54 protein-coding genes and 1 tRNA gene (1 of these 55 running past the window's edge) are annotated in these 56,579 nt (G+C 63.9%); 28 read left to right on the top strand and 27 right to left on the bottom strand.

The genetic code is table 11. The annotated features are described in order from the left end of the window. The 7 genes in view from cysN to IYW40_RS20030 are tightly spaced (at most 1 nt apart) and all read right to left on the bottom strand, a layout consistent with a single transcriptional unit that may run on beyond the window. Window positions 1–742, bottom strand: the 5' portion of a protein-coding gene (gene cysN / locus IYW40_RS20060) for a sulfate adenylyltransferase subunit CysN (protein ID WP_196401985.1). It extends 878 nt beyond the left edge of the window; the window shows 742 of its 1,620 coding nt (coding positions 1–742); its start codon is at window positions 740–742; the stop codon falls past the left edge of the window. 1 nt (window position 743) lies between these two features. Beyond that, window positions 744–1,661: a sulfate adenylyltransferase subunit CysD gene (cysD, locus tag IYW40_RS20055; protein WP_196401984.1), complete on the bottom strand. Its 918-nt coding sequence runs from the start codon at window positions 1,659–1,661 to the stop codon at window positions 744–746. After that, window positions 1,658–2,407, bottom strand: coding sequence for a phosphoadenylyl-sulfate reductase (locus IYW40_RS20050; protein ID WP_196401983.1), 750 nt, complete (start codon window positions 2,405–2,407; stop codon window positions 1,658–1,660). The genes cysD and IYW40_RS20050 overlap by 4 nt, the downstream gene beginning before the upstream one ends. After that, window positions 2,404–2,910 (bottom strand): DUF934 domain-containing protein, encoded by a 507-nt coding sequence (locus tag IYW40_RS20045; RefSeq protein ID WP_196401982.1) that lies wholly within the window; start codon window positions 2,908–2,910, stop codon window positions 2,404–2,406. The genes IYW40_RS20050 and IYW40_RS20045 overlap by 4 nt, the downstream gene beginning before the upstream one ends. Beyond that, the gene (locus IYW40_RS20040; RefSeq protein WP_196401981.1) at window positions 2,894–4,618 is read right to left on the bottom strand and encodes a nitrite/sulfite reductase; all 1,725 of its coding nucleotides are present in this window, start codon (window positions 4,616–4,618) and stop codon (window positions 2,894–2,896) included. The genes IYW40_RS20045 and IYW40_RS20040 overlap by 17 nt, the downstream gene beginning before the upstream one ends. Then, on the bottom strand, window positions 4,615–4,932 hold the full coding sequence (locus IYW40_RS20035) for a DUF2849 domain-containing protein (RefSeq protein ID WP_196401980.1): 318 nt from the start codon (window positions 4,930–4,932) through the stop codon (window positions 4,615–4,617). The genes IYW40_RS20040 and IYW40_RS20035 overlap by 4 nt, the downstream gene beginning before the upstream one ends. Further along, window positions 4,932–5,303, bottom strand: a complete 372-nt coding sequence (locus tag IYW40_RS20030) for a 2Fe-2S iron-sulfur cluster-binding protein (protein ID WP_124738714.1) — start codon at window positions 5,301–5,303, stop codon at window positions 4,932–4,934. Before IYW40_RS20030 ends, IYW40_RS20035 begins: the two co-directional genes overlap by 1 nt. 275 nt (window positions 5,304–5,578) lie before the next feature. Here IYW40_RS20030 and IYW40_RS20025 point away from each other — a divergent pair, with 275 nt between their 5' ends. From IYW40_RS20025 to IYW40_RS20010, 4 genes are read left to right on the top strand one after another with little or no spacing between them, the layout of a single operon-like run. Beyond that, window positions 5,579–6,415 (top strand): hypothetical protein, encoded by an 837-nt coding sequence (locus tag IYW40_RS20025; protein ID WP_196401979.1) that lies wholly within the window; start codon window positions 5,579–5,581, stop codon window positions 6,413–6,415. A gap of 40 nt (window positions 6,416–6,455) precedes the next feature. Then, complete coding sequence (locus tag IYW40_RS20020) at window positions 6,456–7,169, top strand: hypothetical protein (protein WP_196401978.1); 714 nt, start codon at window positions 6,456–6,458, stop codon at window positions 7,167–7,169. A gap of 12 nt (window positions 7,170–7,181) precedes the next feature. Continuing rightward, window positions 7,182–8,231: an aldo/keto reductase gene (locus IYW40_RS20015; RefSeq protein ID WP_196401977.1), complete on the top strand. Its 1,050-nt coding sequence runs from the start codon at window positions 7,182–7,184 to the stop codon at window positions 8,229–8,231. Then, on the top strand, window positions 8,228–8,722 hold the full coding sequence (locus IYW40_RS20010) for an N-acetyltransferase (protein ID WP_196401976.1): 495 nt from the start codon (window positions 8,228–8,230) through the stop codon (window positions 8,720–8,722). Before IYW40_RS20015 ends, IYW40_RS20010 begins: the two co-directional genes overlap by 4 nt. 8 nt (window positions 8,723–8,730) lie before the next feature. On the opposite strand, the gene IYW40_RS20005 is transcribed toward IYW40_RS20010, so the two are convergent. Continuing rightward, entirely contained in the window at window positions 8,731–9,381 is a 651-nt protein-coding gene (locus IYW40_RS20005; protein WP_196401975.1) for a YqgE/AlgH family protein, read from the bottom strand. A 95-nt stretch (window positions 9,382–9,476) separates the two neighbouring features. Here IYW40_RS20005 and IYW40_RS20000 point away from each other — a divergent pair, with 95 nt between their 5' ends. Beyond that, window positions 9,477–10,283, top strand: a complete 807-nt coding sequence (locus tag IYW40_RS20000) for a protein-disulfide reductase DsbD domain-containing protein (protein ID WP_175092680.1) — start codon at window positions 9,477–9,479, stop codon at window positions 10,281–10,283. Between the two features lie 18 nt (window positions 10,284–10,301). Here IYW40_RS20000 and IYW40_RS19995 read toward each other — a convergent pair whose 3' ends face one another. Genes IYW40_RS19995 through IYW40_RS19965 form a run of 7 tightly spaced genes read right to left on the bottom strand, consistent with a single transcriptional unit; the run spans window position 10,302 to window position 15,954 of the window. After that, window positions 10,302–11,597 (bottom strand): glycosyltransferase family 2 protein, encoded by a 1,296-nt coding sequence (locus IYW40_RS19995; RefSeq protein WP_196401974.1) that lies wholly within the window; start codon window positions 11,595–11,597, stop codon window positions 10,302–10,304. Between the two features lie 8 nt (window positions 11,598–11,605). Further along, window positions 11,606–12,766, bottom strand: coding sequence for a glycosyltransferase (locus tag IYW40_RS19990; RefSeq protein ID WP_196401973.1), 1,161 nt, complete (start codon window positions 12,764–12,766; stop codon window positions 11,606–11,608). Then, the gene (locus tag IYW40_RS19985) at window positions 12,763–13,623 is read right to left on the bottom strand and encodes an SDR family oxidoreductase (RefSeq protein ID WP_196401972.1); all 861 of its coding nucleotides are present in this window, start codon (window positions 13,621–13,623) and stop codon (window positions 12,763–12,765) included. The genes IYW40_RS19990 and IYW40_RS19985 overlap by 4 nt, the downstream gene beginning before the upstream one ends. 33 nt (window positions 13,624–13,656) lie before the next feature. Next, entirely contained in the window at window positions 13,657–14,061 is a 405-nt protein-coding gene (locus IYW40_RS19980; protein WP_196401971.1) for a MaoC family dehydratase, read from the bottom strand. Then, a complete protein-coding gene (locus tag IYW40_RS19975) occupies window positions 14,058–14,453 on the bottom strand; it encodes a hypothetical protein (RefSeq protein ID WP_196401970.1) in 396 nt (131 codons plus the stop codon). The genes IYW40_RS19980 and IYW40_RS19975 overlap by 4 nt, the downstream gene beginning before the upstream one ends. Further along, a complete protein-coding gene (locus IYW40_RS19970; RefSeq protein ID WP_196401969.1) occupies window positions 14,443–15,678 on the bottom strand; it encodes a beta-ketoacyl-[acyl-carrier-protein] synthase family protein in 1,236 nt (411 codons plus the stop codon). Before IYW40_RS19970 ends, IYW40_RS19975 begins: the two co-directional genes overlap by 11 nt. Beyond that, window positions 15,679–15,954, bottom strand: a complete 276-nt coding sequence (locus IYW40_RS19965) for a phosphopantetheine-binding protein (RefSeq protein ID WP_014890237.1) — start codon at window positions 15,952–15,954, stop codon at window positions 15,679–15,681. A gap of 291 nt (window positions 15,955–16,245) precedes the next feature. Between IYW40_RS19965 and IYW40_RS19960 the strand changes: the two genes are divergently transcribed. Continuing rightward, on the top strand, window positions 16,246–18,111 hold the full coding sequence (locus tag IYW40_RS19960; protein WP_196401967.1) for a methylmalonyl-CoA mutase subunit beta: 1,866 nt from the start codon (window positions 16,246–16,248) through the stop codon (window positions 18,109–18,111). Beyond that, a complete protein-coding gene (locus IYW40_RS19955) occupies window positions 18,108–18,530 on the top strand; it encodes a hypothetical protein (RefSeq protein WP_196401966.1) in 423 nt (140 codons plus the stop codon). Before IYW40_RS19960 ends, IYW40_RS19955 begins: the two co-directional genes overlap by 4 nt. 9 nt (window positions 18,531–18,539) lie before the next feature. On the opposite strand, the gene IYW40_RS19950 is transcribed toward IYW40_RS19955, so the two are convergent. From IYW40_RS19950 to IYW40_RS19940, 3 genes are all read right to left on the bottom strand, one after another. Further along, window positions 18,540–19,889, bottom strand: coding sequence for a L,D-transpeptidase family protein (locus IYW40_RS19950; RefSeq protein WP_196401965.1), 1,350 nt, complete (start codon window positions 19,887–19,889; stop codon window positions 18,540–18,542). 132 nt (window positions 19,890–20,021) lie between these two features. Continuing rightward, window positions 20,022–20,753 carry an arginyltransferase gene (locus tag IYW40_RS19945; RefSeq protein ID WP_196401964.1) on the bottom strand — a complete coding sequence of 244 codons (732 nt, stop codon included), beginning with the start codon at window positions 20,751–20,753 and terminating at the stop codon, window positions 20,022–20,024. An 85-nt stretch (window positions 20,754–20,838) separates the two neighbouring features. Continuing rightward, window positions 20,839–21,282 (bottom strand): RDD family protein, encoded by a 444-nt coding sequence (locus IYW40_RS19940; RefSeq protein WP_232365834.1) that lies wholly within the window; start codon window positions 21,280–21,282, stop codon window positions 20,839–20,841. Between the two features lie 228 nt (window positions 21,283–21,510). Here IYW40_RS19940 and IYW40_RS19935 point away from each other — a divergent pair, with 228 nt between their 5' ends. After that, window positions 21,511–21,753 carry a DUF2312 domain-containing protein gene (locus IYW40_RS19935; RefSeq protein ID WP_175092671.1) on the top strand — a complete coding sequence of 81 codons (243 nt, stop codon included), beginning with the start codon at window positions 21,511–21,513 and terminating at the stop codon, window positions 21,751–21,753. Window positions 21,754–21,838: 85 nt separating this feature from the next. Next, a complete protein-coding gene (locus IYW40_RS19930) occupies window positions 21,839–23,344 on the top strand; it encodes an AAA family ATPase (protein WP_196401963.1) in 1,506 nt (501 codons plus the stop codon). 152 nt (window positions 23,345–23,496) lie between these two features. Here IYW40_RS19930 and IYW40_RS19925 read toward each other — a convergent pair whose 3' ends face one another. Both IYW40_RS19925 and IYW40_RS19920 read right to left on the bottom strand, forming a co-directional pair. After that, window positions 23,497–24,480, bottom strand: a complete 984-nt coding sequence (locus tag IYW40_RS19925; protein WP_196402236.1) for a zinc-dependent alcohol dehydrogenase family protein — start codon at window positions 24,478–24,480, stop codon at window positions 23,497–23,499. 8 nt (window positions 24,481–24,488) lie between these two features. Continuing rightward, the gene (locus tag IYW40_RS19920) at window positions 24,489–24,932 is read right to left on the bottom strand and encodes a GNAT family N-acetyltransferase (protein WP_246720924.1); all 444 of its coding nucleotides are present in this window, start codon (window positions 24,930–24,932) and stop codon (window positions 24,489–24,491) included. Here IYW40_RS19920 and IYW40_RS19915 point away from each other — a divergent pair. After that, window positions 24,931–25,902, top strand: coding sequence for a polysaccharide deacetylase (locus IYW40_RS19915; RefSeq protein ID WP_246720922.1), 972 nt, complete (start codon window positions 24,931–24,933; stop codon window positions 25,900–25,902). The two genes, IYW40_RS19920 and IYW40_RS19915, sit on opposite strands and share 2 nt — an antisense overlap. 19 nt (window positions 25,903–25,921) lie before the next feature. Here IYW40_RS19915 and IYW40_RS19910 read toward each other — a convergent pair whose 3' ends face one another. Both IYW40_RS19910 and IYW40_RS19905 read right to left on the bottom strand, forming a co-directional pair. Beyond that, window positions 25,922–26,338, bottom strand: coding sequence for a DUF1036 domain-containing protein (locus tag IYW40_RS19910; RefSeq protein ID WP_196401961.1), 417 nt, complete (start codon window positions 26,336–26,338; stop codon window positions 25,922–25,924). A gap of 43 nt (window positions 26,339–26,381) precedes the next feature. Then, window positions 26,382–26,675: a hypothetical protein gene (locus tag IYW40_RS19905; RefSeq protein WP_196401960.1), complete on the bottom strand. Its 294-nt coding sequence runs from the start codon at window positions 26,673–26,675 to the stop codon at window positions 26,382–26,384. A gap of 347 nt (window positions 26,676–27,022) precedes the next feature. On the opposite strand from IYW40_RS19905, the gene secA reads away from it, so the two are divergent. The 13 genes from secA to modC all read left to right on the top strand — a co-directional run bounded on the left by secA (window position 27,023) and on the right by modC (window position 42,494). Beyond that, entirely contained in the window at window positions 27,023–29,845 is a 2,823-nt protein-coding gene (gene secA, locus IYW40_RS19900) for a preprotein translocase subunit SecA (RefSeq protein ID WP_196401959.1), read from the top strand. A 19-nt stretch (window positions 29,846–29,864) separates the two neighbouring features. Beyond that, window positions 29,865–30,311, top strand: coding sequence for a surface-adhesin E family protein (locus IYW40_RS19895; protein ID WP_196401958.1), 447 nt, complete (start codon window positions 29,865–29,867; stop codon window positions 30,309–30,311). 81 nt (window positions 30,312–30,392) lie between these two features. Continuing rightward, on the top strand, window positions 30,393–31,613 hold the full coding sequence (locus IYW40_RS19890; RefSeq protein WP_196401957.1) for a 6-phosphofructokinase: 1,221 nt from the start codon (window positions 30,393–30,395) through the stop codon (window positions 31,611–31,613). Window positions 31,614–31,844: 231 nt separating this feature from the next. Next, the gene (clpX, locus tag IYW40_RS19885; protein ID WP_014890255.1) at window positions 31,845–33,110 is read left to right on the top strand and encodes an ATP-dependent Clp protease ATP-binding subunit ClpX; all 1,266 of its coding nucleotides are present in this window, start codon (window positions 31,845–31,847) and stop codon (window positions 33,108–33,110) included. A 233-nt stretch (window positions 33,111–33,343) separates the two neighbouring features. Beyond that, the gene (gene lon / locus IYW40_RS19880) at window positions 33,344–35,767 is read left to right on the top strand and encodes an endopeptidase La (protein WP_196401956.1); all 2,424 of its coding nucleotides are present in this window, start codon (window positions 33,344–33,346) and stop codon (window positions 35,765–35,767) included. 277 nt (window positions 35,768–36,044) lie between these two features. After that, complete coding sequence (locus IYW40_RS19875; RefSeq protein ID WP_041927143.1) at window positions 36,045–36,326, top strand: HU family DNA-binding protein; 282 nt, start codon at window positions 36,045–36,047, stop codon at window positions 36,324–36,326. Window positions 36,327–36,468: 142 nt separating this feature from the next. Then, window positions 36,469–36,544: transfer RNA gene (locus IYW40_RS19870), tRNA-Val, on the top strand. 96 nt (window positions 36,545–36,640) lie between these two features. Continuing rightward, a complete protein-coding gene (locus tag IYW40_RS19865) occupies window positions 36,641–37,309 on the top strand; it encodes a hypothetical protein (RefSeq protein WP_196401955.1) in 669 nt (222 codons plus the stop codon). A gap of 38 nt (window positions 37,310–37,347) precedes the next feature. Next, a complete protein-coding gene (locus IYW40_RS19860; RefSeq protein ID WP_196401954.1) occupies window positions 37,348–38,883 on the top strand; it encodes an acyl-CoA carboxylase subunit beta in 1,536 nt (511 codons plus the stop codon). Window positions 38,884–39,443: 560 nt separating this feature from the next. Beyond that, window positions 39,444–39,764 carry a thioredoxin gene (gene trxA, locus IYW40_RS19855; RefSeq protein WP_175092661.1) on the top strand — a complete coding sequence of 107 codons (321 nt, stop codon included), beginning with the start codon at window positions 39,444–39,446 and terminating at the stop codon, window positions 39,762–39,764. Window positions 39,765–39,844: 80 nt separating this feature from the next. Then, a complete protein-coding gene (gene modA, locus IYW40_RS19850) occupies window positions 39,845–40,627 on the top strand; it encodes a molybdate ABC transporter substrate-binding protein (protein WP_196401953.1) in 783 nt (260 codons plus the stop codon). A gap of 105 nt (window positions 40,628–40,732) precedes the next feature. Continuing rightward, window positions 40,733–41,407 (top strand): molybdate ABC transporter permease subunit, encoded by a 675-nt coding sequence (gene modB / locus IYW40_RS19845; protein WP_196401952.1) that lies wholly within the window; start codon window positions 40,733–40,735, stop codon window positions 41,405–41,407. Beyond that, window positions 41,400–42,494: a molybdenum ABC transporter ATP-binding protein gene (gene modC, locus IYW40_RS19840; RefSeq protein ID WP_246720921.1), complete on the top strand. Its 1,095-nt coding sequence runs from the start codon at window positions 41,400–41,402 to the stop codon at window positions 42,492–42,494. The genes modB and modC overlap by 8 nt, the downstream gene beginning before the upstream one ends. Here modC and IYW40_RS19835 read toward each other — a convergent pair. Both IYW40_RS19835 and IYW40_RS19830 read right to left on the bottom strand, forming a co-directional pair. After that, the gene (locus tag IYW40_RS19835) at window positions 42,489–43,775 is read right to left on the bottom strand and encodes a DUF4010 domain-containing protein (RefSeq protein ID WP_196401950.1); all 1,287 of its coding nucleotides are present in this window, start codon (window positions 43,773–43,775) and stop codon (window positions 42,489–42,491) included. The genes modC and IYW40_RS19835 overlap by 6 nt on opposite strands. Beyond that, window positions 43,763–44,104, bottom strand: a complete 342-nt coding sequence (locus tag IYW40_RS19830; RefSeq protein ID WP_196401949.1) for an MmcQ/YjbR family DNA-binding protein — start codon at window positions 44,102–44,104, stop codon at window positions 43,763–43,765. The genes IYW40_RS19835 and IYW40_RS19830 overlap by 13 nt, the downstream gene beginning before the upstream one ends. Before the next feature lie 115 nt (window positions 44,105–44,219). On the opposite strand from IYW40_RS19830, the gene IYW40_RS19825 reads away from it, so the two are divergent. Continuing rightward, window positions 44,220–45,383: a pyridoxal phosphate-dependent aminotransferase gene (locus IYW40_RS19825; RefSeq protein WP_196401948.1), complete on the top strand. Its 1,164-nt coding sequence runs from the start codon at window positions 44,220–44,222 to the stop codon at window positions 45,381–45,383. A 111-nt stretch (window positions 45,384–45,494) separates the two neighbouring features. Here the strand turns inward: IYW40_RS19825 and IYW40_RS19820 are convergent, their stop codons facing one another. Then, the gene (locus tag IYW40_RS19820; protein ID WP_196401947.1) at window positions 45,495–48,482 is read right to left on the bottom strand and encodes an Rne/Rng family ribonuclease; all 2,988 of its coding nucleotides are present in this window, start codon (window positions 48,480–48,482) and stop codon (window positions 45,495–45,497) included. A 662-nt stretch (window positions 48,483–49,144) separates the two neighbouring features. Here IYW40_RS19820 and IYW40_RS19815 point away from each other — a divergent pair. From IYW40_RS19815 to IYW40_RS19800, 4 genes are all read left to right on the top strand, one after another. Next, window positions 49,145–50,401 (top strand): N-acetylmuramoyl-L-alanine amidase, encoded by a 1,257-nt coding sequence (locus IYW40_RS19815; RefSeq protein WP_246720920.1) that lies wholly within the window; start codon window positions 49,145–49,147, stop codon window positions 50,399–50,401. A 378-nt stretch (window positions 50,402–50,779) separates the two neighbouring features. Beyond that, window positions 50,780–53,185, top strand: coding sequence for a penicillin-binding protein 1A (locus IYW40_RS19810; protein WP_196401946.1), 2,406 nt, complete (start codon window positions 50,780–50,782; stop codon window positions 53,183–53,185). A gap of 302 nt (window positions 53,186–53,487) precedes the next feature. Further along, on the top strand, window positions 53,488–54,294 hold the full coding sequence (locus IYW40_RS19805) for an enoyl-CoA hydratase (protein WP_196402233.1): 807 nt from the start codon (window positions 53,488–53,490) through the stop codon (window positions 54,292–54,294). 457 nt (window positions 54,295–54,751) lie between these two features. Next, window positions 54,752–55,192 carry a DUF1036 domain-containing protein gene (locus IYW40_RS19800; protein WP_196401945.1) on the top strand — a complete coding sequence of 147 codons (441 nt, stop codon included), beginning with the start codon at window positions 54,752–54,754 and terminating at the stop codon, window positions 55,190–55,192. An 8-nt stretch (window positions 55,193–55,200) separates the two neighbouring features. Here IYW40_RS19800 and ccmB read toward each other — a convergent pair whose 3' ends face one another. Next, window positions 55,201–55,872 carry a heme exporter protein CcmB gene (ccmB, locus tag IYW40_RS19795; RefSeq protein ID WP_196401944.1) on the bottom strand — a complete coding sequence of 224 codons (672 nt, stop codon included), beginning with the start codon at window positions 55,870–55,872 and terminating at the stop codon, window positions 55,201–55,203. Then, a complete protein-coding gene (ccmA, locus tag IYW40_RS19790; protein ID WP_196401943.1) occupies window positions 55,869–56,534 on the bottom strand; it encodes a heme ABC exporter ATP-binding protein CcmA in 666 nt (221 codons plus the stop codon). The genes ccmB and ccmA overlap by 4 nt, the downstream gene beginning before the upstream one ends. Between the last annotated feature and the right edge of the window lie 45 nt (window positions 56,535–56,579).

The following is a 56,579-nucleotide window of genomic DNA, read 5'->3' as shown; positions in this document are numbered from 1 at the left end:
CCCATTGCACGGGCATGCGGAAGGGCGCGATCCGCGTGGCGTCCTCCACCGCGACGCCCTCGAGATAGGAGAGCAGCGGCGGTCCATCGTGCCAAGGCATATTGGCGCTGTGGTGAACAAGATTATCGCCATCCTTGGCGACGAGCGGCGCGACGTAAATGGACGCGAAGCGAAGATGGTCGGCGAAGGCATGAAAATCCGCTTCGATCTTGCGGAACACCTCTTCGCTGTAGCCAACGAGATCCATCTTGTTGACGGCGACGACGACATGGCGGACGCCGAACATCGAGGTGATGACGCTGTGACGCCGCGTTTGCGGCAGGATTCCCTTGCGCGCATCGACAAGCAGAATGGCGAGTTCCGCGGTTGAGGCGCCGACGGCCATGTTGCGGGTGTATTGCTCGTGGCCGGGCGTGTCGGCGACGATGAACTTGCGCCTGTCGGTCGCGAAATAGCGATAGGCGACGTCGATGGTGATGCCCTGTTCGCGCTCGGCCGCAAGCCCGTCGACGAGCAAGGCGAAATCCAGCTCTTCGCCCTGAGTGCCGTGCTTTTTCGAATCGCTTTCCAGCGCCGCGATAATGTCGTCCGGCGCAAGATCGGCGTCGTAGAGCAGACGACCGATCAGCGTCGATTTGCCGTCGTCGACCGAGCCGCAGGTGATGAACCGCAAGAGCGGCTTTTCGCCGACCAACCGCGCTGGCGCGCGCGACGGCGATGCGGCAGCGACGGCGCCATGCATGTTAAAAATATCCTTCCTGCTTCTTTTGCTCCATGGAGCTGGAGCCGTCGTGGTCGATGAGCCGCCCCTGACGCTCCGAAGAGCGGCTTTCGCGCATCTCCGTAATGATCTCTTCGAGACTGGCCGCATCGCTTTCGATGCCGCCCGTCAATGGATAGCAGCCGAGCGTACGGAAGCGCACCATCTTATGTTCGATGGATTCACCGGGCGCGAGCTCCATGCGCGCGTCGTCGACCATGATGAGCGTGCCGCCACGGCGCACGACCGGCCGCTCCTTGGCGAAATAGAGCGGAACAACGGGGATGTTCTCGCGCGCGACGTAATCCCAGATGTCCGCCTCGGTCCAATTGGACATCGGGAAGACGCGCAGGCTCTCGCCAGGCGCCTTTCGCGTATTGTAGAGACGCCAGAATTCCGGGCGCTGATTCTTCGGGTCCCAGCGGTGCTGCGCCGTGCGAAAGGACAGCACGCGCTCCTTGGCGCGGGATTTTTCCTCGTCGCGGCGCGCGCCGCCAAAAGCGGCGTCGAATTTATACTTGTCCAGCGCCTGCTTCAGCGCCTCGGTCTTCATGATCTCGGTGTGAAGCTTCGAGCCATGAACGAAGGGGCTGATGTTCATCTCAACCCCTCTGGGATTGATATATTCGATGAGTTCGAGGCCAAGCTCTTTCATGCGACGATCGCGAAACTCGATCATCTCGCGAAATTTCCAGGTCGTATTGACATGGAGCAGCGGAAACGGCGGCTTGGAGGGATAAAAGGCCTTCATGGCGACGTGCAGCATCGCCGCCGAATCCTTGCCGATCGAATAGAGCATCACCGGCCGTTCGCACTCGGCGACGGTCTCGCGCATGATGTGGATGCTCTCGGCCTCGAGTCGATCGAGATGGCCGAGCGGACGTGTCGCAAGCGCCGTCATAGGCTCGCCTCTTGCGGCGCGCCGCGTCGCAACACGCCGTCGTCGCCGACATGAAGGCCGCATTCCTTCTTGTTGTCTTCTTCCCACCACCAGCGTCCGGCGCGTTCGTCTTCGCCGGGCTGCACCGCGCGCGTGCACGGCGCGCAGCCGATCGATAGAAATCCCTTGGCGTGGAGATCGTTGACCGGCACTGAAAACTCCTCGACCGCGGCGACGACCGCGTCGCGCGTGTAATCTGCCAGCGGATTGAGCTTCAGCACCCTATGGGTCTCATCGAAGGCGATGAGCGGCGCCTCGGCGCGCGCCTGCGATTGGTCCGCGCGAAGCCCCGTCACCCAGCCGGAAACGCCCGCGAGCAGCCGCGACAGCGGCTCAACCTTGCGAACATGACAGCAGGCCTTGCGCGCGTCCACGGACTTATAAAAGCCGTTGATCCCCTGCTCCTCGATGAGCGCTTCGAGCGGCGCGGCCTGCGGGTAAACCGCGCGAATACGCCGCGCATAGCGCGCTTCGGTGCGCTCCCACAGCTCATAGGTTTCGGGAAAGAGCCGGCCGGTGTCGATCGTCGCGACGTCGATATCGAGACCTTGCGTGAAGATCGAATGCGCGATGAGCTGATCCTCGACGCCAAAACTCGTGGTGAAGACGATCCGGCCAGGAATGAACGCGCGCACGAGCAGCAAGCGATGATTGAGATCGAGCGGCGCCAGTCGCGGCGCCAGCGTTTCGGAGATGGAAGGCTTCATGAACGCACCGCCTTTCGGCGCGCTTCGAGGATCGAGCCGCGCCCGGCGTAGCCGCGCTGATAGCTCATTGAATAGGCGTTGAGCGCGGCGCGCCACTGTTCTTCATCCTGGCGATCGGCGAGATCGTCGGGAATTTCGATCGTATCAAAGCCGCAACCGATCGCGTGAGGATATTGGTCGGCGACGAGACGCCCGCTGGCGCGCAACTCGCCTTTAAACTCCGCGCGCCGCAGCAGGCGCGCCAAAGAGAAGCCGCGGCCGTCAGCGAAAGCCGGGAAAGTGATCGAGATGAGGTCGAGCCGCGGCAAGGCGGCGATGAGCGCCGACGGTTCCGTCGTGTTCGGAACGATCACGCCAAACGTAGCCGTCGGCCCGAGGACCTCCACGGCATGTTCGAGTCGCGGCAATGACACGATGAACTTGCCCGTCTTCGGCAGCGCTTCCTCGTCGGCAAGTCGGCGCCATGCGTCCTCGATGAAGCGGCCGTCAGATATCAGCGCCATCTTCGCCCTCCCGACGCAGAACGTCTTTGAATCGCGCATGGCCGATGCGGCGCCAGGTGTCGATGAAGGCTTCGCCCTCCTCGCGTTCGGCGAGATAGTAGTCGACGAGATGTTCGACGACGTCGGGCACCTGCTCGGCGGTGACGCCAGGTCCCAGAATTTCGCCGATCGACGCGGAGAAGGTCGGGTCGCCGCCGAGCGTGATCTGATAGGACTCCTGGCCCTTCTTCTCCAGGCCGAGAATGCCGATCGCGCCGACGTGGTGATGGCCGCAGGCGTTGATGCAGCCTGAGATCTTGACGCCGAGCTTGCCGATGCGCCGCTGCCTGGACATGTCGGAGAAGCGCTTCGAGATCGCCTGCGCGATGGGAATCGAGCGCGCCGTGGCGAGCGAGCAATAGTCGAGACCGGGGCACGAGATGATGTCGGAGACGAGGCCGGCGTTCGCCGTCGCAAGACCGGCTGCGTCGAGCATGCGCCACAGAGCGAAAAGATCGTCCTGCTTCACATGCGGCAGGATGATGTTCTGCTCATGGCTGACGCGCAGCTCGCCAAAACCGAAGCGCTCGCTCGCCTCGGCGAGCACGCGCATCTGTTCGGACGTGGCGTCGCCCGGAACGCCGCCGATGGGCTTCAATGAAACGGTGACGATGGCGTAGCCGGGCATCTTGTGCGCGCCGGCATTGACGTCGACGAAATTTGCGAAAGCCGGCGTCTCCAGTTTCGCGGCGCGCAGCGAGGCGGACGTCGCCGGCAGCGAGTCATAGGGCGGCGGCGCGAAAAAGGCGGCGATGCGCTCGAATTCCACGGAATCGTGAGCAAATGCCGAGCGGTCCATCGCCGCGAACTCGGCTTCGACCGCGGCGCGGATTTCGTCGATTCCCTTCTCGTGGACGAGAATTTTGACTCGCGCCTTGTATTTGTTGTCGCGCCTGCCGAAGCGGTTATAGACGCGCAGGATCGCCTCGAGAAAGGCGAGCAGATCCTCGCGCGGCACGAACTCGCCGACGACCTTGCCGATAAAGGGCGAACGGCCGAGTCCGCCGCCGACCACAACCTGATAGCCGATCTCGCCCTCATCGTTCTTCACGATGCGCAGGCCGATGTCATGCACCAGAATCGCGGCGCGATCATGCGCGGCGCCCGTCACCGCAATCTTGAACTTGCGCGGCAGAAACGAGAACTCCGAATGCAGGCTCGACCATTGGCGGAGAAACTCCGCGGTCGGCCGCGGATCTTCGATCTCATCCGGCGCGACGCCGGCGAAATGATCGGCCGTCACATTGCGAATGCAGTTGCCCGACGTCTGGATGGCGTGCATCTCGACTTCCGCCAGCGATTCCAGAATGTCCGGCGTATCGACGAGCTTGGGCCAATTGTATTGGAGGTTCTGGCGCGTCGTGAAATGGCCGTAGCCCTTGTCCCACCTATCCGCGATATCGGCCAGCCGGCGCATCTGCCGCGCCGTCAGCGTGCCATAGGGAATAGCGACGCGCAGCATATAGGCGTGAAGCTGGAGATAGAGCCCGTTCATCAGCCGGAAGGGGCGAAACTCCTCTTCCGTCAGCGCGCCGGAAAGCCGCCGGCGCACCTGCTCGCGAAATTCCGCGACGCGTTCGCTTACAAAAGCCGCGTCATATTCATCGTAACGATAGGTGGTCATCGGCGCATTGGGCCGCTGCGCCACACGCAGATCGACCGCCGTCATAACGCGCCCTCGCCCGCTTGTTTGCCAAGATCAAGGCGAATGCTCGGTCCCTTCACGCGCATCTTCTCTCGATAATGTAACGGCGTCGGCGCGCCGTCGCTCCCGATCTCGACATCGGCGAGATAGACGTCGACCACGCGATTGGCTGAAATGTCGCACTTGCCCAAGGCTTCGAGCGCGGTCGCCTCGTCGGCCTTCCGCGCGATGCGCGCGCGGCGGTGGTCGCGCTCCCAGCCCGAGGGGCCGAGAAACACCACTTCGCCGTCCGTCAAATTCGACGCGATCAGGATCTGGGGATGTTTGAAGACGGGCATTACGTTTCCTGCGCCAGCTTTAGCCGAAGGCCGCTCATCTCATCGGACCAGATGATCTGGCAAGAGAGACGCGAATTTTCGTAAAGCATCGGCAATTCATCGAGCTTTTCGACTTCCTCTTCGCGCGGCGGCGGCACGCGGCGGGCCGATTCCGCGTCGAGAACGACGTGGCACTCCGCACATGCAAGAGCGCCGCCACAGGTGTTGTCCATGCCGACGCCATGGTCGCGCAAGATCTCCATCAGCCGCCAGCCTTCGACGGCTTCGAGTTCATGGACAACGCCGTCGCGATCCTCGACGTGCAGAGTCGGCAGACTCTGCTGCGACGATTCGGCGGGCCGCCGCGCGACGATATTCTCGATATTGCTCATGCCTTGACGCGCCGACCTGGTCCGCGCCAGCGAGCAGCAACGGACGTTCTGTATTTCGAACGCATAAACCTCCAAACCGCACGAATGTCAATTCACGATCTTATTGTGGTGCTTGCGTTTAATAACATATTCATTGTGTTGTTTTAAGCGCGTCACAATTGGAGCGCCATCCGCAGTTAGCTGAAACAGAACATGACAAGCGCTAAAAACCATGTTTGTTGAGCGCTTGTCATTCACGCACAGCGGCGCCAGCGCGACCTGCGATAGGAGCACCCATGGTTAAGAAGCCGGTCAAAATCACCAGGGAAGCGCCAGCGAAACGGGAGCCGGAAAGCCGGCCGCGTAAGGCCGAGGCTCCGGCCGCCGCCGCGAACGCCGCCGCTCGCCCGGCGGTCATCGTCGTTGGCGCGGACAAGGGCGGCGTCGGCAAAACCACGATCGCCAGAGCCATCCTCGATTTTCTTTCGCTCAATGACATTCATACGCGCGCGTTCGACACCGAAACGCCGCGAGGAACGCTTCATCGCTTCCACCCCGACGAGACGATGATCGTCGATCTGACCGAACCCTCGGACCAGATGAAGATCATCGACACGCTGAATACGTCGCAGGCCAAGGTCAGCGTCATCGACGTGCGCGCCGGCGGGTTGAGCCCGGCGCTCGGGGCGCTCGACGAAATCGGCTTCTTCGATGCGGTGAAAGGCGGCGAATTCCGCTTCGTGCTGCTGCATGTGATCGGACCCTCCATCGCTTCGCTGGAGGAGATCGCCGAAATCGCGCCCTACGTCACGGACGCCAACTATTTCATGGTCAAGAATCACGTCAACGACACGACCTTCTTCGAGTGGGATCCACAAACGCACGCGAAATATTTCGAGCACGTCGTCACCTCGGGCGAGATCACGATCCCGAAGCTCAGCGAACTCGCCTACGAGCAGGTCGAGCTATCCGGCACGCCGTTCTCGACATTCATCGGCAATCAGGACGCGCAGGGCCGGCCGGCGGAGCATTCGTTCGTGTTGCGCGGCTACGTCCGAACGTGGCTGGCGCGCGTCGCCGACGAGTTCGAACGGGTCGGCCTTCTCGATCTTGTTGGCGAGAAGAGGCGATAGAGGGTCGCGGCGGCGGCGCGCATCTCTCCGCGAAGACCACATGGCGCGTCGCACTCTTGCGTTCTTCGTTTGCTCGCCGCACTCGCGAACAGGCGTGACGACAGCGGCGCGTTTGCTGACCGACTATTATCTGTCGCGCAATGTCGGCGTGGAAGGCTTCGACACGGATTTCCGGGAGCCGCTTTATGCAGTGTTCTTTCCGGAAGCGACGCACATCGTCGACCTCAGCGAGATCAAGGGGCAGATGTCGCTCTTCGACCGCCTGCTCGTCGCTGACGAGACGCCGAAGATCGTCGACGTCTGGCATCGCTCCTATGAGCGCCTGTTCGCGACCATCGCCGAAATCGGCTTTCTCGAAGAAGCGCGGCGGCGCGGCGTTGAGCCGATCGTGCTCTTTCAGACGGATGTCACCGAGAGCGCGGCGAACAGCGCGCTCGTCCTTAAGACCACATGGCCGGATCTCATGATGAGCGTCATTCACAATCGCGGCGCCTCGCCGCTCGGCCGCGACTCCTTGGCGATTCTTGCGCGCTATCCCGCGAGCGGCAAATTCGTGATCCCCCGCCTTGAGGCGCCGATCGCGCGCGCGCTCGACGACGTCGATCTGTCGCTATCCCGCTTCATGACGGAGCCGCCGCCAGGCATGTCGATCGTGGTTCGCGCGGCGTTCAAAGCATGGCTCTTGCCGATCTTCACTCAATTCCAAAGCTTCGAATTGCGGCTCGAGCTGCAGTCGAGCGAATGGCTTCGTTAAGGGACGCGCCCCGTGGAATACCGCAAACTCGGCGACAGCGATCTCTCCGTCTCCGCCATCTGTCTCGGCTCAATGACGTGGGGACAGCAGAACAGCGAGGCCGAAGGCCATGCGCAACTGGACTATGCGTTCGATTGCGGCGTCAATTTCATCGACACGGCGGAAATCTATTCCATTCCGCCGAAGCGAGAAACTCAAGGCTCCTCCGAGCGCATCATCGGAAGTTGGCTCGCCGCACGTAAGAACCGCGACAAGGCGATCATCGCAACAAAAGTCGCCGGCCGTGGCGACGCCAACTGGCTGCGTCCGGGGCGCGTGGGAACGGTTCTCGACGCCAAGAATATCGACTCTGCGATCGAGGGATCGCTGAAGCGGCTACAGACCGATTATATCGATCTTTATCAATTGCATTGGCCGGATCGTTCGCTACCGCTTTGGGGCGCGGGCGGAACGGTCTATCGACGGCCGACGAAGCGCGACGAAATCCCGATTGAAGAGACGCTGGAAGCGCTAACGCGGCTCGTCAAAGCCGGCAAGGTTCGGCACATCGGCCTTTCCAATGAAACGCCATGGGGCGTGGCGCGCTTCCTGCGCGCTGCGGAACTCGGCCATGGGCCGCGCGTCGTCTCGATTCAAAACGCCTACAACCTCGTCAATCGCACCTTCGAGATCGGTCTCGCTGAGTTCACTGAGCGCGAGCGCGTCGGATTGCTCGCCTATTCGCCGCTCGCGCAGGGATACCTTACCGGCAAATATCAGGGTGGCGCGCGGCCGCCCGGCGCGCGCACGACGCTGTTTGAGCGCGCGCAGCGTTATGAGAAGTCGGAAGTCGAACACGCGGTCGCCGCCTATCTGACGCTCGCGCAAGATATTGGAGTCGATCCGGCGCAACTCGCCATCGCCTTCGTGACGTCCCGGCCCTTCGTGACGTCGAATATCATTGGCGCGACGACGATGGCGCAGCTCACAACAGACCTCGCGTCGATGGAGCTCAGGATCACGCCTGAAATCGAGCGGCGTATTGACGCCATCCACCATCTCCACAGCAACCCCGCGCCATGACCGAAAGCGCAACTCTTCGCGCGGAGACGCCGGAGGATCATTCCGCCATACGCGGGCTGCTTGTTGCGGCTTTCGACCGATACGGCGAGGCCGAACTCGTCGAGGCGCTGCGCAAGGAAGGCGACCTGGTCTTTGGCGGCGTCGCGGCTGTCAACGGCGTCATCGTCGGCTACGCCGCCCTATCCAGGATGAACGCTCCCTTTCCGGCGCTCGGGCTCGGTCCTGTCGCCGTCGCCGCGGCATATCGCGGAAAAGGGATCGCCAACGCTCTTTTGCGCTGGAGCTTGGCGCGTGCGCAGGACGACCAGTGGCGCGCGATTTTTGTGTTGGGCGACGGCGCCTTTTACGGTCGTTTCGGATTTCGACCGGAGCTTGCAGCCGGCTTCGACACGCCATATGCGGGGCCGCATTTCATGGCGCTGGCGCTTAATGGCGCGCTTCCAGCCAAGGAGGGACCGGTAGACTATGCGCCAGCCTTCGAACGACTCTGAATCGACGCTCAGGCGTGTCCCGCATGTGTCGACAGCCGTTGTGGATCGACGCCGATCGAGCGCAGCGCGCGCGCATATTTCGTCTCGAGGTCATGATCGAACAGCAAAGCGGGATCGGTCGGACAATTCAGCCATCCGTTACGCTGAATCTCTTCTTCGAGCTGACCCGGGTCCCAACCCGCATAGCCGAGCGCCAGCAGCGCGCGGTCCGGGCCGCGCCCTGCGGCGATGGCGCGCAGGATGTCGATCGTCGCCGTGAGCGAGACGCCGTCGTCGATCGGCAAGGTGGAATTGTCGAGGAAGAAATCCGGCGTATGCAGCACGAAACCGCGGTCGGTCTGCACCGGCCCGCCGGACAGCACCTGGATGTCTTCGGCGCGGCTCGGTAGGCTGATGCGCTCCTGAGGCGCAATCACTTGCAGCTGAACGAGCAAATCGGGAAAATTGCGCACACGGGCCGGCTGGTTGACAATGATGCCCATGGCCCCTTCTTCGGAATGGGCGCACAGATAGATTACCGAGCGTGCGAAGCGCTGATCCAACATGCTCGGCATCGCGATCAGCAATTGGCCATCAAGAAAGCGGCGCTCGTCGGGACGCCCGCTGCGGCGCTCGCTCACCCTCTCCGCGAAATCTTGCTTCTTTCCGCTCGCCCTCATAGGGTCATGCTACGCCCGCCGCGTTCTCAGGACAAGCGGCGCAGATCACGTAACTGACTGCCTTGACTGGGGGACGGGGGCGCCGAAGGATCACGATGCGCTCAAAATTCTTTCTGTTCGCGCCGCTAGCCGTCACGCTGGCGCAGAGCTTTCCGGCGGCGTCGCTCGCGGAGAACACGGCCTTCGCGTCTCCGATCGTAAAGGGGACGGCGTCGAGCGCTCGGCTCTTGTCCGCCGGCCCGCCGCAGGGCGGGGCTTACCGCGCCGCCGTCGAGATCGCGCTCGCGCCGGAAACCATCACCTATTGGCGCCAGCCTGGCGAGTCGGGCTCGGCGCCCGCGTTCGATTTCTCGAGATCGGTCAATGTCGCCAAGGTCGAACCGTCCTTTCCGGCGCCGAAACATATCGACGAGGCCGGAACCATCGTCGCCGGCTATGATGCGCGCGTCGTCCTGCCGTTGAAGGTGACGCCGCGCGATCCCAACGCGCCGGTGACGCTCAATCTCGTGCTCGACTACGCCTCCTGCGGCAAGATCTGCCTGCCGGGCCGCGCCGATCTTTCTCTGGAGCTGCCGCGCGCCGGCGCATCGCCTCATGCGGCGGCGATCGCCGAAGCCGAACGCCTGGTGCCAAAGAAACTCAGCGCGGCCGACGCCAAAAAGCGCTTTACGGTTTCGCGGAATAGCGCGGACGGGTCGTGGCGGCTGCGCTACCTTGGACCCGGCAAGGTCGAGGACGTCTTCGCCGAAGCGCCTGAGCCGCTCTTCATTGAAAGCACGCGCGCGGGAGAGGGCTTCGAGCTTAAGCTCTTTTCCGGCAGCGCGCCCGCCAAGGCCGCCGACGCGACGTTAACGATCGTCACCGACGCCGGCGCTTTCGAGGCCCCGGCGCGGCTGGAGTGAGCGCGACCGGCCTTCGCCCTACTCCACCTCAGCGTCGACCGGCGTCGCCGCTTCATGGTCGAGCTTGGGCGTGCGCTTGAACGTCGATTTGCGCCCGCGCAGGGTCTGGAGGATCTTCGCGCCATTGGCGAAGGCGAGATAGATCATCAGCGGCGGAATCGACGCGACCGTTTTCACAAAATCGGCGAGGGTCCCGCGCTTGAGCGCCAGATAGGGCGGGAGCGTGATGCCGAGCGCCACCAGGACCGTCATGAGTCCGATGATCTCCAACATCCCGGCGAAGGGCGCGAGCGATCCGTGCAGGATCACGCCAAGGAAGAAGGCGATGAGTCCGATGGCGGCTGTGGGGAAGAAAATCTGATGAGCGATCAGCGAGATCGCCATCACACGGCGCGTCAGGCTCCATGGCGAACGCCAGATCGGCAGGACGGTCTTTTGCGCGACCTGCACGAATCCGTTCGACCATCGCCTTTGCTGGCGGCGGAAATCGCGGATTCCCTCCGGCACCTGACCGGGAATCGGCGGCTCCGAGACAAACAGCCCATGCCATCCCTGGAGCGCCGCGCGCACGGTGAGGTCGAGGTCTTCGCATAGCGAATAGTCGGACCAGCCGCCGGCGTCCTCGACCGTCGCGCGTCGCCAAATTCCGCCGGTGCCGTTGAATTGAAAGAGCCAGCCGGCATGCGCGCGTGAGCGCTGTTCGACGAGATAATGGCCGTCCTGCACGAGGCCCTGGGCGCGCGTCAGCCAGTTTTTCTCGAAATTCTGGAACTCGCAGCGCGACTGCACGAAGCCGATGCGATCGTCGGTCAGAAAAAGCGGGACCGTTCGCTTCAGCCAATTGGGCGGCGGACGGAAGTCGGCGTCGAGCATTGCGATGAAGGGCTCGTCCGTCAGCGTGAGGCCATGCGCGCAGGCGCCCGCCTTGAAGCCCGAGCGATCGGCGCGCCGCACATGGTCGATCACGGCGCCGCCGACGCGAAGCTCCGCCGCCACCGCGTCTGCTCGAGCGCTCGTCGCGTCCGTCGAATCGTCGAGAAGCTGGATGCGCAGTCTGTCCTTGGGCCAGTCGAGGAGCGCGACGCAGCGCAACGACTGCTCGGTCACGAGCGGCTCGTTGAAAACGGGGATCTGAAGCACGACCCGCGGCAGATCCGTGTCAGGGATGGCAGGCGCTTCGGGATCGCGCACGCCGCGCAGCTGATCGTAACAGAAGCGGCCGATGACGATCAGATAGCCGATTCCGATCGCCATCAGGATCGAAGCGCAGACCATCGCGACCGCGTCGACGAGGAATTGAAAAAGCCCCAGCACCAAACGGCCTATCCTTCTTCGTGCGGAACCGGCGAGGGCTTCGCCCCGGCGCGCGCGTTCACGCTGTCCCTCGCCCAAACCACCTGGTCAGTGACCCAGGCGTTCAACCAGACCGCCAGCATCGTCGCCTCGCGGACCACAAACACCGCAGGCGCAGCCCACGATAACTGCCATCCTTTGGCCACAGAAAGCAATGTCTCAAGCGCAAACCACAGCATAAGCGTCCCCGACGCGGCGGCAATTGGCGAAATCCCGACGAGCGGGGCCGCGAGCGCCGAAGCGATAACTGCTGGAACCGCTTGGCATATTGGCTCGGCGAGGAAGGAGATGAGTTCGTCGTTGCGGCGGATAACCATCCAACGCAATTGCCGCTGATAAACATCGTCGAACGCGCGCGCGCCGAGTTCCTGGCGCACAGGCCTGTGAGAAAAGACCGGCCGTTTGCCGATCCGTCGCATCGCCTTGGCCAAGGCGTTGTCTTCGCCGACCGTATGGGAAATCGCGTCAAAGCCTCCCGCGCGCAGGAAGTCCGAACGTCGAAACAGCATGATCTTGCCGATGCCATGCCCCTGTCCCAGCGCCGAGGCGAGAAACAGAATGCGGGCATGCGGACCGTTAATGATCGCGGCCTCGACATGCGCGGCGAAATTCTCGAGCCGCGCGCAATACGGAATGGCGCAGACGAGCCCGACTTCGTCCGTCAGCTGCCTGACGTGCTGCGCCAGCGCGTCCGGCTCAAGCAGCACATTGGCGTCCTTCATCAGTATGACGTCGTGCGTCGCCTGCATGAACGGCGCATAAAGATTATCGACCTTCGGACTGACGGCGAATTTCGCTGTCGAAAGAAGAATGCGCGAAGGCACGGCAGGGTGACGCGCGAGAATGGCGCGCATGTGCTGGACGGCCGGTCCATCGACGTCGGTTGCGGAGACGGTCACGTCGAAATCGCGGTACTGCTGCGTCAGCGCGGATTCTTGCGTGCGGTCGAACTGGTCATCGAGCATCCTAACGGGAAGCACGACCGAGACCGGCGGCTGGTCTCGGCGCGTGGCGCGGCGCGCGACGAACCAGGGCTGCGCGATGGTCGCCGCGACAGAGACGACAAGCAAAACGACGGCGATCATCCAATAGGCGCCTGCGGCCCAAGTAAGGACGGTGTAGGCCGTCACGAAATCTCCCGTTCCGGCGTCTCTGGCACTTCGGCGGGAAACTGGCGCATGACGCCATCGACGAGCGCCGCCGGCAAGAGGGAGAAGAGGCGCATCGCCCAATACATATAACGCGGAAAGGCGATGACGTTGCGACGGCGCTCCAGCCCGTTCTTGATGATGCGCGCGGCTTCTCCGTCGGACATGGCGCTGGGCTGCCAGGATTCGACGCCCGCCGACGCCGATGTCTTTAGGCGAGTGCGCGCCGAAAGGGGCGTCTTCACGATGGTGCGCGCCGACATGGGCGTCTTCACATAACCCGGCACGATCAGCGCGACATGCACGCCATGGGCTGCGAGCTGGGCGCGCAGGGAGTCCGCCCACATGTGCACGCACGCCTTCGCCGCACAATAGGCCGGCGAATGCGGGAGCGCGCGCACGCCGGCCATCGAGCCGACAATAGCGATTCTGCCACTCTTACGGGCGCACATCGGCAGAATTGCCGGCTCGACCGTGTTGAAGACGCCATCAACATTGATCTTGAGCATTGCTCGGACCGCCTCGGGCGTTTCGAGAAGCTGGCCGGGCGAAAGGCCCGTCGCGACGCCGGCGTTGGCGACGAGAATGTCGATGGGGAGCTTTTCATGCGCAGACTGAACGATGCACGCCATCGCTTCGCGATCCCGCACGTCGGCGACATGAGTCTCCGCCTCCTCTGCGCCGGCCGCGAGACAGTCGCGCGCGGCGGTTTCGAGCCGCTCGGCGTCGCGGCCAAGCAAGACAAGGCTCGCGCCTTCGCGTGCATAGGCGAGCGCCAAGGCGCGCCCAATGCCGCTTGAGGCGCCGGTGATAAGAACCCGAACAGCGCTCTTAGCCATACGCGCGCCCCGCCCCACGGCGCAGCCGATCATTCATGTGGCCGGCCCCGGCCGCAAGGTCGCTTCGCCGACGATGCCGGGCGCCCGCGCCGCGCCATAGGCCACCAGACGGACGAAAATCTCGTTTTCGGTGGCGCGCAGCACGCGCCCCGACAGCTTGACGGTCTCGCCGCGCAGGATCGGCTGCACGAACTTCCCGGCAAGGGAAGAGATGACAAGATCGCCGCGCCAGGCCCTCAGCATCGGTTCAAACGCGGCCAGAAGCTTCATGCCATGTACCGGCGGCGCGGCAAGCCCGATCGCCGCCGCCACCGCGTCGTCGAGATGCAATGGATTTGCGTCGCCCGAGACCTCGGCGTAGCGCGCTAGCGAAGGCGCGTCGAACGGGCCAATGACGGTCTCCGGCAGTATGTCGCCGACCTTGATGGGATCGCTCATGACGCGCTCCCAAATCCCGCGCGCGGCACGAGCCGCAATATGGTTTCGATTCGTGCGCAAGGCTCGCCTTGGGGCGTTGCGACTGTCCCGACCATCGTCAGACGCGGCGGCGTTTCCTCGCTGCTCATGGTGACGCTCAAGTCGTAACTCTCACCCGCGACGAGGGGCGCGTCATAGGAAAAGCTCTGCGACTCATGCACCGGCACGACGTCGCGCTGGGCGCAGAGGTCGCGCACAACCGAAAAAAGCGAAGGCTCGGCAAGCCAGATCGCCGGATAGGCGAGCGGAACGCTCGCGCCGTCGCCGCCGGTTTCTTGCGCATAGGCCGCGGCGCGCGCCGGATCAACGCGCAGCCGAAAAGGCCCCAGCGCAAGCGGCCGGTCAGACTGCATGACGCACGATCAGCACGGCGTTGATCCCTCCGAAAGCGAAGGAGTTCGACATGGCGGCGTCGATCTTGTGCTTGCGCGCCGCGTTCGGGACGACGTCAAGCGGGCACCTGGGGTCGTGCTCCAGAAAATTGATGGTCGGCGGCGCGATCTGTTCGCGAAGCGCCTGTATGGTGATGGAGAGCTCCAAGCCGCCGCTGGCGCCCAGCGCGTGGCCGTGAATAGGTTTCGTCGACGACACCGGCACGACCCGTCCATAATCGCCAAACACGCGCAGAATCGCTTCGGCTTCGGTGATGTCGTTGGCGTGGGTCGCGGTGCCGTGCGCGTTGACGTAATGAATCTCCTGCGGAGCCATTCCCGCGTCTTCGAGCGCCAGGGCGATCGCGTTCGACGCGCCTTCAAGATCCGGCCGCACGGGGTCCTTGGCGTCGCTCGTCGTGCCGTAGCCGACGAGTTCGCATAGGGGCGCGTGGCCGCGCGCTCGCGCCGCCTCCTCCGTTTCCAGGACGAAAACCGCAGCGCCTTCGCCAAGCGACATGCCGTTGCGGCCCTTGGAGAAGGGACGGCACAAATTCGGGCTCAGCACGCGAAGGCCTTCCCATGCGCGGATCGTCGCGTTGATGACGCAGGCCTCGGCGCCGCCGACGATCGCCTTGTCCACAAGACCTTGTCGAATCATCTGCATGCCAAGTCCGATCGACTGCGTCGCCGAGGAGCAGGCGCTGCCGATCGCGAATGTCGGGCCGTGGCAAGAATAGCGCATCCCCAGGGTCGCAGGCGCGGCGCTCGGGATGAGCTTGGGAACGCTCAACATCTCGGGCCGCGTTCCTTCGACATAATAGCGGTAGATGCCGTCCTCGATCGTCGTCATGCCGCCGATGCCGGAGCCGATGATGACGGCCGTTCTCGGCCCGGCGACGTCCTTGCGTCCGAAACCCGCCTGCGCCACCGCTTCGTCGGCGGCGACGATGCAGAACTGCGTAAAGGGATCGCAGAACGGAAGAACGTTGGGTTCGATATAGTCGGCGGGATTGAAGTCAGGGACCTGCGCCGCGATCTTGATGCGCCCGTCATAAGGGCGCTCTGTCTTGAGCGGACGAATCTGGGCGACGCCGTCGCGCGCCGCTTCCCATAGCTTTTGCGCGCCGACTCCAGAGGCGCAGACCGCGCCCATGCCAGAAATGACGACGCGGCGCCCTTCGGCCCGCGCTCGCGAGAATGACATTTACTGCTTCTCGCGCTCTTTCTGGATGTGGTCCGCGATCGCCTCGATCAGACTTTTGACGTCTTTGGCTTCCTGCAGCGAACCGTCCATGGGGATGTAGACGTTGAACTTCTCCTCGAGCGCCGTGAGAATCATAACGATGTCGACGGATTTGAGGTCGAGGCTCTCGATTGACGCGTCGGGGGTGATTTTGCTTTTGTCGACCATGCCTTCCGACGCGATCACTTCGATGATCTCGTCGACGAGCTGATTCTTGTCCTGCGGATTATCAGTCACGAATCCCTCCGTTTCAGGCGCTGCGCCGCCGACGACAACTCGCGCTCGCACGCGACGCATTGACGCGGCGGCGCCGATCCGACGCCTATAATTCCGGGCGCATGGCCAGAACCGCCCGCCTCTGGCTCTCCCGCTCCAGCGCCCCTTTTCCCGCCCTCGGGCGCAGTCGGCACTGGTTAAGGCGTTTGGCCTCGAAAATAAAGCCCGCCGCGCTCTCGGCGGATTTGCAGTGGCCCGGCGGAGCGCTTCATGCGAAAACGCCGGCCGAAACAACGGAGGGCGACAGCGAAAATGACGGGACAGGAGACGGCGCTGGCGGGGGTCTTTCCGCAGGCCAGTGACGCGCAGTGGCGCGTCCTCGTTGAGCGGGCGCTCAAAGGCGCGTCCTTCGAAACGCTCGTCTCCAAGAGCTATGACGGGCTTTCCATTGAGCCCATCTACGCCCGCGCCGCCGGTTCGCCCTTCCCCGTGCTACGCAAAAACCCCGGCCGCTGGGCGATTCTCGCGCGCGTCGACGTCCCCAACGCTGACGTCGCCAACCGCTTGGCTTTGCAGGACCTCGACGGCGGCGCCGACGGATTGCATCTCGTTTTCGCCGGCTCGATCGGCGCCTACGGCGGGGGGCTCGTCGGCGACGACGATGACGCAATCGCTCACGCGCTCGCCAATGTTCGCCTCGACTACGGCATTCCGCTGACGCTCGACTCTTCGCCGCGCGCGCCTGGCGCCGCGCAGGCGCTTATGCGTTTTGTCGACCGCCAACATATTGAACCGTCGCTCACCCGCGTTTCGATGGGCTTCGATCCGCTGGGCGCGCAGGCGCGGCACGGATTCGCTGCGGAGCCCTGGACGCAAGTCTCCCGAAGCTTCGCGCGGGAGGTGAAGGCGGCCGCCGACGCCGGCTTCGTCTACGCGACCGCCGTCGCCGACGCCCGCGTCGTGCATTCGGCGGGCGGGACCGAGTCGCAGGAGCTGGCTTTCGCGCTTTCTTCCGGGCTCGCCTATCTCCGCGCGCTGGCGGACGCCGGAGTCGACCTCGATTCGGCGCGCGATCTGATCGCATTCCGATTCTGCGCCGACGCCGACGAATTGCTGGGAGTCGCCAAATTCCGCGCCGTGCGGCGCCTTTGGGCGCGCGTTGAAGAGGCCTGCGGCCTCTCTCCCAAGCCGGCGCTGGTCTTTGCCGAGACAGGCTGGCGGATGATGTCGCGGCGCGATCCCTGGAACAATATTCTGCGCGGGACGCTCGCCGCGTTCTCGGCGGCGATCGGCGGCGCCGACGCCGTCTCCGTCCTCCCCTTCACCCAGGCGCTCGGCGCGCCCGACGAATTCGCGCGGCGGCTGGCGCGCGACACCCAGCTCGTGCTGCAGGACGAATCCCATATCGACGCCGTCGACGATCCGACGAGCGGCGCGGGCGGCTTCGAGGCGCTGACCGACGCGCTGTGCGCGCGGGCGTGGGGGCTTTTTCAGCAGATCGAGGCGGAAGGCGGCCTTCCCAAAGCGTTGGAGACGGGAGTCTTTCAGGCGGGAGTCGCCGAAGCCGCCGCGTTGCGGGCGAAGAACGTCGCGCGCGCCAAGGATAAGCTCATCGGCGCGAACCAGTTTCCCGACATTCACGAAGGCGCGCTCGACGTTCTCGCGCCCTATGACGCTGCGGCTGAAGCCGTTGAGCCGCCAACCGGCGCGCTGATGAGCGCTCCCCTCGCGCCAAGCCGTCTCGCCGAGCCCTTCGAGCGGCTGCGTGAAGAGTCGGACGGCCGCCTTGCCGAGTTGGGCGATCGCCCGAAGATTTTCCTCGCAAATCTCGGCCCCGTCGCGGCATTCACCGCGCGGGCGAATTTCGCCAAGAATTTTTTCGAGGCCGGCGGCGTCGAAGCGGTTTTTGGGCCCGAAACCGAGTCCACGACCGAATTGGTCGACGCCTACCGGGAGTCTGGCGCCAAACTCGCTTGCCTCTGTTCGTCCGACAGGATCTACGGAGACTCGGCTGAAACGGCGGCGCTGGCGCTAAAGGGCGCAGGCGCTGAGCTTTATCTCGCCGGCCGGCCGGGCGAACTCGAGGAGCGTCTGCGCCACGCGGGCGTGACGGAGTTCATCTACGCGGGCTGCGATATGCACGGCGCGCTGCGGCGCGCGCTTTCGGAGGCCAAATGAGAATTCTAGCGTTGGCGCTTGCGGCCTGCGTAGCGGCCCAGGGAGCGTCCGCCAAGCAGCCGCGGGGCCAAAAGGCGCAGCCGGACAACGAACGAGCCCGGTCCGGCCCGGTCGGCGATCCAAACGGCAGATGGAACATCGAAGCGACGACGACCGTCGGAGAGTGTCGCAGTCTCATTCCGCCGTCTTTCGACATCGTGGGTAATAAAATCGCGGCTGCGCCGGGGCCGGCTGCCTCATTTTGGGGCTATGTCGACGAGGAAGGCACAATCGTCGCGCGATTCACCGGCGAGGGCGAGCGGGTCGTGCGCTTCAACGGAACGCTGCGCGGCGGCAGGGGCTCCGGCCCTTGGTCATCGTCGACCGACCTTTGCGGCGGAACCTGGCGCGCCTCGCGCAGCGACGCGGCGGCGCAATAAGCGCCGCAGTTACCGGGAACGCTCCTCGAAGTAGCTGTCGTCGTCGCTCGGGAACTGCCCTTCTCCGCGCATCGGACGCGCCGCCTGCACGACCGTCGGGGCCGCCGAATCGGCGCCGGCTGAGCGCAGCCCGAGCCCGTCGCGCTGGTAGATGTCGTCGCGGAACTGGGTGACGCCGTCCGGCGCCGCCCACGCGGTGATGTAGACCCAGTAGACCGGCACGGCCGGCGTGATCTTGACGTCCACGCGTTCGCCGGAGGCGATGACCTCGTCGATGTGGTCGCGGTCCCAGCCGGGCGTCTCCTTCAGGAGCCAGGCGACATAGTCGCGAACATTCTGAAGCCGGATGCAGCCCGAAGAGACGAAGCGGAAGTCGTCGCCAAAAACGCCTTTAGCGGGAGTGTCGTGCATGTAAACGCCGTAGGGGTTGGCGATGTCGATGCGCACGACGCCAAGTGAGTTGAAATCCCCGCCGATGTCCTGGCGGAAGCGGAAATTGAGCGCATCGAGCGAGCGCCAATTGATCTGCTCGGGCTGTAGCTCCTGATTGTCCTTGCTGTAGACGCGGATGTGATTGGCGTTGAGATAGTTTGGATCCGCCTGCATCTTGGGGATCAAATCCTTGCGGATCACCGACGCCGGCACGGTCCAGAACGGATTGAAATTGACCTGGATCGCCTTGGTCTGCATCACCGGCGACTGGCGGTCGATCTTGCCGACGCCGGCCATGTGATGGGTGACGACCTCGCCGTTCTCGACTGTCTCCACCGAAGCGGCCGGGATGTTGGCGGTGACGTAGCGGTTGCCGAGGCCGTGTGAAAAACTACGCAGACGCACCAGGTTGGTCTCGAGCTGCTTCAGCCGGGTCTCAGCCGGCACATTCATCGCCTGAACGGTCTGCTGATTGACGACGCCGGTCGGAATAATGCCGTGGCGCGCCTGGAACCGGCGCACCGCCGCTTCGACATAGGAGTCGAACACCGGGCTCGCGCCGGTTTCAGCCCCAATGTCGCCGGAGACGACCAGGCGGCGGCGTAACGCCGAGACCACCGGACTGTTCGAGCCCAGCCGCAGCTGTTGGCCGGCCGGCACCTGCGGCCAGCCGCCATTGGCCGCGATTTCGCGCAAACGCTCGATCGCCGCTTCCGTGGCGGCCACCGTATGAGTCGAAAGTATGGGGGTCGTCGAGCGCGAGACGGTCAGGCGGGCGTCGGCGTCATAGCGCTGCGCCCACTCGGCCTGTCCGTCCTGGTCCCAGGCGGCTGAGGCGGGCGTGAGAGCGACCGCGCCAAGGACGAGCGCGGCGCAGCGGGCAAGCTGGAAAATTGCGGATTCTCGCACAGATCGCTCCAATCGCATCGCCGAAATGTGCTCCGGCGGTCAAGCCGAAAGACGACGCCGCCTAGGGACCGCGCCGGCTCTTTCGATCGAGTTGTGCATCTTCGGCGTTAACAAGGCGCGAATAGTCCGGCGATTTTGTGGCCTGCCGGGCTAGTCCACGCGGACCCAGCCGCTCATGCCCAGGCGCTCTTGAGGCAGGAAGCGCGACTTATATTCCATCTTGCGTGAACCTTCGACCCAATAGCCCAGGTACACATGCGGCAGACCAAAGGCGCGGGCGCGTTCCGCATGGTCCAGAATCATGAAGGCCCCGAGCGATCTGTGCTCGAGCTCAGGCTCATAGAAGGAATAGACCATCGACAGCCCGTCGGAGAGCCGGTCAGTCAAGCAGCAGGCGACGAGCGCGCCGATCTCGCCATTGGCTTGGGCGAGACGATATTCGACGAGCCGCGTGTCGACGTGGCTGTCTTCGATCATCATCTGATAGTCGATCATGCTCATGTCGGCCATGCCGCCGTCGGAATGGCGGGCGCTGACGTAGCGGCGAAACAGGGCGTATTGCTCAGGCGTCGCCCGCGCCGGCCGTGTTTCGGCGACAAGCTCGGCGTTACGCCGGCGGATGCGCCGCATGCCGCGCGACGGCGTGAACTCGTCGATCTTGACTCGCACCGACACGCAGGCTCGGCACTGCTCGCAAGCGGGGCGGTAGGCGATGGTCTGCGAGCGACGGAAGCCGGATTGCGTCAGCGTGTCATTGAGCGCGGGCGCGCGCAGCCCGATCAGATGCGTGAAGACCTTCCGCTCCTCGCGGCCCGGCAAATAGGGGCACGGCGCCGGAGAGGTCAGATAGAATTGCGGCGCGTCGCGCGGCTCTTTCGTCACGCTCTAAGGTCCCAGATCCAATACTAATCTAGAGCGCCCACATGGCGTGCGCCAAGGGAGATTTACGGCGTCGAAGTTGCGGATTTTAAGACGAGCGCCGTAAAACGATGACGTCCGCGAGCATGTCGTGCAGGCAGCGCTTGTCGCCCATAAACAGCGAGAGGAGCAGCAGCGGCGGGAATAGCCAGGTGACATAAAACAGCACGGCATGGACGGCCGCCTGCAGAAACGGCACCGGGTCTCCGTCCATGGTGCGCATCTCCAGGTCCATGAACGCCATGCCAGGCGTCGCCATTCTCCGCCCCGACACCGTCAGACCATTGTAGAAAAAGGCGACGATCGGAAACAGCGGCGGCAGGATGAATGCCGACAATCCGGCGCTGAGGATGAACAGAGCGACGAACAGCGCCGCCGACATGCCGGCGACGAGAATCAAATCGAGCATGACGGCGATGATGCGGCGCGTCCGCACGCCCTCCAGCGCCTGTGGCGGAATGTAAGGCGCGGCGCGCGCCCCGATTGGGGCCATTGGGCGCTCACGACTGGAAAAGGGATCCCGCTCGGTCATCAAATTAAGGCCTTTCTGGTGGCCCGCCAAAGATCGGCGACCTTAAGGCCGGTTTCAAGTGCGCCGCTCGGGGTGCGGAATTCGGGGATTAGTGGCCCCGCCGCCTTGACGAGCGCCGCCGGTTTGTCGCAAGGCTCCCGCCCATCCGGCGCGCGCCCCGCCCGCCCGGAGCAGCCTCGGGAATTGCACATGACCAGCAACGCCGTCGACGGCGGACATTTGCGCGCCTTCATCGAGCGGATCGAGAAGCTCGAGGAGGAAAAGCGTGCGATAAGCGACGACATCAAGGACGTCTACGCGGAAGCGAAAGGGACGGGGTTCGACCCCAAGGTGATGCGCAAGATCGTGTCGATACGCCGTCTGGATAAGCACAAGCGGGAGGAGGAGGAGGAAATCCTCGACCTCTATCTTTCCGCGCTCGGCATGGAATAGGCTGAATCAAACCCAAAGCGGACTGGCCGCGGGGGACGGTTCGCCTCATGCACGGCGTCAGCGGGCGCGAGTTCCGAGACTCCACATGGATTTTGGCGCGCAAGATGAAGTCGTGCGCTTTCTCGCCTCGCTCGATGGCGGCGCGGAGCGGCTCGTCACGACTCACATTTCCGTCGTCGCGCTCTGCGGAACGCACGCCTATAAGCTGAAGAAGGCGGTGGTCTTCCCCTATCTCGACTTCTCGACGCCGAGCCGCCGATGGGAGATGTGCGAGCGTGAAGCGGCGCTGAACACAAGCTTCGCGCCCGAAATTTATCTCGGCGCGCATCGCGTGACCCGCGAGAGGGATGGGCGGCTGGCGCTCGACGGCGCGGGCGAGATGATTGACGCCGTGGTCGTCATGCGGCGCTTCGTCGACGAAGACCTCTTCGAACAGATTGCGAAGGACGGCCGCCTGACGCCCGCGATGGTGGAGGCCCTGGCGCGTCGAGTCGCGAAGACCCATGACGAGGCGACGCCGAACTATGAAAAGGGCGGCGCGGCGGCGATGCGCCGAACGCTGGACGATACGGCTTTGAGCTTGCGCAACGCGGCGGCTGCAAGCGCCGAGCACATCGATGTGCTTGTCGCGCGCCTCAACGGAGCCCTCGACGCGCAAGGCGCGCTTCTCGACGCACGCAAGGCGCGGGGTAAGGTGCGCCGCTGCCATGGCGATCTGACGCTGCGCAACATCTGTCTGTTCGAGGGCGCCCCGACGCTCTTCGACTGCCTAGAGTTCGACGACGAGATCGCAACAATCGACGTGCTGTACGACGTCAGCTTCCTGCTGATGGATCTGTGGCGGATCGGCGCGTTTGGCTGCGCCAATCAGGCGTTGAACCGCTATCTCGACGCGCGCGACGAAACGGATGGCCTGCCGCTTCTTCCCTTCTTCATGTCCCTGCGCGCCGCCATACGCGCGCATGTCGAGGCGTCGCAACAAAACTTGGAACACGCGCGCCTCTATTTCGATCTCGCGATGACTCTGCTTACGCCGGCCAAAGCCGCCGTCATCGCCATCGGCGGTCTCAGCGGGTCAGGGAAGTCGAGCGTCGCCGCGGCGCTCGCGCCCGTCATCGGATCTCCGCCCGGCGCGCGCGTCATCAACAGCGATCGCATTCGCAAGCGGCTCTTCGGCGTCGCGCCGACCGCGCGTCTTCCGCAAGAGGCCTACGCCAGCGCGGTTTCGGCGCAGGTTTATGGCGAGATGTTCGACGCATCGGCGCGAACGGCCGCGCTCGGCTGGCCTGTCATCGTCGACGCCGTTTTCGACCGTTTTCAAGATCGCGAAGCGATAAGAGCCGCGGCCGAAGGTGCACACGCGCCCTTCTTTGGGATCTGGCTCGATCTCGATCTCGACCAACGCGCGGCGCGCGTCGATGCGCGCGTCAACGACGTGTCCGACGCCACGCGCGAGGTACTCGCGAAACAAATGGAGAAGCCTACAGGCGAGATCGATTGGCTCAAGATCGACGCATCGAAGGAGGCGACGACGATCGCCGCCGAAATTGAGAATGCTTTGAAGTCGTTATCGCAAACCGCCAAACTGTGATGTCATTCCCGACGCGCGCGAAGCGCGCGATCGGGAATCCAGAACGAAACCCATCACTCATGCCATTGCTCTGGATTCCCGGTCAGGCCTTCGGCCTGCCGGGAATGACATCGCCAACGCCTACCATTGCGGAGCGCGTAAGCGATCACGGCTTATGGAATCAGCACCGCGGCGCCTTGCAGGCAACCTTCGCGCAGATCGGCGAGCGCCGCATTCGCCCGCGCCAGAGGATAGCGCGTCGCATGCATTTTCAGCGGAATCGTCGGCGCCAACGCAAGGAACTCGCGCGCATCATCGCGCGTGAGATTGGCGACCGAAAGCAGTCGACGCTCCTCCCAAAGCAGCGCGTATGGAAAGCTCGGAATGTCGCTCATGTGAATGCCGCCGCACACGACCGCGCCGCCTTTCTTCGTCGCGGCAAGCGCGCGCGGAATGAGCGCGCCGACCGGCGCAAAAATCAGCGCGGCGTCGAGCGGCTCTGGCGAGAGCGCGTCGGAATCCTGCGCCGACGCCGCGCCGAGCGACAGCGCGAAATCGGCCGCCGACTGATCGCCCGGCCGCACAAATGCGTGAACGCGCTTGCCTTGAGCGATCGCAACCTGAGCAATGATGTGGGCGGCGGCGCCGAAGCCGTAGATGCCAATCGCTTCCGCCGGACCCGCCATCTTCAATGTGCGCCAGCCGATGAGGCCCGCGCACAGCAGTGGCGCGAGCGTCGCCGGATCGCCGGTCTCGGGCAGCGGGAAACAGTAGGACGCGTCGGCGATCGTATGGGTGGCGTAGCCGCCATCGCGCGTATAGCCGGTGAAGAGCGGATCGTCGCACAGATTTTCGCGCGCGCTCAGACAGTAGGGGCAATGCCCGCAGGTATGGCCAAGCCAGGGAACGCCAACCCGCTGTCCAAGCGAGAAGCCAGTCACGCTCGGACCGATCGCCTCGACGCGCCCGACGATTTCGTGGCCTGGAACGATCGGAAGCTTCGGCTGGGTCAGTTCGCCGTCGACGACATGGAGATCGGTGCGACAAACGCCGCACGCCTCGATCTTGAGTCGCAACTCGCCGACGCCGGGCGACGGGATCGGCCGCTCCTCCATGACGAGCGGCGCGTGGGGCCGCGGCAGGGCCATGGCTTTCATGATCTCAGTCATCGGAGAGGCTTGCTTAGGGAGATACGGCTGTGGCCCGGCGGAAAATCCGCGATTTCGCCCACGCGCGCGAAGCCGAGCCTCTCATAGAATGCGGCGACGCGTTTCTCGAATGTGTCGATATAGACGCCGACGCAACCACGATCCCGCGCGAGGCGCTCCGCCTCCCGCATCAGCCGGGCGCCGAGGCCCTGGCCGCGCCGCGACTCCGCCACCCAGAGATGGCGCACATAGGCCCATCGCCAATGGATGAGGCCATTGACCCCGCCGATCAGCGCGCCATCTTCCCCGCGCGCCAGAATGGAGAAAGGCGCTTCGTCCCGCACGCCGAAACGTTCGCCAAGCGCCGCGCCGAGACGCGCGGAAAGCTCCACTGATTCCGCCGTTTCGATCGACAGAGCGAGCTTCTCAATCTCGATGCTTTTGGCCATGGTCTTGCGCATGACTCGGATGTTCGCCCTCCTATTTTGCGCGCGCCTCGCCGGCGCCGCAACGGCCTATGGCGCGGAGGCCCCCTGCGCGCCGGTCGAAATCGCGCCATCTCCGACGCCGGCGAGTTCGCGCGTCAAGAATTATGCGCCGGTCTTCGAGAGCTGCGCGAGCGAAAGCGGCTCAACGCGGCTCGCCATCCGGCGCATGAGCGTCGACGGGACGCCGCTGATCCTGACGGTCGACCCGCGATCGCTGCAGACGTCGGTAGAGCGCGCCGCCTGCTGGCGCTGCACGGAGACGAGCGATGCGGCGCAGGCCGCGACGCGCTATCTCCAGGCGCTGCATCCGCCGCAAGACCCGACGCGTCCGCCGGCGCTCGTCAACGCCGGCCTCATTCACGGCGCCGGCGGCGGCGCCTTTGTGACCGGCGATCTTTGTCCCGCGCGTAAGCCGCTCGACCGCGCCTTCTTCGAAAAGCTCGCCGCGCAAGTCCAGCATACGCCCGTGACTCTGGCGGTGTCTGGAGCCTGGCTTCAACGACACCACGCCGATTTCGCCTGGCTGCGCGAGAAGGCGCGCAGCGGCGCGCTCGCCATCGCCTGGGCCAATCATTCCTACAGCCATCCCTATGTTCGCCGCCTTCCGGACGGGCGCAATTACTTCCTGCGGCCGGGCGTGGACGTCGATCGCGAGATTTTCGAGACGGAAAAGCTCATCATCGCCGAGGGCCAAACGCCGTCGGTGTTTTTTCGCTTTCCGGGTCTCGTCGCCGACGCCACGCTGCGGGAGAGCGTCCGCAGCCGGCATCTCATCGCGCTCGGCGCCGACTCCTGGCTCGCGCTCGGCTTAAGGCCCCGCCCGGGCTCGATCGTGCTCGTGCACCCCAACGGCAATGAGCCGATCGGCATAAAGCTGTTTTTGCGGCTGATGCGGACCGGCGTGATGCCGTTGCCCCTACGCCCCATCAATGAGGCTCCGTGAGCCCCTGTTTGATGAGCCCCTATTTGACGAGATTAACTGTGTAATTGTTGTAGCTGCCAATATATTTCTCGCGAAAGCCGACCGTCCGGCATGTCGGCGTGCAGCAGGTGTTGATGCACCACTGATAGGCGCTTTGCGGCACGCAAATGTTGAAGGGGCCGCTCCACTTCGTCCCGTCGCTCGATTCGGCGTAATAATAGTAATAAGTGTTAACGCTCTGGAGGTCGCTGCCGAAAACGGTCTTGATCTGGCCGGGCTCCAATTTCCACCACCCCTTTTTCGTCCAGTCTCCGCCGTCGGAACAGCCCGGCGAATACCAGAGAAACGACACCCAGACCGTAGCGCTGGTCTTATTGCGGAACTTGAACCAGGCCTGAGCGACGCTCGGCGCACAGACGATGCTGAGCGTGGCCAATAAGATCAAAAATCTGCGCATGGTCCCCTCCCCTGCGAAAATGCGCGGGCGCGACTGAAAAGAATTAAGGCTTGGGCGTGGGCTGGGCCGCAGGGTCGCGGCGGATGGACCGCGCCTTGGTGGGAACTTGCGGCTCTTTGGAAACTTCGCCGACGCCCGGCCGGGCGTCCTCCTCGCCGGACACGGGCTTCTTGGCCTGCGGCGTGGCTTCTTCCTTGGGAGGCGCCTTTTCGCCGAAGTGCTCCGTCGGGCTCACACCGGCTTCGGGAGCGGTTCGGCGCTGAGCCTCCGCCGTGGCGCCGCCAAGAAAAATTACGGCGCCAAGAGCGGCGAAAAACGTATAATGAGGGCTTGCCAATGGGACCTCCTTAATTCTGTTCGGAATATCGACGCGCGACAAAAAAACGATTGATCAAGCGACGCTAGGCTTGGGGCTGGCCGCCGTCAACATCCGTTTGGCTTACCCTCAGGCGATGGGGATGGGCCCTGATCACTTGGCTCCCGCGCCGCCAAATCCCTTACATTGACAAGGTTTCCGGCGGCTCTTATCTCTCCGGCGGATATGCCGCGTCGATCTCGGCGCCCCGCCGTTGGCGCGATGTCGCAGGCGGATGTTATTCATGCATTATGCGACGTTCCGCCGGCCGCCGTTCCCCGGCGCGCCGAGAAGGCGGCAGACGCTGCTCGGGAGAAAGGTTCGCAAGGATGATCGGCGCACTCGCCAAGAAGATTTTCGGCACGGCCAATGACCGCCGGCTCAAGACCTACGCGCCGAAGGTCAACGCGATCAACGCCCTGGAGGCGGACGTCGAAGCGCTGACCGACGACGAGCTGAAGAACCGAACCCGCCAGTTCCGCGAAGAGCTCGCCGCCGGCAAGACGCTCGACGATCTGCTCGTTCCCGCATTCGCCACGGTGCGCGAGGCGGCCAAGCGCACCCTCGGGCAGCGCCATTTCGACGTTCAGCTCATCGGCGGCATGGTGCTGCATGAAGGCGCTATCGCCGAGATGCGCACCGGCGAAGGCAAGACTCTCGTCGCCACGCTCGCCGTCTATCTCAACGCGCTCGCCGGCAAAGGCGTCCATGTCGTCACGGTGAACGACTATCTCGCCAAGCGCGACTCCGAATGGATGGGGCAGATCTACAGATTTCTCGGCATGAGCGTCGGGGTCGTGGTGCATGACCTCATGGACGAGGATCGCGCCGCCGCCTACGCCTGCGACATCACCTACGGCACCAACAACGAATTCGGCTTCGACTATCTGCGCGACAATATGAAATATGAATTCTCGCAGATGGTTCAGCGTGGACATAATTACGCGATCGTCGACGAAGTGGACTCGATCCTCATCGACGAGGCGCGCACGCCGCTCATTATTTCGGGCGCCATCGACGACAAGTCCGATCTCTACAATACGATCGACAAGCTGGTCCCCAAGCTCAACGCCGACGACTTCGAACTCGACGAGAAGCAGCGCACGGTTCATCTGACCGACGCCGGCAATGAGCATATGGAAGAGCTGCTGACCGAGGCCGGCGCGCTGACCGAAGGCGCGCTTTACGAAGCGCACAACGTGACGCTCGTGCATCACGTCAATCAGGCGCTGCGCGCGCATAAGCTCTTCCAGAAGGACAAGGATTACATCGTCCGCAAGGGCGAGGTGGTCATCATCGACGAATTCACCGGCCGCATGATGCCGGGCCGCCGCTATTCGGAAGGCCTGCATCAGGCGCTCGAGGCGAAGGAGCATGTTCAGGTTCAGCCTGAAAACGTCACGCTCGCGTCGATCACCTTCCAAAATTACTTTCGCCTCTACGGCAAGCTCGCCGGCATGACCGGCACGGCGTCGACCGAGGCGAATGAATTCGCCGAAATCTACAAGCTGGACGTCGTCGAAATTCCGACGAACCGCGAGGTCTGCCGCCTCGACCAGGATGATGAGGTCTATCGCACGTCCAAGGAGAAGCTCGGCGCCATCGCCGCCGAGATCCAGGACGCGAACGGGCGGATGCAGCCGCTTCTCGTCGGCACCACGTCGATCGAGAAGTCGGAGCAGCTGGCGGAGTTCCTGCTCGCGCAGGGCTATACGATGATCGACTTCGTCGAATCCAAGGGACTGACCAAGCTCTACGAGGCGGCGCGTTCGGGCAAGCCGTCGAAGCTTTTCGCGGTGCTCAACGCGCGCTTCCACGAACAGGAAGCCTATATCGTCGCGGAAGCCGGCGTGCCCGGCGCGATCACCATCGCCACCAACATGGCCGGCCGCGGCACCGACATTCAGCTGGGCGGCAACGTCGAAATGCGCGTGATGCAGGAATGCGCCGGCCTCGAAGGCGACGCGCGCGCCAAGAAGGAAGCGGAAATCCGCGAGGAGGTCGCGGACTTCAAGGAGAAGGCCATCGCCGCCGGCGGCCTCTACATCATCGGCACCGAGCGTCACGAAAGCCGGCGCATCGATAATCAGCTACGCGGCCGCTCCGGACGTCAGGGCGACCCGGGCCGCTCAAAATTCTTCCTGTCGCTGCAGGACGATCTCATGCGCATCTTCGGCTCTGAGCGCATGGATTCGATGCTGGTGAAGCTTGGCCTGCAGGAGGGCGAAGCCATCGTCCATACGTGGATCAACAAGGCGATCGAGAAGGCGCAGCATAAGGTCGAGGCGCGCAACTTCGACATCCGCAAGAACATCCTCAAGTTCGACAACGTCATGAACGACCAGCGCAAGGTGATCTTCGAGCGCCGGCTCGAAATCATGGATGAGGAGAGCGTCGAGGAGCAGACCGCGGACATGCGCGCCGACGTGGTCGACGCGATGGTGTCGCAGCACATCCCGCATGCCGCCTACGCCGAGGCCTGGAACGTCGACGGGCTGGTGGAAGACGTCAAAACGAAGCTCAATCTGGATCTGCCGGTCGCCGACTGGGCGAAGGAAGAAGGCATCGCCGACGAAGAACTCAAGGAGCGTCTGCTGGAGGCGGCCGACGCCGCTTACGCCGAACGCGTCGAAAAGAACACCGAGCCGCTGATGCGCATGATCGAGAAGCAGGTCGTCCTGCAGTCTCTCGATACGCTGTGGCGGGAACATCTCGTCGCGCTCGACCACCTTCGGCAGGTGATCGGCTGGCGCGGCCTGGCGCAGCGCGATCCGCTCAACGAGTATAAGTCCGAAGCGCTCGAGCTCTTCAAGGGCCTGATGACGCGGTGGGACGAAACGGTGACCACGCAACTGATGCGAGTCGAAGTGTCCTTCGAGGCCCCGCCTTCCGCGCCGCCGGAGCTGCCGCCGATGGAAATGTCGCATCCAAATCCCGAGGCGCTGATCGGCGGCGGACAGCAGCTTGCGCTCGATGAGCTCAATACGCGTCTCGCGGGGGTCGATTTCTCGGCGCGCGGGCTCGCGGTCAGCGAGGCGCCCGCTGCGCGCGACGCGACCAATCCCGCCACTTGGGGCAAGGTGGGCCGCAATGAGCCCTGCCCTTGCGGCTCGGGTAAGAAATACAAGCATTGCCACGGGGCGCTTGTCTAAGCCGAGGATGCGGACAGCGATGTGGAAGATCAGCGTCTCGGCTCTCCTGTCGACGCTGGCGTCTTCCGCATCGGCCCGCGTTGATTGGGTGCAGGTCTCCAAAGACGATTTCTCGACCGTCTATCTGGACCCCGGTTCCCGCCGGATGACGTCCGACGGAATCGTCACGGTCGACGCGCTGACGGATTACAACGCCGCCTCGCCAAAAGCCGCCGCATTCGGACTTGCCGAAAAGGGGCTGTCGGAAATCGAGAAAGTGTCGCTCGATTGCGCCAATCGGAAATACAGGTCCGAGGGTGGCGGCTGGCGGCAGGGCCAGATGGGCCAAGGAAAGATCACCAAGCCATATCCGCCGAAAGACGAATGGTCGCCGGTTCCGCCCTATTACGATGGACTCTTCGCCAAGGTCTGCGCGCGCACGTCCTCGGATGAGCGGTCGGATCGATTTGAACCGTCTCGCGCCTGAGAATATAAGCGCAGCGCGGTTGAAGCGCCGCCGTCCCGCGTTCGCGGGAAAGCGGCCGCCGCGGGTTTCCAGGAGCTTGTCGTGACCGCCATTGATTTTTCTAAAGTGCTCGTCGCTCAGGGCGGCGGCCCCACCGCTGTCATCAATCAGTCGCTCGTCGGCGCCGTGCTGGAGTCCCGCAAATTTCGCGAGGTCGAGCGGGTTTATGGCGCCTTCCACGGCGTTCGCGGCATCGTCAACGAGGATTTCGTCGACCTCACGCAGGAGACGACCCATAATCTCGAGCTCGTCGCCTGCACCCCGTCTTCGGCGCTCGGCTCGACGCGCGACAAGCCGGACCTTAAATATTGTCAGGAAATTTTCCGCGTCCTGCGCGCGCATGGGATCGGCTGTTTTTTCTATATCGGCGGCAATGATTCGTCGGACACGGTGCGCATCGTCTCGCAGGAGGCCCAAAGCGCCGGCTATCCGCTACGGACGGTTCACATTCCAAAAACCATCGACAACGATCTGATGGTCAACGACCACACGCCGGGCTTCCCCTCGGCGGCGCGCTGGGTGGCGCAGGCGTTCGCCGGCGCCAATCTCGACAATTGGGCCCTCCCCGGGGTGTATATCGCGATCGTCATGGGCCGGCACGCGGGCTTTCTGACCGCCGCCTCGGCGCTCGGCAAGAAATTCCCCGACGACGGCCCGCATCTCATCTACATCCCTGAGCGCGCCTTCATCGTCGACAAGTTCCTCGCCGACGTTAAGGCGACGATGGCGAAATACGGCCGCTGCGTCGTTGCGGTGTCAGAAGGCGTCTGCGACGAAAACCATACCCCCATCGCCGAAAAGCTCGCCAAGGCGGTGGAGCGCGACGATCACGGCAATGTCCATCTCGGCGGCGGCGCGCTGGCCGACGAACTCACCCGCCTCGTGAAGGACCGGCTGGGATTCAAGCGGGTGCGGGCCGATACATTCGGCTATGTGCAAAGGAGCTTTGTCGGTTGCGTTTCCGACGTCGACCAGCGCGAGGCGCGCGAGGTCGGCGAAAAGGCCGTGCAATACGCCATATGGGGCGACCGCGACGGCTCGGTGACGATCCACCGGACCGGCTTTTATTCGGTCGACTATCAGTTAACGCCACTTGAAGAGATCGCCGCGAAGACAAAAGTCATGCCGGACGAATACATTAGCCCCTGCGGCACGGACGTCACCGACGCCTTCCGGATGTATCTGCGCCCCTTGCTTGGAAGCGGCATGCCGGACGCCTATCGGCTACGGCTCAATCGCGTTCCCAAGATCCTTACCGCCTGAGCCGCCGGCGAGGGCGCCTTTCTTGCTTCGACAGAGTTTCCGGCGAAGGTTGCAATTTGGCCGTCGTGTAAAATACACTAACTAGTCATGGTTCTCGGGCGCTCGTCGCTGACGACCGAAACTGGATGGGAAACGGGCACGCCAGCCGCTTCCACTTTTTGTTAGTCTGGCGCCGGTAACACAGGTGTTCGGGCCGATTCGCCCGGCAGGCCGGCCCGATAGGAGAGCAATATGAGCAAGGTCGGCGGCGGCGATTCCAAGAACACGCTTTACTGCTCCTTTTGTGGCAAGAGCCAGCACGAGGTCCGTAAGCTCATCGCCGGACCGACGGTGTTCATCTGCGATGAATGCGTCGAATTGTGCATGGACATCATCCGCGAGGAGAACAAGTCCTCGCTGGTCAAGCAGCGCGACGGCATTCCTACCCCGCGAGAGATTTGTAAGGTTCTGGACGACTATGTCATCGGCCAGTCACAGGCCAAGCGGGTGCTCTCGGTGGCGGTCCACAACCATTACAAACGCCTCAACCACGCGACCAAGCATGGCGACGTGGAGCTGGCGAAGTCCAACATCCTGCTGATCGGACCGACCGGCGTCGGCAAGACCATGCTGGCGCAGACTCTGGCGCGCATCCTGGATGTTCCGTTCACCATGGCGGACGCCACGACCCTGACCGAAGCGGGCTACGTCGGCGAGGACGTCGAAAATATCATTCTCAAGCTTCTGCAGGCGTCGGACTATAATGTCGAGCGCGCCCAGCGCGGCATCGTCTATGTAGACGAAATCGACAAGATTTCGCGCAAGTCCGACAATCCTTCGATCACCCGCGACGTTTCGGGCGAAGGCGTGCAGCAGGCGCTCTTGAAGATCATGGAGGGCACCGTCGCCTCCGTGCCGCCGCAAGGCGGTCGCAAGCATCCCCAGCAGGAGTTCCTGCAGGTCGACACGACGAACATCCTGTTCATCTGTGGCGGCGCTTTCGCGGGGCTCGAAAAGATCATCTCCGCCCGCGGGCGCAACACGTCGATCGGCTTCGCCGCCACCGTGCAGTCGCCCGACGAACGGCGCACCGGCGACATTTTTAGGCAAGTGCAGCCGGAAGACCTGCTGAAATTTGGGCTCATCCCCGAATTCGTCGGCCGCCTTCCGGTCATTGCGACGCTCGAGGATCTTGACGAGGACGCCCTCAAGCGGATCCTGACCGAGCCTAAGAACGCGCTGGTCAAGCAGTATCAGCGGCTTTTCGAGATGGAAAACGTCGAGCTCACCTTCCAGGACGACGCGCTGTCGTCCGTCGCGCGCAAGGCGATCGAACGGCGCACCGGCGCCCGCGGCCTGCGCTCGATCATGGAAGGGATCTTGCTAGACACGATGTTCGATCTGCCAGGTTTGGAGGGAGTCGAACAGGTTGTGATCGGACCGGAAGTCGTCGAGGGCAAAGCCCGGCCGCTCTATATTTACTCCGAACGCAGCGAAAAAAGCGGCGCGAGCGCCTGACGCGCGAAGACGAAGCGACGGCGACGCACGCGGGTTTAGGCTTGGGCGCCGCAGCGCCTTGAATCGATTGTTCGCGTAACCATTTGCGTTAACGGGGCCGTCGGGCGCATCCGCCGGCGGTCTTTAATTGGCGCGAAGTCGGCGGGCGACCGTATTCGCGGCCTAAACCCAAAATCGCCCTGCGGTCTCGCGCCGCCGCTTTAGCGGGACGCGTCAAGGACAGGACAAAAAGAATGTCGAACGAAAAGCGAGACGCCGTCACCCCCGGAACCATCGAAAGCTATCCGGTGCTGCCGCTGCGCGACATTGTCGTCTTTCCGCACATGATCGTTCCTCTGTTCGTCGCGCGCGAGAAATCCATCCGCGCGCTCGAAGAGGTTACGAAATCCGACAGGCTCATTCTGCTGGCGACGCAGAAGAACGCTGGCGATGACGATCCCTCGGCCGACGCGATCTATCCGATCGGAACGCTCGCCTCGGTGTTGCAGCTTCTGAAGCTGCCCGACGGCACGGTGAAGGTGCTGGTCGAAGGCGTCGCGCGCGCCAGCGTTCGCACATACACGCGCGCGGACGATTATTACGAAGCGGACGCCGAAGTTGTCGCCGACGATCTCGCCTCTCCGGTCGAGGTCGAAGCGCTTGGCCGGTCGGTGATCGCCGAATTCGAAAGCTATGTGAAGCTCAACAAGCGGGTCTCTTCCGAGGTCGTCGGCGCGGTGACGCAGATCGACGACTATTCGAAGCTCGCCGACACGGTCGCGTCTCACCTGTCGGTGAAGATCGCCGAGAAGCAGGACGTGCTTGAGACGGTCAGCGTCGCGCGCCGCCTCGAGAAATGTCTGTCGCTGATGGAGAGCGAGATCTCGGTCCTGCAGGTCGAGAAGCGCATTCGCACGCGCGTCAAGCGCCAGATGGAGAAGACGCAGCGCGAATACTATCTCAACGAGCAGATGAAGGCGATCCAGAAGGAATTGGGCGACGAGGACGGCAAGGACGATCTCGCCGAGCTCGAGGAGCGCATCAAGAACACCAAGCTTTCCAAGGAAGCGCGCGACAAGGCCTTCGCCGAGTTCAAGAAGCTGCGGCAGATGTCGCCGATGTCCGCCGAAGCCACCGTCGTGAGGAACTACCTTGACTGGATCCTGTCGATCCCGTGGGGCAAGCGCTCAAAGGTGAAGCGGGATCTCGGACAGGCGGAGGAAGTGCTCGACGCCGAGCATTTCGGCCTCGAGAAGGTCAAGGAGCGCATCCTTGAATATCTCGCCGTGCAGAGCCGCGCCAACAAGTTGACGGGACCGATCCTCTGCCTCGTCGGCCCGCCCGGCGTCGGCAAGACCTCGCTCGGCAAGTCCATCGCCAAGGCCACGGGCCGCGATTTCGTGCGCATGTCGCTGGGCGGCGTGCGCGACGAAGCGGAAATTCGCGGCCATCGGCGCACGTACATCGGCTCGATGCCCGGCAAGATCATCCAGTCGATGCGCAAGGCGAAGACGTCCAATCCGCTCTTTCTCTTGGACGAGATCGACAAGATGGGCATGGACTTCCGCGGCGATCCGTCGTCGGCTTTGCTCGAAGTGCTGGACCCGGAGCAGAACGCGACGTTCAACGACCATTACCTCGAAGTCGACTACGACCTTTCGAATGTGATGTTCGTGACGACGGCCAATACGCTCAATATTCCGGCGCCGCTGATGGACCGCATGGAAATCATTCGCATCGCCGGCTACACGGAAGATGAGAAGCTCGAGATCGCGCGCAGGCACCTCATCCCCAGTGCGGTGCATAAGCACGGCCTTTCGCCCGACGAATGGATGATCGCCGACGACGGGCTGCTCACCCTCATTCGCCGCTATACGCGCGAAGCGGGCGTGCGCAATCTGGAGCGCGAACTCTCGAACCTCTCGCGCAAGGCGGTGAAGGAAATCCTTCTTAAGAAGAAGGAGAAGATCCTCGTCACGAGCGAGAACATCGCCGATTATCTCGGCGTGCCGAAGTTCCGCTATGGCGAGGCCGAACTCGAAGATCAGGTCGGCGTCGTGACCGGACTCGCCTGGACCGAGGTCGGCGGAGAATTGCTGACGATCGAAGGCGTCATGATGCCCGGCAAGGGCAAGATGACCGTGACGGGCAATCTGCGCGATGTCATGAAGGAGTCGATCTCCGCGGCGGCGTCCTATGTGCGCTCGCGCGCGGTCGACTTCGGCGTTGAACCGCCGGTCTTCGACCGACGCGATTTCCATGTGCACGTGCCGGAAGGCGCGACGCCCAAGGATGGACCGTCGGCTGGCGTGGCGATGGCGACCGCCATCGTCTCGATCATCACCGGCATTCCCGTCCGGCGCGACATCGCCATGACCGGCGAGATCACGCTGCGCGGCCGCGTCTTGCCGATCGGCGGCTTGAAGGAGAAGCTGCTGGCGGCGCTGCGTGGCGGCTTGAAGAAAGTGCTGATCCCAGAGGAGAACGCCAAGGATCTGGCGGAAATCCCGGACGCGGTGAAGAACCGCCTGGAAATCGTGCCCGTCGCGCGCATGGAAGAGGTGCTGCGGCACGCGCTGATCTCCCAGCCGACGCCGATCGAATGGCGGGAAGACGCCGCCGCGATCGCCAAGCACGCCGTCAGCGACGATGACGGCACCGGCGTCCGCGCGCACTGATCGCAGAGCCTTCAACACCTCAAGAGCCTCGCTCCTCCCAGAGCGGGGCTCTTTCCCTTTGGGCGGCTAGGATGCGCGCTGCAGCCCCCAGATTGCATGAACATTTCGCCGCTGAGCCGCCATTTCCCCCGGAAAACCAGCGGTTCTGCGCCTTTGGCGGCCGCTAACCCTTGCTTTTCCTGCGATTCGCGACCAACACTCCATCGCTGCGCAACGCCGATTCGAGGTCGCGCATTCTTACGCCGGGCGGCTCGCAGTGAAGGAGAAGGAAAAAGCCATGAACAAACTGGAACTCGTCGAGCACGTCGCGAGCGAGACAGACAGCTCGAAAGCGGCGGCGGCCGCCGCCATCGACGCCGTCATCGACGGCATCACGAAGGCCCTCAAGAAGGGCGACGAAGTTCGCCTCGTCGGCTTCGGCACCTTTTCGGTCAAGAAGCGCGCCGCCGGCAAAGGACGCAACCCGGCGACCGGCGAAGAAATCAAGATTGCCGCATCCAAGAGCGCCCGCTTCAAGCCCGGCGCGACGCTGAAGACCGCGCTCAACAAAGCCAAGTAGCTGGGCGCGGGGAAGCGCTGGCGTCGCAGGCGTTTTTCGATACTTCGCATGACGGCCGTCGGAGCCCCGGCGGCCGTAGTTTTGAGCCGGCTTGCCTCGCGCCGCACCCGCCCTTAAAACCCGGCGGGCGCGCATCGTGTCGGGGCGGTTAGCTCAGTTGGTAGAGCATCTCGTTTACACCGAGAGGGTCGGCGGTTCGAGACCGTCACCGCCCACCATTGGCGCCCACGAGGCGGCGCGGGCTCGCTGCGGGAATTGGTGTTCCAAAGCCCAGGATTTCGCTTTAGCTTGTTGGGACTAGGAAGGCCGCCCGGATGAGATTGATCAAGACCGTCCTCTTTGCGCTCTGCGTCGCCGCATTCGCCCCCATTTTCGCGCAAGCCGAAGAGATGAGCTTTCGCATCGTCGGCGTGAATTCCGACGGCTGCCGCGCAAATTGCCCACAAGTGATCGCGGCGCAAGGCGAAATGAGCTTAGAGACGCCCGACGCCTTCATCGCCTTCGTGCGCGAAAATGCTCGTGGCGGCAATCTGCACGGAATTGTGCTGCTCGACTCGCCTGGCGGAAAGGTCGTCGCGTCGATGGAGCTCGGACAGGCCTTCCGCAAGCTCGGGATGGCGGTGATCGTCGCCCGTCCCGCGGCGGATCAATCTGGTACAATGGCGCTGGTATCGGGCCGCTGCTATTCGGCGTGCGTCTACGCGTTGATGGGCGGCAGGAAGCGCGTGATCCCGCCGCAGAGTAGCGTCGGCATCCACCGCATGTTCAATTATTCGACGAGTTTCGACATCGCCGAGGGGGGACTCGTGCGCGAGCGCAACTATGACGATGGCGGCATGCTCCAAACGCTTTCCCGCTACGCGGCGATGATGGGCGTGAGCACCGAACTCGTGAAGCTTGCCGAGCAGACGTCGCCCGATAAGCTTTACATGCTGACCGGCGCCGACATTGCCCGTTGGCGGCTTGGGTCGCGCAAGCTCTAGACGCGTCGGATTACGCATATCAGCAACCAGGGCAGCACATGAAACATATTCTCGACGGGCTTGAACGGCGGCGCGCGTCCGCCCGACTGGGCGGCGGCCAAAAGCGGATCGAAGCGCAGCACGCCCGCGGCAAGCTCACGGCGCGCGAGCGAATCGAACTGCTGCTCGATCACGGCTCGTTCGAAGAATTCGACATGTTCGTCGCCCACCGCTGCACCGATTTCGGCATGGATCAGGGCGAGAAAATCTCGGGCGACGGCGTCGTCACCGGTTGGGGCACGGTCAACGGCCGCGCCGTCTTCGTCTTCGCCAAGGACTTCACCGTCTTCGGCGGCTCGCTTTCCGAGACTCACGCGCAAAAGATCACCAAGCTGCAGGACATGGCGCTGAAAAATCGCGCCCCGATCATCGGCCTGTTCGACGCCGGCGGCGCGCGCATTCAGGAAGGCGTCGCGGCGCTCGGCGGCTATGGCGAAGTCTTCCAGCGCAATGTCATGGCCTCTGGCGTCATTCCGCAAATCTCGGTGATCATGGGCCCTTGCGCCGGCGGCGACGTCTACTCGCCGGCGATGACGGACTTCATCTTCATGGTGCGCGATACGAGCTATATGTTCGTGACCGGGCCCGATGTCGTGAAGACGGTGACAAATGAGACCGTCACGGCGGAAGAGCTTGGCGGCGCTTCGGTGCATACGACCAAAAGCTCGATCGCCGATCGCGCATACGACAACGACGTCGAAGCGCTCCTGCAGATGCGCAGGCTGATTGATTTCCTGCCCTCCTCCAACCAGGAAGAGCCGCCGGAATGGCCTGCTTTCGACGAGGTGGACCGGCTCGACGAATCGCTCGACACGATTGTTCCGGATAATCCGAACAAGCCTTACGACATCAAGGAGCTCATCCATAAGATCGTCGACGAGGCCGACTTCTTCGAGATCCAAGATGCGCATGCCCGCAATATCGTGATCGGCTTTGGCCGCATCGAAGGGCGCACGGTCGGTTTCGTCGCCAATCAGCCGCTCGTGCTCGCCGGCGTGCTCGATATCGACGCCTCCAAGAAGGCGGCGCGATTCGTGCGTTTTTGCGACTGCTTCAACATTCCGATCGTCACCTTTGTCGACGTGCCGGGTTTCTTGCCCGGAACGGCGCAAGAATACGGCGGCTTGATCAAGCATGGCGCGAAGCTGCTGTTCGCATACGCCGAAGCGACGGTGCCAAAAGTGACCATCATCACGCGAAAGGCGTTCGGCGGCGCCTATGACGTTATGGCGTCAAAACATCTTCGCGGCGACGTCAACTACGCCTGGCCGTCGGCGCAGATCGCCGTCATGGGCGCAAAGGGCGCCGTCGAAATCATCTTCCGCGCCGATCTCGGCGATCCGGAGAAGATCGCTCAGCGCACCAAGGAGTATGAAGATCGCTTCTTGTCGCCCTTCGTCGCCGCGGAGCGTGGGTATATCGACGAAGTGATTACGCCGCGTTCGACCCGCAAGCGAATCGCTCGCGCGCTCGCGCTGCTTCGCCACAAGGAATTGGAGAATCCTTGGAAGAAGCACGACAACATTCCCCTGTGATGCGGCGCAATAGCGCCCGCGTCGCCGGCGCCGGCGCGAGGGCGTTGCGCCATCTAGGGTGGGTCGGCGCGATCAGCCTAATTCAGCGGCGCCCGATCACAAAATTCGTCAGACTGCACATTTTTGAAGTGACAGTCCGCCCGTTTTGTCCTAGTGTTCGCTCGCCAGGTTGGTTGGGGTAAAAGCCTAAGCGTCGAATGCGTCGCAGGAATTAGGCCCAGCTACGGTCCAAGTCGGGGAGGACGCCGAACAGAACGCAGTTCGCCGAGGCTCGCAAGATGAGCCGGCGCGAAAGGCTATCGGAGCGACTTAAGACTTCGGAGCTTGGCGTTTCAGTTCGGTTAAGGACGGGGTGCCAAAGAGCGGGGAGCGGCGGGACGCCATTCCCGCTCTTTGTGTTTTTGTCGACGCGCGACCGATGCGTTTAATGAATCGCTAAGCGTCGAAGATTGATTCCGATTGTTCTGCACCGGATCTGCTCGGGACGTCGCCTTGACGGGCGATGACGCGCTTCCTACGTTCCGCGCACGTCTAACGAAAAGCCCAATGGAAGGCCGGCCATGTCCACGCAGAAAATCACTGACGCCACTTTCGAACAGGAAGTGCTCAAATCCGCAGAGCCGGTTGTTGTCGATTTTTGGGCGGAATGGTGCGGTCCCTGCCGCATGATCGCCCCGGCGCTGGAGGAGATCGCCGCGGAGATGAAGGGCAAGATCAAGGTCGTCAAGCTCAACATCGACGAAAATCCTGCCGTGGCAAGCAAGCTCGGCATCCGATCGATTCCGACGCTCATCCTGTTCAAAGACGGCAAAGCCGCCGCGCAAAAGGTCGGCGCCGCGCCCAAGGGCGAATTGTCGCGGTGGATCGCTGCAGCCGTTTGAACGATTCTTGCAGTTGGTGCCACGGCCGGCGCATCGCAACAGGCGTGCTCTCGAGCCATCAAACCTTGGGAGCTGCGTAGATGCGCCGACTGCATGGATTTCTCGCTTTCTGTTGCCTGATCGCTTTAACGCTCGCGCCGCTCCGCGCCGCGACGGCCAGCGAAATCACCATTGCGGCGGCGTCCGATCTCAAATTCGCGTTGCAGGAAATCGTCTCGAACTTTCAAGCCGCCCATAAGGGCGACAAGGTCGATGTTATTTACGGCTCTTCCGGCAAGCTGCAGACGCAGATCCGCGAGGGCGCGCCCTTCGACATTTTCTTTTCGGCCGACATCGCCTATGCGCGCGCGCTGCGCAAGGACGGCTTCGCGGCGACCGAGCCCATGCCCTACGCGGTCGGCAGGATCGTTTTGTGGAGCGCGACGCGGGACGCGGCAAAAATGCGCCTGGAGGATCTAGCCGATCCGAAGATCAGCAAGATCGCGATCGCAAATCCGGCGCATGCGCCTTACGGCAGATGCGCGGAACAAGTGCTGCGCGCCGCCGGCCTTTGGGACAAGGTGAAGGACAAGCTTGTGTTCGGCGAGAACATCTCTCAGGCGACGCAATACGCCGAGACCGGCGCCGCCGATGTCGCGCTGACCGCTCTTTCGATCGCTTTGAGCAAGCAGGTCGCGGACAGAGGCGGCTATTCTCTGATCCCTGAGACGCTGCATTCACGACTCGAACAGGCCTATGTGGTGACCCGCCAGGGCGCCGACAAAGCTCTGGCGAAGACCTTTCTCGACTATCTCAAAACCGGACAATCGCAGGCGATCATGATAAAGTTTGGCTTCGCGCCCCCCGGCCAGGCCGCGCGGTAGGCCCGTTTCGCCCGTGCACGAATCCGCTAAAATGTGGAACAGGCGGCCGCTGACAATCCGCCGCCTGTCTTAACCTCACCGCCGCCGCTCGGCGGCAGGTCTCGCATGCCGACATCCGAAGATCTTGCCGCGATCTGGCTGACGCTCAAGCTCGCGACGATCGTCACATTTCTGCTGCTCCTGATCGGCGCGCCATTGGCGTGGTGGCTGGCGCGCACTGAGTCGTGGCTCAAGGGGCCATTGGGGGCGGTCGTAGCGCTGCCGCTGGTTCTGCCGCCGACGGTGCTGGGCTTCTATCTGCTGCTGACCATGGGCCCGCATGGACCCTTGGGCAGGCTCACCGCGTTCCTCGGCGTCGCGCCTTTGCCCTTCACCTTCGCCGGCCTCGTCGTGGCGTCGCTCTTCTATTCGCTGCCCTTCGTCGTGCAGCCGATCCAGAACGCCTTCGAGGCGATGGGCGATCGTCCGCTGGAGGCTGCGGCCACCTTGCGCGCCAGCCCGCTGGACGCATTCTTCACGGTGGCGCTGCCGCTCGCCAGACCCGGCCTCGTCACGGCGGCCATCCTCGGCTTCGCACATACGGTCGGTGAATTCGGCGTCGTTCTAATGATCGGCGGCGCCATTCCCGACAAGACGCGCGTGGTGTCGGTCCTGATCTATGACCAGGTCGAGTCGATGAACTACGAGCGCGCACATTGGCTCGCGGGGGGCATGCTGCTGTTCAGTTTCTGCGTTCTCCTCGCGCTCTATGGGCGCCGACGGAACGGCCGCAATGGCTAACGGCGCCATCGCCGCGCGTTTCCGCCTCGCCTATCCCGGCTTCGCGCTCGACGTTGACCTGGAGCTGCCGGGACGCGGCGTCACAGCGCTTTTTGGCCCTTCCGGCTCCGGCAAGTCGACCGCCCTGCGCTGCATGGCGGGGCTGGCGCGCGCGCCCGACGGGCTTCTCAGGATCGGCGGCGACGTCTGGCAAGACGAGGCGCGTGGCGTCTTCGTGCCGACGCATCGCCGCGCGCTCGGCATGGTGTTCCAGGACGCGAGCCTGTTTTCCCATCTCACCGTCAAGGGAAACCTCGACTATGGAATGACCCGCGCGCGCGTCACGGCGGCCGAGGCGAGCCGCGACGCGCTTTGCGAAATGCTCGACATCGCAGCTCTCGCGGAGCGCTGGCCGGATACGCTTTCCGGCGGCGAGCGACAGAGAGTCGCAATCGCCCGCGCCCTGCTGACGCGTCCGCAACTGCTGCTCATGGATGAGCCGCTGGCGTCGCTCGACGTGGCGCGCCGTCTCGACGTGTTGCCCTATCTCGAACGGCTGCGCGACGAACTCGATATCCCGATCATCTACGTCAGCCATGCGCCGGAAGAAGTCACGCGCATCGCGGACGAGGCCGTCGTGCTCGATCGCGGTCGCGTCGTCGCGCGCGGCGCGCCGCTCGACGTGCTGCCGAGCGCGAGCCGTCTTGTCGAAGGCGGCCGTTTCGGCGTGGTCAACGCGCTCAAGGCGCGCGTCGTCGCCGTCGACGAAGCTTACGGCGTCACGCGGCTTGCCCATCCGGCGGGCGAGATATTGATCGCTGCGCGTCTGACGACGCAGCGCGAAGCGCGCGTCGTCATGCGCGCGACAGACGTTGCGCTTGCGATGTCCGAACCCCGCGACACCAGCGTGCGGACGATTTTGCGCGGCCGCATCGAGAAGATCGATGCGACCGAGAGCGCCCTCGCCTTCATCACGCTGACGCTCATTGGCGGCGACCGTCTTGTCTCGGCGATCACGCGGCTCGCACTCGACGAGTTGCGGCTGACTGTCGGCGCAGACGTATTCGCCCTGGTGAAATCTGTCGCTCTCGACGAACGCGGTCTATAGGCCAGCGAATTCCGTCAGCCACAACGCCATGAGCGCGCCGGCGACGGCGAGAGTGGAAGCCGCGGCGAGTCTGTAGCCCATTCCGGCGCCGCCGATAACCCAGCCCATCACGACTTTCGACGCGGTGTTCGACAGCAGCGCCAGCAGCACCGCCCCCGCCGCCGCCCTTATGCCGATCTCGCTTGCGCCGAGCCGCGCCATGGTCAGTCCGATCGCGTCAACGTCGACGATGCCGGAAATGGCCGCGAGCGCATAGGCGCCGCCGCTTCCGGCGAAATGCGTCGCGAGCCGCGAGAGGATCATCACGCTCGCGAGGAGCGCGCCGAATTTGAGCACCGCCATCAGATCCAGCGGATTGCCGACAGAAAAGCCGCTTGATTCTGTGGGCCGCTCGCTTCGTCGCAGGAGAAAGACTCCGGCGAGCGCGAAGAGCACGCCGGCCGCAACGACCGGCGGCGCCAAACGCCACGCGAGCGTCGGATTGATAACCGCGATGACGGCGATGATTCGCGGCGCCATCACAGCATTCGCGAAGATGGCGCCCGCCACCGAAGCGCCAATCTGCGACGGATGTTCCCGCGCCAGCCGCGACATCGCCGCCGTCGCGGCCGTCGACGACGCCAGTCCTCCCGCCATGCCGGCGACGGCGACGCCGCGGTCGTAGCCGATAATCTTTACGGCGACGTAGCCCGCGAAGGAAATCACGCCGATTAGCACGGTCATCAGCCACAATTCGAAAGGGTTCACCGCTTGCCACGGATCGATGGCGCGATTCGGCAGAACCGGCAGCAAGATGAAGCTCATCGCGAGCAGCGCCAGCCCGGAGCGCAGCTCGTCCCAGGTGATGCGCTTGACGAGGCCGTGCAGAAACGCCTTGAGCGCCAGGATCGCCGTCGTCGCCACCGCTGCGGCTGCCGCCGCCTGTATGTCGCCGATCACCGCGAAGGCGCCGAGCGAAAAGGCGAGCGACGCCGCGACGACGGTCGTCGCGCCAAAGGTCTCGTCACGCACGTTTTCGCGGTAGCGATAGACCCCGACCAAAGCGCCGACGAAGGCGAAGGCGATCGCCAAAGCGACGACGCCGGAAGCGCCAAAAGGCTGAACGATTGCGCCCCACACGCCGCCGAGCAGTCCGGCAAGCCCATGCGTGCGCAGGCCGGCGGCGCGCTCGCCTTCCGACTCGTCGCGTGACGTCCAGCCTCGTTCCAAGCCAATGAGCAGCCCGATCGCCAGCGCAATCGACAGTCTCTGAATCAGTTCGATGGCGCTTAATTCGTACATTTGTTTTTCTTTGCCGTCTTTTTCTTTGTGGCGTGACGCCAAGCCGTTTCAAGCGCGTCGCGCAGCTCCGAGACGTCGATCGCCTCGAGCAGAATCGTCGTCCATCCCTGCCGCCCCCAGGCGTTGGGAACAGGCGCAAACGCCTGCGGCGCCATCATGGATTTGAACGCCTGCTCTTCGGGCGCGAATTTCACATTCGCCGTTCGTCCGTGGGCGGCGAGAGTCGCGTAGATCCGCACGACCTTAAAAGCAGTTCTGTCGAAATGCGGCGCTTCGCGCGTTCCCTCGAGAGACATTGCGATGCGCCGGAAATCATGGCTGCTGGCCATGTCTGCTCCATGAAAGGCCGGCATGAAAGGCCGGCGCGATGCGCGCCGCTCAAGATAATATGGCGCGCGGCGGCGAGAGCGTGCGCCTAACGGAGATTGGCAATAGAAGGCTCGTATGAACTTACCCCTACCCCCATCCCGTCGCTCCCAAATCGCGCCCTTCATGGCCATGGACGTGCTGCGCGACGCGAAAGCCTTGGAGCGCGCCGGCCGCAGCATCATCCATTTGGAGCTTGGCGAACCCGGGGTCGCCGCGCCGCGCCACGTGCGCGAGGCCGCCACGGAGTCGTTGCGCCAGGGCTCGATCGGCTATGGCGAAGCGCTTGGCGAGGCGCCGCTGCGCGCCCGCATCGCGCGCCACTATCGCGAACGCTATGGCGTCGAGGTCACGCCCGACCGCGTCATCGCCACGACAGGCTCATCCGGCGGCTTTCTGCTCGCCTTTCTCGCCGCGTTCGATCCGGGAGCAAGGATCGCCGTCACCGCGCCTGGCTATCCGGCCTATGCGAACATCCTTTCCGCACTCGGCCTGGAGCCGGTCCTGCTCGACGTCGGCCACGAGACGCGCTTTGCGCCCACCGCGGCGATGCTCGAATCGGCCCATCGAGGCGGCAAGCTTCACGGCGCGCTCTTCATGAGCCCGGCCAATCCGACCGGCGCGATGATTGCGCGCGACGAATTGGCGCGGATCTGCGCCTTCTGCGACGAAGCCGAAATCGTTCTCGTCTCCGACGAGATCTATCACGGACTCGAATATGAGATGCGCGCGGAGACCGCGCTGCGCTTCTCGCAACGCGCCCTCGTCATCAATTCCTTCTCGAAATATTATGCGATGACAGGGTGGCGGCTCGGATGGCTCGTCGCTCCGCCCGAATTGATGCGTCCGCTCGAGCGCTTGCAGCAGTCGCTCGCGATCTGCGCCCCGACTTTGTCGCAGCGCGCCGCCCTCGCCGCTTTCGACGCTGGCGACGAATTGGAGGCGAACCGCGCCGCCTATGCGCAAAACCGGGCGCTTCTGCTCGACCGCCTTCCCAGACTGGGATTGGACAATTTCGCGCCGCCCGACGGCGCTTTTTACATCTACGCCGACATCTCGCGTTTCACCGACGATTCGATCGGGTTCTGTCGGCGGATGTTGCACGAAGCCGGCGTCGCGACGACGCCCGGCCTCGATTTTGATCCGCGCCGCGGCGCAAAAACGCTGCGGCTTTCTTACGCCGGGCCGGAGGCGGACGTGCGCGAGGGCCTCGCCCGCCTAGAAGCCTGGCTGCGGCCCTAAGAGCAGGTTCCGAAAAAGTTGACAGACTTTTTCGATGAGAACCTGCTCCACCATTTTTATTTCGAGCGATTCCTTATCGATCACATTGAGTCCATGTGATCGGGAAGCGCTCTAGCTTCCGAAAGGCGTGCGCACGCGCTGCCACCAGCCGCCCTTCTTGGGGCGGTCCGGATCCGCTTGCGTAATGACCACTTCCGTGGGCTCGCGCGGGGCGACCGGCTCGGGGGCGGGCTCGGGCGTCGGCGTCGGCGCCGCCTGAGATGGAGCGATCCGGGCGACCGGCTCGCTTGCGCGCTCTTGGGAGGGCGGCGCAATCTCGGCGCCGTTTACCGGCGGCGGAACCGGCAAAGGCGCCGGAAACTCCGGCGCCTGCGCCCCACGCGGGGAGATCAGCGCCTGCGCGTCCTCACCACCCTCGTCGAGCGCGAAGACCGCGGAAGGGTCTTTGAATTCCTCTGGCATGGGGGCTGATCGCCGCCAACGGCCAGGACCGCGATCTGGACTGCGACTGCCGCCGCGTCGGCCGCCGCGTCGGTCAGGCCGTTCCTCGGCGGGCGCCGGCGCGCCCTCAATCGCCGCCATGATCGCAAGGCCTTCATCGGACGGCTGCTCGGCGCCAGGCGCCAGGAGTTCGCCGCCCTGTGCGCCGCCGCCACGGCCTCGGCGACGGCGACGACGACGGCCGCGCGACGCGTCTTCATCCGCGCCCAAGCGCGATCGTTCGCCGTTCTCGTCACGCTGATCGCCGTTCGACTCGACGGCTTCCTCTTCCGCCTCGACGATTTCGCCAGCGATCATGTCTTCCGGCGCCTCTTCCTCAAGAGGTTCGGCGAGCACCGAATCGACGCGCAAAGGCGCGTCGCGCTGCGAAACGCGCGGCCCGGTCGCAAGTTCTCCGCGCTCGAGCGCGTGATAGGTCGCACCGGTGAGCGTGTCATCGGCGGCGACCGTGATATGGACGCCGAAGCGGCGCTCCAGCTCCTGCAGATGGGCGCGCTTCTGGTTGAGAATGTAGAGCGCCACGACCGCGCGAGTGCGCAGAGTCACGTCATGCGCGGCGCTCTTGACCAGCGCCTCCTCCAGCACCCGCAGCACATGCAGCGCAACGGAGGCGGTGGAGCGCACATGACCGGCGCCGAGGCAGTGCGGACATGGCACCGTCGAGCCCTCGACGACGCCGGCGCGGATGCGCTGGCGCGACATTTCTAGCAAGCCGAAATGCGAGATGCGGCCGACCTGAATGCGGGCGCGGTCGTTTTTCAGCGCGTCCTTGAGGCGTCGCTCAACAGCGCGATTGTTGCGACTCTCCTCCATGTCGATGAAGTCGACGACGATCAGCCCGGCGAGATCGCGCAGTCGCAACTGCCGCGCGACTTCGTCCGCGGCTTCGAGATTGGTGCGAAGCGCCGTGTCCTCGATATTGTGCTCGCGCGTCGAACGTCCCGAGTTCACGTCGATCGCGACCAGCGCCTCTGTCTGGTTGATGACCAGATAGCCGCCCGATTTTAGCGTGACATGGTTGGAGAACATCGCGTCGAGTTGGGCCTCGACGCCGCTTTCGGCGAAGATCGGAAAAGGCTCGCGATGCAGGCGCACGTTCTTCGCGTGGCTCGGCATCAGCATGCGCATGAAGTCTTTGGCCTCGCGATAGGCGTCTTCGCCCGAAACGACGACTTCCTCGACGTCGCGCCCATAAAGGTCGCGAATGGCGCGCTTGATGAGTGAGCCTTCCTCATAGACGAGGGTCGGCGCCGCGGAGCGCAGCGTCAATTCGCGCACGCTCTCCCACAGTCGCAGCAGATATTCGAAATCGCGCTTGACCTCCTGCTTGGTCCGCGTCGCGCCGGCCGTTCGCAGGATGACGCCCATCCCCTCCGGCACCTCGAGATCATGCACGATCTCTTTCAGCCGCTTGCGGTCCGCGCCGTCCGTGATTTTGCGCGAAATGCCCCCGCCCCGCGCGGTATTGGGCATGAGCACGGAATAACGGCCGGCAAGCGAAAGATAGGTCGTGAGCGCGGCGCCCTTGTTGCCGCGCTCTTCCTTGACGACCTGAACGAGCAGCACCTGGCGCCGCTTGATGACCTCTTGAATCTTGTACTGACGACGGGCGCGCGGCGCGCGATAGGGCGCTTCGTCCATCGCGTCCCCGCCGATGTGCTCGACGTGATCGTCCTCGTCGTCATGCTCTTCCTCGTCGTGCTCCTCAACCGGGGCGTCGACGCGGGCGCTGACCTCAGCCGTTTCGTCTTCCGAATCTTCGCGGGCGCGTTCACGCGCCTCGTCACGCTCGTCCTGTCGGCGCGCTTTCAGTTCGTGGTCAGGCTCTGGCGCCTCGAGGGCAAACTCCTCGGCCTCGCCGGTTTCGACCGAACCGAAGCCGGCGGGATCGATGGAAATCTGCTCATGCTGCGCCGTAGCGATCGCCTGATCGCCCGCCTCGGCCTCGATGTCCGTGCGCTCTGACCGACCCTCGGCGGAGCCAGGCTTCCCTGCGTCGGGCTCCTCCGCCCCGAGGTCTTGACCACGCCCTTGGGTCTCGACGGCCGCTGGCGGAGCATCAAGACGTTCTTGCGCCCCAGCCTGGGGCGCGAACTCCGGCGCGGCTTCAAACCGTTCGTCAGCCGATTCGGCGAAGCCCGTTTCGGCCTGATCCTCAATGAGGACCGGCGAAGCGCCCGAATCCTCGAGGGGCTCGCTCGTCACCGCCTCGTCGGCGCTCACGCGCTTCTCGGCGCCCTCGTGTTGGCGGCGGCGCGAACGGCGCCCGCGACCGTGCGGAACGCGCTCTTCCTCGTCGGCCTGCTGATGGGCGCGGCTCTCTTCGTCGAGCAGCGCCTGTCGATCGGCGACGGGGATTTGATAGTAGTCAGGGTGAATTTCCGCGAAGGCCAGAAAGCCGTGACGGTTTCCGCCATAGTCGACGAAAGCGGCCTGAAGGGACGGCTCAACCCGCGTGACCTTCGCGAGATAAATGTTGCCGCGTAGCGGTTTTTTGTCGGCAGCCTCGAAATCGAATTCCTGAACGCGGTTTCCACGTAGAACGACTACGCGGGTCTCCTCCGGGTGGGAGGCGTCGATGAGCATCTTGTTAGCCATGGGGGACTCTTCTGCGGCGTGGCGCGCAATAACGCCGACGGGGCAAGCCTGAGTCCTGGAATGGACTCGGCGACCGCTCTTTGGCGCATCCTGACGGCGCGAACGCTTCTTGTGAGGATTAGGGAGACAGGCCTGAGGCCTGCGATACGCTTGCCGGCTTGCGAGCCGGCGGGACAAAGCGCATCGCGCCTCGTCCCCATGAGATGACGAACGAGCCAAGAGCCCATGTTTTTAGCGAAGCTGCGCCCTGCCGCGCGGACATGCCACACGGAGGAATCGCCTGCTCTCGCGCCTATCACGGTCCTGGCCATGAGATCGTCAAAAAACCTTTCGCGCCGCCACGTGGCGGCGACCAAACGTCACGACCTGCACGGGGCGGCGTAACGGAAAGCAACTGTCCGAAATTCTGTTGGCTCGACTTGACGGCCGCATATCGCGGAGAATATCGCGCCGCAGAATTCGCAGCTGTTTCCTTACATATCGGTCGACGTAGGCCGGCGCAAGCGCCGGCTCGGCTATTCACCGAAAAATTCGTGGAGAAAGGTCCCGGAGCTGACGGCTTTCAGATAAGCTAACGATACGTTAACGGCGCTCCTCCAAAATCGACAATTGCCGGATCGAAGCGCCGCGCGAATCTAGGGACGAACATGAGGAGGACAGCTTTGCGCGCAGGGACGCCGCCACCGTTCATCGCCATGGCGGCTGCGCTCCTCGCGGCTCTGGGCGGGCTCGCGCGGCCCGCCGCGGCCGAGGACCCGCAGAAGGAAATCTCTGCGCTGACCGCCCGCATTGAGGCGCTCCCCGATCGTTCCCGCCTCCTCTTCGATCTCACCGGCCTGCCGCCGGTGACCGCGCATTCTGTGGCGAACCCGCCGCGCATCATCGTCGATTTGCCCGAAGTGCTCTTCCGCATGGAGGCGAACGCCGGCCTGTCTCCAGGCGACAAGCTCATAAAATCATACCGTTATGGCATCTTCGCGCCGGGACGCTCGCGCGTCGTGATTGATCTCGCGGCGCCCGCCAAAATTCTCAAGGCGGACAGTGAGGCGACGGCGGGGGGACCGCGGCTCGTCATCGAGCTCGCCCCGACCAGCGCCGGGCATTTCGCCGCGACTGTCGCCGAACAGGCGCGCCTGCAGCCCGCAGAGCCGCCGAAACTGCCAGCGACGGCCGCCAAAGCGCCAACGGACAAGCCCATGGTGGTCATCGATCCGGGCCATGGCGGCGTCGATATGGGCGCGACCTCCAAGCACGGCGAAATGGAAAAGGACGTCGTGCTCGAGTTCGCGCGCACGCTGCGGGACAAAATCCAGGAAACCGGCCGCGCCCGCGTGCTTTTGACCCGCGACCACGACATGTTTCTCCCGCTTGCCGAGCGGGTGCGAATCGCTCGCGAAAACAATGCTTCCCTGTTTGTCTCAATTCACGCGGACACGCTCGCCGCGTCCCGCGTCGAGGGCGCGACCGTGTATACCGTCTCCGAGCGCGCGTCGGACGCCGAAGCGGCGCGGATGGCGGAGAAGGAGAATCTCGCGGATCAGGCCGCCGGACTAGAAAGCAAGGCGGACGCCGAAGAGGTCGGCGACATATTGTTCGAACTCACGCGGCGCGAGACCCGCGCCTACAGTCGCCAGTTTTCGCATTCGCTGATCTCATTTTGGAGGGAAGTCGGGGCGCTGAATAAAAATCCGAGCCGCTCGGCCGGTTTCGTTGTGCTCAAAGCCTTCGACGTTCCCTCCGTGCTGCTCGAACTCGGGTATCTCTCGAGCGAGAAGGATCTATCCCGGCTGACGTCCCAGGACTGGCGCGAGCGCGCCGCGCAGAAAACCGCCGAAGCTGTTGACGCCTTTATCAGCGCGCGTAGCCGTGAAGCGCGGGCCCCCGCCGAAGCGCCCTCGGGCGCGGCGCGCCCACAATAAAACACAAAATCACGGCACATGAAGACAGTCGCGACGCACGATCGCCCGCGCGTCGCAGCCGCCGAAGCACGAGAAACGCAGACGCGGCGTCACATACTTGCGGATAGGCGCTTCTCGCGTCGCGGCAATTCGTGACCGGCGACGATCGCCGTCAAACGCGCCGGGAACCGGCGCCGGGAATTCGCCGAACGGTGGAATGATCCAAAACGGGCGTTGTTAAAGAAAATGACCCCGGAAAGTGCGATCGCTCACTATATCTGAGCTGAACGAGTCGCTTTCGCGCGCCGGCCAGGCTCAGGCGCCCGCCGTCGCGCAACGGACTTTGGCATTAGAAACATAGCCGACGCCAGCCGCCGGCCGCTCCAAGGGTGAGATTTCATGCGAATGCTCGCAAGGTTTTTGGGCTTCGTCTTCGCGACCGCGACGATCGTCTTCCTCATCGGTGCGATCGCCGGGTCCGGGCTGATCTATTATTTTTCCAAGGATCTGCCCGACACGGCCCAGCTGCGCGACTACGAGCCGCCAGTGACGACGCGGTTGCACGCCGGCGACGGTTCGATCCTCGCCGAATATTCGCATGAACGCCGCCTGTTCCTGCCGAGCTCCGCCATTCCGCAATTGGTGAAGCAGGCGTTCATCTCCGCCGAGGACAAGAACTTCTACAACCACGTCGGCGTCGACCCGGAAGGCGTGATGCGCGCCGTGACGGTGCTCGCCCAGGGCGGCCGCCATGTGCAAGGCGCCTCAACCATCACGCAGCAGGTCGCCAAGAACTTCCTCGTCGGCAACGAGCGCTCGATCGAACGCAAGATTCGCGAAGCGCTCGTCGCCTTCCGCATCGAAGCCGCCTATCCCAAGGACAAGATTCTCGAGCTTTATCTCAATGAGATCTATCTCGGCCTTGGAAACTACGGCGTCGCCGCCGCCGCGCTCAATTATTTCAACAAATCGGTCAATGAGCTCACGCTCGCAGAAGCGGCCTATCTGGCGGCGCTTCCAAAGGCGCCGAGCAACTACAATCCGTTTCAAAACCGCGAGCGCGCCCTCGAACGCCGCAACTACGTCATCGATCGCCTGATCGCCGACGACTATGTCACCGCGGAAGAAGGCGCAAAGGCGAAAGCGGAACCGCTCGGCGTCAATCCGCGCGTTCTCTCGCCCAACACTTATGTCGCCGGCTATTTCGCCGAGGAAGTGCGGCGTCAGCTGCTGGAGCAACAAAGCGAGAAGAAGCTCTACGAGGGCGGCCTTTCGGTTCGCACGACGCTCGACCCGAAGATGCAGGCCTGGACAAGAAAAGCGCTGGCCGACGGTCTCGTTCGCTTCGACGAGGCCCATGGCTTCCGCGGCGCGATGAACCACATCGACATCTCCTCCGATTGGGGCGTGACGCTCTCCGCTATTCCCGCGCTTGGCGACGTCAAGCCATGGCGCCTCGCCGTCGTGCTCGATGTGACCGGCGACGCCGCGCGCATTGGTCTTCAGCCGGGACGCGAGAAATCCGGCGAAGTGGCGCGCGAACGCGAGACCGGCCTTCTACCGGCCGAAGGCATGCGCTGGAGCGGCCGCACGCCGCGAACCGCTTTGACGACGGGCGACGTGATCTACGTCGAGCCGCTCGCGGGACGCGCCGGCCAATATCGTCTGCGCCAGATCCCCGACATCTCCGGCGCGATGGTGACCATGGACCCGCATACGGGCCGCGTCTTCTCCATGGTCGGCGGCTTTTCCTTCGACCAGTCGTCATTCAATCGCGCGACTCAGGCGTTGCGCCAGCCCGGCTCCTCGTTCAAGCCCTTCGTCTATGCGACGGCGCTCGACAATGGCTATACGCCGTCGTCGTCCATCCTCGACGAGCCGATTTCCATCCAGCAGGCGGACGGCACCTATTGGACGCCGGAGAATTTTGAAGGCGGCCACGGCACCGGCGCGCATCCGCTGCGCTACGGAATCGAGCATTCCAAGAACATGATGACGGTGCGTTTGGCGAAAGACGTCGGCATGCCGCTCATCGCCGAATACGCCAAACGCTTCGGCGTCTATGACGAGATGACGCCCTATCTCTCCATGGCGCTCGGCGCCGGCGAAACGACGCTGCTCCGCATGGTCACCGGCTATTCGATGCTGGCGAATGGCGGCAAGCGCATCAAGCCCACGCTGATCGACCGCATTCAGGATCGCTGGGGCAAGACGCTCTACCGCCATGATGAGCGTCAATGCATCGGCTGCGACTCCGCCAAATGGGAGAATCAGCTCGAACCGAAGCTGATCGACAAGCGCGAACAGGTGCTCGATCCGCTCACCGCCTATCAGATCACCTCGATCATGGAAGGCGTGATCCAACGCGGCACCGGCGTTTCGATCAGATCGGTGGGCAAGCACCTTGCCGGCAAGACCGGCACGACGAACGACGCGAAAGATCTCTGGTTCATCGGCTTTTCGCCCGATCTCGCGGTCGGCGTCTTCATCGGCTACGATCGGCCGCGCTCGCTCGGCAGCCACGCCCAGGCCGCGCAGTTCGCCGCGCCGATCTTCCGTGACTTCATGACGGTGGCTCTGAAGGACAAGCCCGATACGCCGTTCCGCGTGCCGCCGGGGATCAAGCTCATTTCCGTCGACGCGCATTCGGGGCTGCGTTCGTCGGGAGGAGGCACGATTCTCGAAGCCTTCAAGCCGGGGACGGCGCCGCCCGACTCCTACTCTGGCGGCGGCGGCCCGCGTCAGCTCGATACGCCGCATGACGTGGATCAGCAGGTCGGCAGCGGTACCGGCGGCCTCTACTAAATCGCGCACGGCGGCCGGGCGATCGGTTGAAGGGCTTCCTCATCCTGAGGAGCGTGCGCAGCACGCGTCTCGAAGGACCAGGAAGCCCGTTTTCGCGCATTTTTCCTCACCCTCGTGCTTCGAGACGGCTCATTCGATCTCGGGCCTGCCCGAGATCGACATTAAATTCGCAAGTCTGGTAAACCCGACTTGCGGAGCCTCCTCAGCATGAGGGCGAGAAAAACAATCATTCACCCGATTCCCCTGAGCGCGGCGGCCGGATACCTTTGGTTTCCCGCCGCCGGACTTATATGCTCGAAGCGATGACCCTGGACGCCGAAACAACCGCGCGCGTGACGCTGGAGACCACGGCTGACGTCGCGATCCTTACGCTGAACAGCCCCGCCTCGCGTAACGCCTTATCTCTCGCGATGATCGACGCCCTCTCCGGCCGTCTCGACGCGCTTGCGACCCACGACGACGTTCGCGTCGTCGTGCTGCAGGCGGAAGGCCCCGCCTTCTGCGCCGGGCATGACCTCAAGGAGCTGACGGCGCATCGCAACGATCCCGACCGAGGCCGCGCCTTCTTCGATAGGACGATGCGGGCCTGCTCGGCGCTGATGCAGAAAATCGTGACGCTGCCTCAGCCGGTCGTTGCGGCTGTCGATGAGATGGCCACGGCCGCCGGCTGCCAGCTCGTCGCGAGTTGCGATCTCGCCGTTGCGGGTCCGCGCGCGCGCTTCTGCACGCCGGGCGTTAACATCGGCCTTTTCTGCTCGACGCCGGCCGTGGCGCTCTCGCGCAATGTGGCGCCAAAGCAGGCGATGGAGATGCTGCTCACGGGCGTTCCCATCAGCGCCGAGGAGGCGCTGCGCATCGGCCTCGTTAACCGCGTGTCAGCCGATGGCGCGCGGATCGGCGCGCTGGCGCTGGCGCGCCTCATCGCCGAAAAATCTCCGCAGGCGATCCGCTTCGGCAAGAGGGCTTTCTATGCTCAGAGCGAGAAGCCGCTTTCGGACGCCTATGAGCTGGCGAGCGCGGTGATGGTCGAGAACATGCTGGCGGAAGACGCCAAGGAGGGCGTGGCCGCGTTTCTGGAGAAGCGCGCGCCCACATGGGCCGAAAAGTGAGAACCGGCCTTATACGCTACTAAAAGTCGCGCCGATCAACGAGCGGCTCATGGCGATCGACCCAGGCGAAGCAGGCCCGCAAAGCCGCAGGCTGATGAAGAGTTGGTCGCGGCATATGCCGAGCGCGCAGCTCTCGGCTGCGCTGCGACGCTAATCTTTCTTGTGCCTCTCTCAGCTAACCGGACGAGGCGCCGGACGCTATTTCGATCTTAAATGAATGTTCTCCGCGCGTGACCTGTTTCGCTCGGCGCGTCATTTTTGAAGGAAGAGAAAAATGTCCAGATTGCGCAATCGCGTCCTGCATCTGGCGCTGCTCCTCGCGCTCGCGATCGCCTTCACGCTCGCCGCTTTTCCGGCGCGCGCAAGCTGACGGTCGAGCGCCGGCGCTCGCGTCAATTGCTTGAGCAAGGGCTATTGGCTCTATCGCAATTTCAAAGCTCATTTTTGGAGAGGTGAGATGAATGTTTTTCGTCTTTCGATCGCGCTCGCCGTCGCATCCTGCGCCTTTACGCCGCCCGCGAAGGCGGATTTGACCGTCTGCAACAGAACGCCCGATCAAGTCACCGTTGCGTCCGCCTGGGTGAGCCCGAGCGGCGGATTCACGTCGGAGGGATGGTGGAAGCTTCGCGCCTGCGGCGGCTGCGAAAGAGTCGTCCTGCGCAGCGAAACGTCCGATCCGCATAACTACTTCTTCTATGCTCACGGCGGCGGCAGGGAATGGCGCGGCGACTCAAATTTCTGCACGACGTCGGGGGCGTTTAAGATCGGCAACGCCAAGCGCTGCGTGTTTGGACGACGCGGCCAGATGAAGAACTTCGTTCATGTCACGAGCCGCAGCGGCAATCATACGCACAGCCTGACCGGCCGTTCGAACAGCGGCCGCGTGTGCATTGATTGAATCGCGACCTATTCGCCGAGATAGCGTAGCGCCGCGGCGGCCGCGAAGGGGCAGAGCGCGAGAGCGGCGAGCGTGATCGCGCAGAGAATCGCGAAGGGCGCGTAGAAGGGCACGGCGCCGCCGCTCGCCGCCTCGGCGGCGGAGACGCCGAAGATCAGCACAGGAATCGTCAGCGGCAGGACGAGCAGCGCCATCAGCAGGCCGCCGCGTCGCACGGTCACCGTCGCCGCCGCGCCGATGGCGCCGATCAGCGTGAGCGCCGGCGTGCCGACAAGCAGCGTCGCGACGACGCCGAGAAGCGCCATGGCCTCCTGTTGCAGCATCAGCCCCAGAAACGGCGCGGCGATGACAAGCGGCAGGCCGGTCGCCGCCCAATGCGCCGCGCATTTGACGAGCACCGCCAATTCGAGCGGGGTCTCGGAAAGATGGAAGAGATCGAGGGAGCCATCCTCGGCGTCGGCCTGAAACAGCCGATCGAGACAGAGCAGCGTCGCGAGCAGCGCCGCGATCCACTGGATCGCAGGCCCGATGCGAGCTAGGAGATTGGGGTCGGGCCCGACGGCGAAGGGAACGATCGCGACGAGCGTCAGGAAGAAGACGACGCCCATCGCGCCCGAGCCGCCGATGCGGCGCGCGACGCGCCATTCGCGCAGAAAAAGCGCGGCGAGCGGAGAACTCACGAGGCGCCGCCCAAGGCAAGCGAGGCCGCTTCATCGAGCCCCAGCGGCTCATGCGTCGCGGCGACGATCAATCCGCCGTGGGCGCAATGATCGCGCATGGCCACGGCGAATTTCTCGCGTGAGGCGCGGTCGAGCGCGGTCAGCGGCTCGTCGAGGAGCCAGAGCGGCCGAAAGGCGACGAGGAGGCGCGCCAATGCCGCGCGACGCTTCTGGCCGGCGGACAGCACGCCGAATGGCGCAGCCGCGACATGGCCGAGGCCGACGATCGCGAGGGCGGCGTCGATCGTATGGCTGCGCGCGTCCGGCTCTCGAGCGAGATAGCGCGACCAAAAATCGAGGTTCTCCTCGATCGTCAACGCCGACTTCAAGCCATCGTTATGCGCAAGATAATGCGCCTGCTGCGGCAGTTCGACGTCGGGCGGCCCGCCTTCGAGAGCGATCGAGCCTCCCGCGCGCGGCAGGAGTCCCGCCAAGGCCCGCAGCAGCGTCGATTTCCCGGCGCCGTTGGGGCCCGTCACGATCAGCGCCCGGCCGGCGGAAAGCGAAAAGCTCACGCGATCGAGAACGCGCCTGCCCCCGCGCAAAACGCCGAGATTGTCGACGCAAAGACGTAAAGCGCCATCGACGGGCGGCTGAACGGGCTGGGACACATCGATCGACATGCGCTCCGCATAGAGCTTTGCGATCGACTCCGCCAGACGGGGCGG

It is taken from the genome of Methylocystis sp. H4A, assembly GCF_015709545.1.
Lineage (GTDB): Bacteria > Pseudomonadota > Alphaproteobacteria > Rhizobiales > Beijerinckiaceae > Methylocystis > Methylocystis silviterrae.
This window is presented reverse-complemented; position numbering and strand designations above follow the sequence as displayed.

Coding starts and splice junctions, on each gene's coding strand:
- cysD (WP_196401984.1), bottom strand. CDS start 1,661: ATGACGGCGCTTGCGACACGTCCGCTCGGCCATCTCGATCGACTCGAG.
- IYW40_RS20050 (WP_196401983.1), bottom strand. CDS start 2,407: ATGAAGCCTTCCATCTCCGAAACGCTGGCGCCGCGACTGGCGCCGCTC.
- IYW40_RS20045 (WP_196401982.1), bottom strand. CDS start 2,910: ATGGCGCTGATATCTGACGGCCGCTTCATCGAGGACGCATGGCGCCGA.
- IYW40_RS20040 (WP_196401981.1), bottom strand. CDS start 4,618: ATGACGGCGGTCGATCTGCGTGTGGCGCAGCGGCCCAATGCGCCGATG.
- IYW40_RS20035 (WP_196401980.1), bottom strand. CDS start 4,932: ATGCCCGTCTTCAAACATCCCCAGATCCTGATCGCGTCGAATTTGACG.
- IYW40_RS20030 (WP_124738714.1), bottom strand. CDS start 5,303: ATGAGCAATATCGAGAATATCGTCGCGCGGCGGCCCGCCGAATCGTCG.
- IYW40_RS20025 (WP_196401979.1), top strand. CDS start 5,579: ATGGTTAAGAAGCCGGTCAAAATCACCAGGGAAGCGCCAGCGAAACGG.
- IYW40_RS20020 (WP_196401978.1), top strand. CDS start 6,456: ATGGCGCGTCGCACTCTTGCGTTCTTCGTTTGCTCGCCGCACTCGCGA.
- IYW40_RS20010 (WP_196401976.1), top strand. CDS start 8,228: ATGACCGAAAGCGCAACTCTTCGCGCGGAGACGCCGGAGGATCATTCC.
- IYW40_RS20005 (WP_196401975.1), bottom strand. CDS start 9,381: ATGAGGGCGAGCGGAAAGAAGCAAGATTTCGCGGAGAGGGTGAGCGAG.
- IYW40_RS20000 (WP_175092680.1), top strand. CDS start 9,477: ATGCGCTCAAAATTCTTTCTGTTCGCGCCGCTAGCCGTCACGCTGGCG.
- IYW40_RS19985 (WP_196401972.1), bottom strand. CDS start 13,623: ATGGCTAAGAGCGCTGTTCGGGTTCTTATCACCGGCGCCTCAAGCGGC.
- IYW40_RS19980 (WP_196401971.1), bottom strand. CDS start 14,061: ATGAGCGATCCCATCAAGGTCGGCGACATACTGCCGGAGACCGTCATT.
- IYW40_RS19975 (WP_196401970.1), bottom strand. CDS start 14,453: ATGCAGTCTGACCGGCCGCTTGCGCTGGGGCCTTTTCGGCTGCGCGTT.
- IYW40_RS19970 (WP_196401969.1), bottom strand. CDS start 15,678: ATGTCATTCTCGCGAGCGCGGGCCGAAGGGCGCCGCGTCGTCATTTCT.
- IYW40_RS19960 (WP_196401967.1), top strand. CDS start 16,246: ATGACGGGACAGGAGACGGCGCTGGCGGGGGTCTTTCCGCAGGCCAGT.
- IYW40_RS19955 (WP_196401966.1), top strand. CDS start 18,108: ATGAGAATTCTAGCGTTGGCGCTTGCGGCCTGCGTAGCGGCCCAGGGA.
- IYW40_RS19950 (WP_196401965.1), bottom strand. CDS start 19,889: ATGCGATTGGAGCGATCTGTGCGAGAATCCGCAATTTTCCAGCTTGCC.
- IYW40_RS19940 (WP_232365834.1), bottom strand. CDS start 21,282: ATGGCCCCAATCGGGGCGCGCGCCGCGCCTTACATTCCGCCACAGGCG.
- IYW40_RS19935 (WP_175092671.1), top strand. CDS start 21,511: ATGACCAGCAACGCCGTCGACGGCGGACATTTGCGCGCCTTCATCGAG.
- IYW40_RS19930 (WP_196401963.1), top strand. CDS start 21,839: ATGGATTTTGGCGCGCAAGATGAAGTCGTGCGCTTTCTCGCCTCGCTC.
- IYW40_RS19925 (WP_196402236.1), bottom strand. CDS start 24,480: ATGAAAGCCATGGCCCTGCCGCGGCCCCACGCGCCGCTCGTCATGGAG.
- IYW40_RS19915 (WP_246720922.1), top strand. CDS start 24,931: ATGACTCGGATGTTCGCCCTCCTATTTTGCGCGCGCCTCGCCGGCGCC.
- IYW40_RS19920 (WP_246720924.1), bottom strand. CDS start 24,932: ATGCGCAAGACCATGGCCAAAAGCATCGAGATTGAGAAGCTCGCTCTG.
- IYW40_RS19910 (WP_196401961.1), bottom strand. CDS start 26,338: ATGCGCAGATTTTTGATCTTATTGGCCACGCTCAGCATCGTCTGTGCG.
- secA (WP_196401959.1), top strand. CDS start 27,023: ATGATCGGCGCACTCGCCAAGAAGATTTTCGGCACGGCCAATGACCGC.
- IYW40_RS19895 (WP_196401958.1), top strand. CDS start 29,865: ATGTGGAAGATCAGCGTCTCGGCTCTCCTGTCGACGCTGGCGTCTTCC.
- clpX (WP_014890255.1), top strand. CDS start 31,845: ATGAGCAAGGTCGGCGGCGGCGATTCCAAGAACACGCTTTACTGCTCC.
- lon (WP_196401956.1), top strand. CDS start 33,344: ATGTCGAACGAAAAGCGAGACGCCGTCACCCCCGGAACCATCGAAAGC.
- IYW40_RS19875 (WP_041927143.1), top strand. CDS start 36,045: ATGAACAAACTGGAACTCGTCGAGCACGTCGCGAGCGAGACAGACAGC.
- IYW40_RS19865 (WP_196401955.1), top strand. CDS start 36,641: ATGAGATTGATCAAGACCGTCCTCTTTGCGCTCTGCGTCGCCGCATTC.
- IYW40_RS19860 (WP_196401954.1), top strand. CDS start 37,348: ATGAAACATATTCTCGACGGGCTTGAACGGCGGCGCGCGTCCGCCCGA.
- trxA (WP_175092661.1), top strand. CDS start 39,444: ATGTCCACGCAGAAAATCACTGACGCCACTTTCGAACAGGAAGTGCTC.
- modA (WP_196401953.1), top strand. CDS start 39,845: ATGCGCCGACTGCATGGATTTCTCGCTTTCTGTTGCCTGATCGCTTTA.
- modB (WP_196401952.1), top strand. CDS start 40,733: ATGCCGACATCCGAAGATCTTGCCGCGATCTGGCTGACGCTCAAGCTC.
- modC (WP_246720921.1), top strand. CDS start 41,400: ATGGCTAACGGCGCCATCGCCGCGCGTTTCCGCCTCGCCTATCCCGGC.
- IYW40_RS19835 (WP_196401950.1), bottom strand. CDS start 43,775: ATGTACGAATTAAGCGCCATCGAACTGATTCAGAGACTGTCGATTGCG.
- IYW40_RS19830 (WP_196401949.1), bottom strand. CDS start 44,104: ATGGCCAGCAGCCATGATTTCCGGCGCATCGCAATGTCTCTCGAGGGA.
- IYW40_RS19825 (WP_196401948.1), top strand. CDS start 44,220: ATGAACTTACCCCTACCCCCATCCCGTCGCTCCCAAATCGCGCCCTTC.
- IYW40_RS19820 (WP_196401947.1), bottom strand. CDS start 48,482: ATGGCTAACAAGATGCTCATCGACGCCTCCCACCCGGAGGAGACCCGC.
- IYW40_RS19810 (WP_196401946.1), top strand. CDS start 50,780: ATGCGAATGCTCGCAAGGTTTTTGGGCTTCGTCTTCGCGACCGCGACG.
- IYW40_RS19805 (WP_196402233.1), top strand. CDS start 53,488: ATGACCCTGGACGCCGAAACAACCGCGCGCGTGACGCTGGAGACCACG.
- IYW40_RS19800 (WP_196401945.1), top strand. CDS start 54,752: ATGAATGTTTTTCGTCTTTCGATCGCGCTCGCCGTCGCATCCTGCGCC.
- ccmA (WP_196401943.1), bottom strand. CDS start 56,534: ATGTCGATCGATGTGTCCCAGCCCGTTCAGCCGCCCGTCGATGGCGCT.